The sequence below is a fragment of the Streptomyces sp. NPDC088732 genome, from assembly GCF_044751205.1.
Lineage (GTDB): Bacteria > Actinomycetota > Actinomycetes > Streptomycetales > Streptomycetaceae > Actinacidiphila.
In genome coordinates this window covers 521823-579493 of record NZ_JBIVLI010000002.1, presented here as the reverse complement: position 1 = coordinate 579493, position 57671 = coordinate 521823, and the positions used below count along the sequence as shown (strand labels likewise).

38 protein-coding genes, 1 other RNA gene and 1 pseudogene (1 of these 40 only partly in view) are annotated in these 57671 nt (G+C 73.2%); 24 read left to right on the top strand and 16 right to left on the bottom strand.

Going from position 1 to position 57671, the window contains the following annotated elements; all coding sequences use genetic code 11:
• Positions 1–67, bottom strand: the beginning of a protein-coding gene (locus ACIP9H_RS05455) for a glycerophosphoryl diester phosphodiesterase membrane domain-containing protein (RefSeq protein ID WP_401957618.1). 1178 nt of this gene lie to the left of the window's left edge; only the first 67 of its 1245 coding nucleotides appear in the window; the start codon lies at positions 65–67; its stop codon lies beyond the left edge, outside the window.
• Between the two features lie 143 nt (positions 68–210).
• On the opposite strand from ACIP9H_RS05455, the gene mtnA reads away from it, so the two are divergent.
• The 8 genes from mtnA (at position 211) to ACIP9H_RS05415 (ending at position 10166) form a co-directional block, all read left to right on the top strand.
• Entirely contained in the window at positions 211–1359 is a 1149-nt protein-coding gene (gene mtnA, locus ACIP9H_RS05450) for an S-methyl-5-thioribose-1-phosphate isomerase (protein ID WP_401596961.1), read from the top strand.
• 214 nt (positions 1360–1573) lie between these two features.
• Positions 1574–2338 (top strand): SDR family NAD(P)-dependent oxidoreductase, encoded by a 765-nt coding sequence (locus tag ACIP9H_RS05445; protein ID WP_401596963.1) that lies wholly within the window; start codon positions 1574–1576, stop codon positions 2336–2338.
• A 278-nt stretch (positions 2339–2616) separates the two neighbouring features.
• The gene (gene mtrA / locus ACIP9H_RS05440; protein ID WP_078620260.1) at positions 2617–3306 is read left to right on the top strand and encodes a two-component system response regulator MtrA; all 690 of its coding nucleotides are present in this window, start codon (positions 2617–2619) and stop codon (positions 3304–3306) included.
• Position 3307: 1 nt separating this feature from the next.
• Positions 3308–5305 (top strand): MtrAB system histidine kinase MtrB, encoded by a 1998-nt coding sequence (gene mtrB / locus ACIP9H_RS05435; RefSeq protein WP_401957613.1) that lies wholly within the window; start codon positions 3308–3310, stop codon positions 5303–5305.
• The gene (locus ACIP9H_RS05430; RefSeq protein WP_401596969.1) at positions 5305–7125 is read left to right on the top strand and encodes an LpqB family beta-propeller domain-containing protein; all 1821 of its coding nucleotides are present in this window, start codon (positions 5305–5307) and stop codon (positions 7123–7125) included. The genes mtrB and ACIP9H_RS05430 overlap by 1 nt, the downstream gene beginning before the upstream one ends.
• A 174-nt stretch (positions 7126–7299) precedes the next feature.
• Positions 7300–8025, top strand: a complete 726-nt coding sequence (locus ACIP9H_RS05425) for a ComF family protein (RefSeq protein WP_401957610.1) — start codon at positions 7300–7302, stop codon at positions 8023–8025.
• Positions 8026–8528: 503 nt separating this feature from the next.
• Positions 8529–9212 (top strand): ribosome hibernation-promoting factor, HPF/YfiA family, encoded by a 684-nt coding sequence (gene hpf / locus ACIP9H_RS05420; RefSeq protein ID WP_401596975.1) that lies wholly within the window; start codon positions 8529–8531, stop codon positions 9210–9212.
• A 183-nt stretch (positions 9213–9395) separates the two neighbouring features.
• A complete protein-coding gene (locus ACIP9H_RS05415) occupies positions 9396–10166 on the top strand; it encodes a response regulator (RefSeq protein WP_401596978.1) in 771 nt (256 codons plus the stop codon).
• Positions 10167–10200: 34 nt separating this feature from the next.
• Here ACIP9H_RS05415 and ACIP9H_RS05410 read toward each other — a convergent pair whose 3' ends face one another.
• Both ACIP9H_RS05410 and ACIP9H_RS05405 read right to left on the bottom strand, forming a co-directional pair.
• Positions 10201–11361, bottom strand: a complete 1161-nt coding sequence (locus ACIP9H_RS05410) for a winged helix-turn-helix domain-containing protein (RefSeq protein WP_401596981.1) — start codon at positions 11359–11361, stop codon at positions 10201–10203.
• A 106-nt stretch (positions 11362–11467) separates the two neighbouring features.
• Positions 11468–12058, bottom strand: a complete 591-nt coding sequence (locus tag ACIP9H_RS05405; protein WP_401596984.1) for a GNAT family N-acetyltransferase — start codon at positions 12056–12058, stop codon at positions 11468–11470.
• Between the two features lie 219 nt (positions 12059–12277).
• Here ACIP9H_RS05405 and secA point away from each other — a divergent pair, with 219 nt between their 5' ends.
• On the top strand, positions 12278–15079 hold the full coding sequence (gene secA / locus ACIP9H_RS05400; protein WP_401596987.1) for a preprotein translocase subunit SecA: 2802 nt from the start codon (positions 12278–12280) through the stop codon (positions 15077–15079).
• Between the two features lie 79 nt (positions 15080–15158).
• On the opposite strand, the gene ACIP9H_RS05395 is transcribed toward secA, so the two are convergent.
• Positions 15159–15560, bottom strand: coding sequence for an Rv3235 family protein (locus ACIP9H_RS05395; protein ID WP_401596990.1), 402 nt, complete (start codon positions 15558–15560; stop codon positions 15159–15161).
• A 137-nt stretch (positions 15561–15697) separates the two neighbouring features.
• Between ACIP9H_RS05395 and ACIP9H_RS05390 the strand changes: the two genes are divergently transcribed.
• Both ACIP9H_RS05390 and ACIP9H_RS05385 read left to right on the top strand, forming a co-directional pair.
• Positions 15698–16204, top strand: a complete 507-nt coding sequence (locus ACIP9H_RS05390) for a DUF6912 family protein (RefSeq protein WP_360915370.1) — start codon at positions 15698–15700, stop codon at positions 16202–16204.
• 115 nt (positions 16205–16319) lie between these two features.
• The gene (locus ACIP9H_RS05385) at positions 16320–16973 is read left to right on the top strand and encodes an HAD family hydrolase (RefSeq protein ID WP_360915367.1); all 654 of its coding nucleotides are present in this window, start codon (positions 16320–16322) and stop codon (positions 16971–16973) included.
• A 40-nt stretch (positions 16974–17013) separates the two neighbouring features.
• On the opposite strand, the gene ACIP9H_RS05380 is transcribed toward ACIP9H_RS05385, so the two are convergent.
• Positions 17014–17580: a DJ-1/PfpI family protein gene (locus ACIP9H_RS05380; protein WP_360915364.1), complete on the bottom strand. Its 567-nt coding sequence runs from the start codon at positions 17578–17580 to the stop codon at positions 17014–17016.
• Positions 17581–17830: 250 nt separating this feature from the next.
• Between ACIP9H_RS05380 and ACIP9H_RS05375 the strand changes: the two genes are divergently transcribed.
• The gene (locus tag ACIP9H_RS05375; protein ID WP_401596994.1) at positions 17831–22816 is read left to right on the top strand and encodes an NAD-glutamate dehydrogenase; all 4986 of its coding nucleotides are present in this window, start codon (positions 17831–17833) and stop codon (positions 22814–22816) included.
• A gap of 82 nt (positions 22817–22898) precedes the next feature.
• On the opposite strand, the gene ACIP9H_RS05370 is transcribed toward ACIP9H_RS05375, so the two are convergent.
• From ACIP9H_RS05370 to ACIP9H_RS05330, 9 genes and pseudogenes are all read right to left on the bottom strand, one after another.
• The gene (locus ACIP9H_RS05370; protein ID WP_401957603.1) at positions 22899–24425 is read right to left on the bottom strand and encodes a hypothetical protein; all 1527 of its coding nucleotides are present in this window, start codon (positions 24423–24425) and stop codon (positions 22899–22901) included.
• 212 nt (positions 24426–24637) lie between these two features.
• Positions 24638–28240, bottom strand: a complete 3603-nt coding sequence (locus tag ACIP9H_RS05365; RefSeq protein ID WP_401957600.1) for a CDP-glycerol glycerophosphotransferase family protein — start codon at positions 28238–28240, stop codon at positions 24638–24640.
• 452 nt (positions 28241–28692) lie between these two features.
• Positions 28693–30960, bottom strand: a complete 2268-nt coding sequence (locus ACIP9H_RS05360; protein ID WP_401957597.1) for a CDP-glycerol glycerophosphotransferase family protein — start codon at positions 30958–30960, stop codon at positions 28693–28695.
• A gap of 116 nt (positions 30961–31076) precedes the next feature.
• Positions 31077–32015: a carbohydrate ABC transporter permease gene (locus ACIP9H_RS05355; protein WP_401957594.1), complete on the bottom strand. Its 939-nt coding sequence runs from the start codon at positions 32013–32015 to the stop codon at positions 31077–31079.
• Positions 32012–33361 carry a carbohydrate ABC transporter permease gene (locus tag ACIP9H_RS05350; RefSeq protein ID WP_401957592.1) on the bottom strand — a complete coding sequence of 450 codons (1350 nt, stop codon included), beginning with the start codon at positions 33359–33361 and terminating at the stop codon, positions 32012–32014. The genes ACIP9H_RS05355 and ACIP9H_RS05350 overlap by 4 nt, the downstream gene beginning before the upstream one ends.
• A gap of 10 nt (positions 33362–33371) precedes the next feature.
• The gene (locus ACIP9H_RS05345; protein WP_401597011.1) at positions 33372–34772 is read right to left on the bottom strand and encodes an ABC transporter substrate-binding protein; all 1401 of its coding nucleotides are present in this window, start codon (positions 34770–34772) and stop codon (positions 33372–33374) included.
• Between the two features lie 1095 nt (positions 34773–35867).
• Positions 35868–37130 (bottom strand): annotated as a pseudogene (locus tag ACIP9H_RS05340) (serine/threonine-protein kinase); the annotation flags it as partial.
• A gap of 147 nt (positions 37131–37277) precedes the next feature.
• The gene (locus tag ACIP9H_RS05335) at positions 37278–38642 is read right to left on the bottom strand and encodes a glycoside hydrolase family 16 protein (protein WP_401957589.1); all 1365 of its coding nucleotides are present in this window, start codon (positions 38640–38642) and stop codon (positions 37278–37280) included.
• 175 nt (positions 38643–38817) lie between these two features.
• Complete coding sequence (locus ACIP9H_RS05330) at positions 38818–40596, bottom strand: protein kinase (protein ID WP_401597016.1); 1779 nt, start codon at positions 40594–40596, stop codon at positions 38818–38820.
• Between the two features lie 348 nt (positions 40597–40944).
• Here ACIP9H_RS05330 and ACIP9H_RS05325 point away from each other — a divergent pair, with 348 nt between their 5' ends.
• Positions 40945–44046 (top strand): FtsK/SpoIIIE domain-containing protein, encoded by a 3102-nt coding sequence (locus ACIP9H_RS05325; protein WP_401957587.1) that lies wholly within the window; start codon positions 40945–40947, stop codon positions 44044–44046.
• Between the two features lie 110 nt (positions 44047–44156).
• Positions 44157–45275 carry a peptide chain release factor 2 gene (gene prfB, locus ACIP9H_RS05320; protein ID WP_401597020.1) on the top strand — a complete coding sequence of 373 codons (1119 nt, stop codon included), beginning with the start codon at positions 44157–44159 and terminating at the stop codon, positions 45273–45275.
• Positions 45276–45478: 203 nt separating this feature from the next.
• On the opposite strand, the gene ACIP9H_RS05315 is transcribed toward prfB, so the two are convergent.
• Positions 45479–45670 carry a hypothetical protein gene (locus ACIP9H_RS05315; protein ID WP_360915328.1) on the bottom strand — a complete coding sequence of 64 codons (192 nt, stop codon included), beginning with the start codon at positions 45668–45670 and terminating at the stop codon, positions 45479–45481.
• A gap of 274 nt (positions 45671–45944) precedes the next feature.
• Between ACIP9H_RS05315 and ftsE the strand changes: the two genes are divergently transcribed.
• From ftsE to ssrA, 5 genes are all read left to right on the top strand, one after another.
• Complete coding sequence (gene ftsE / locus ACIP9H_RS05310) at positions 45945–46634, top strand: cell division ATP-binding protein FtsE (RefSeq protein WP_319664533.1); 690 nt, start codon at positions 45945–45947, stop codon at positions 46632–46634.
• A gap of 39 nt (positions 46635–46673) precedes the next feature.
• Complete coding sequence (gene ftsX, locus ACIP9H_RS05305) at positions 46674–47591, top strand: permease-like cell division protein FtsX (protein WP_360915323.1); 918 nt, start codon at positions 46674–46676, stop codon at positions 47589–47591.
• A 67-nt stretch (positions 47592–47658) separates the two neighbouring features.
• Positions 47659–48825 carry a S41 family peptidase gene (locus ACIP9H_RS05300; RefSeq protein ID WP_401597024.1) on the top strand — a complete coding sequence of 389 codons (1167 nt, stop codon included), beginning with the start codon at positions 47659–47661 and terminating at the stop codon, positions 48823–48825.
• 73 nt (positions 48826–48898) lie between these two features.
• Positions 48899–49381, top strand: coding sequence for an SsrA-binding protein SmpB (gene smpB / locus ACIP9H_RS05295; protein WP_360915317.1), 483 nt, complete (start codon positions 48899–48901; stop codon positions 49379–49381).
• Positions 49382–49541: 160 nt separating this feature from the next.
• Positions 49542–49928: a transfer-messenger RNA gene (ssrA, locus tag ACIP9H_RS05290) on the top strand.
• Positions 49929–50001: 73 nt separating this feature from the next.
• Here the strand turns inward: ssrA and ACIP9H_RS05285 are convergent.
• Positions 50002–51180, bottom strand: a complete 1179-nt coding sequence (locus tag ACIP9H_RS05285; RefSeq protein ID WP_401957582.1) for an MFS transporter — start codon at positions 51178–51180, stop codon at positions 50002–50004.
• 114 nt (positions 51181–51294) lie between these two features.
• Between ACIP9H_RS05285 and ACIP9H_RS05280 the strand changes: the two genes are divergently transcribed.
• The 5 genes from ACIP9H_RS05280 (at position 51295) to ACIP9H_RS05260 (ending at position 57598) form a co-directional block, all read left to right on the top strand.
• Positions 51295–52284 (top strand): LysR family transcriptional regulator, encoded by a 990-nt coding sequence (locus tag ACIP9H_RS05280; protein ID WP_401597029.1) that lies wholly within the window; start codon positions 51295–51297, stop codon positions 52282–52284.
• Between the two features lie 69 nt (positions 52285–52353).
• The gene (locus ACIP9H_RS05275; protein ID WP_401597031.1) at positions 52354–52956 is read left to right on the top strand and encodes a CGNR zinc finger domain-containing protein; all 603 of its coding nucleotides are present in this window, start codon (positions 52354–52356) and stop codon (positions 52954–52956) included.
• A 94-nt stretch (positions 52957–53050) separates the two neighbouring features.
• Complete coding sequence (locus ACIP9H_RS05270; protein ID WP_401597034.1) at positions 53051–55312, top strand: UvrD-helicase domain-containing protein; 2262 nt, start codon at positions 53051–53053, stop codon at positions 55310–55312.
• A 387-nt stretch (positions 55313–55699) separates the two neighbouring features.
• Positions 55700–57121 (top strand): NAD-dependent malic enzyme, encoded by a 1422-nt coding sequence (locus tag ACIP9H_RS05265; protein ID WP_401597036.1) that lies wholly within the window; start codon positions 55700–55702, stop codon positions 57119–57121.
• 195 nt (positions 57122–57316) lie between these two features.
• Complete coding sequence (locus ACIP9H_RS05260; protein ID WP_018564081.1) at positions 57317–57598, top strand: HU family DNA-binding protein; 282 nt, start codon at positions 57317–57319, stop codon at positions 57596–57598.
• Positions 57599–57671: the final 73 nt, after the last annotated feature.

Below are 57671 nucleotides of genomic sequence, written 5' to 3'. Positions count from 1 at the left end.
CGTTCGGGTGGCCCGGCTCGTCGGAGGGGGAGGATCCGGGCGAGGCCCAGCCCGGAGAGTCGTTCATCATCGCTCCTTCGTTACTGCGCTACCCGATCGTTCAACGCCGGGACGGTGGCAATCGTGCCATGGGGTAAGTGGGCTTGTACCCGGGGATGCGGTACGCCGCAACCGTTCAAAACGTGCTGCCGTTCACGGCAGACTGGGCAGATGGGTGATCAGTACGTGGTATCTCTGGCCAACGAAACCAAGGGGAACCCCGACGAACCGCTCCCGACGCTCCGCTGGGAGGAGCCGCCGGAAGGGCCCGTCCTCGTCCTGCTCGACCAGACCCGTCTTCCCGCGGAGGAAGTGGAACTGGTCTGCACCGATGTGCCCGCACTCGTCGAGGCGATCCGCACCCTCGTCGTGCGCGGGGCGCCGGTGCTCGGTGTCGCGGGCGCCTACGGTGTGGCGCTCGCCGCCGTGCGCGGCTACGACGTCGACGAGGCCGCCGAATCCCTCGCGCATGCCCGGCCCACCGCCGTCAACCTGGCCTACGGCGTCAAGCGCGCCGTGGCCGCCTACCGCGCCGCGCTGAGCGGGGACGCCCAGGGCGACCCCGACCGCGCGGCGGCCGCCGCCCTCGCCGAGGCCCGCAGTCTCCACGCCGAGGACGCCGCGGCCAGCACCGCCATGGGCAGCAACGGCCTCCATCTGCTCTCCGAGCTCCTGCCCGGCGGCGGCTACCAGATCCTGACGCACTGCAACACCGGTGCGCTCGTCTCCGGCGGCGAGGGCACCGCCTTCGCCGTCGCCCTCGCCGCCCACCGGCGCGGCCAGCTGCGCCGGCTGTGGGTCGACGAGACCCGGCCGCTGCTCCAGGGCGCCCGGCTCACCGCCTACGAGGCCGCCCGCACCGGCATGGCGTACACGCTGCTCACCGACAGCGCCGCCGGTTCGCTCTTCGCCGCCGGGGAGGTGCACGCCGTCCTCGTGGGCGCCGACCGCATCGCCGCCGACGGCTCCGTCGCCAACAAGGTCGGCAGCTACCCGCTCGCCGTCCTCGCCCGCTACCACAACGTGCCCTTCGTCGTGGTGGCCCCGACCACCACCGTCGACCTGGACACACCGGACGGGGCGGCCGTGGAGATCGAGCAGCGTTCCGGTCACGAGGTCACGGACGTGTCAGGGCGCGCCGTGGCTCCGCTCGGCACCCAGGCGTACAACCCCGCGTTCGACATCACGCCGCCGAGCCTGATCACGGCGATAGTGACGGAGACCGGCGTGGTCTCGCCGGTCACGGCGGATGCGCTGGCGGCACTGTGCGCTCCCCGTGTCCCGGGTTCGCGATCCGGCACCGGGGTGATCCCTGGCTGAGGCACGGCGACGGCCCTCTGGCCCGCGCTGTGATGCGGGCCAGGGGCCGTGGCATGCCCTCCTCGCGGCCGGGCTCCCGGCGCTTCCTGGTACCGGCAGTCCGTGGAAGACGGATGCACTGGCTGCGCCGGGCTCCGCCGCCTCCACTGGAGTGGGTGAGGTCGCCGACCAACCGGAGCGATCCCCACCGTCGAGCACCCGCGAAGGAGTCGCTGTGAGCACCGACCGGAAGATCGCCCTCATCACCGGGGCCAACCGAGGCCTGGGCCGCGCCGGCGCCCTGCGGCTGGCCGCGGACGGGGTGGACGTCGTGATCACGTACCGGAACAACCGGGCCGAGGCGGAGGACGTCGTGGCGGCCGTCGAGGCTCTGGGCCGGACCGCGGTCGCCCTGCGGCTGGACACCGGCGCCGTGAGCTCCTTCGCCGGCTTCGCCGCGCAACTGGCCGGCGAGCTGAAGTCCCGCTGGGACAGGACCACCTTCGACTACCTGGTCAACAATGCCGGTCACGACCTGACGGCGTCCTTCGCGGAGACCACCGAGAAGGACTTCGACGACATGGTCTCCGTCCACCTCAAGGGCGCCTTCTTCCTCACCCAGTCCCTGCTGCCGCAGCTCGCCGACGGCGGCGCCGTCGTCAACGTCTCCACCGGCCTGACGCGCATCACCGCCCCCGGCCACGCCGCTTACGGCGCCGTCAAGGGCGCGGTCGAGGTCCTCACCCGCTACCAGGCCAAGGAGCTCGGCGCCCGCGGTATCCGCGTCAACGCCATCGCCCCCGGCGCGACGGCGACCGACTTCGGCGGCGGTGGCATGATCCACAACGAGCACGTGCGGACCCGGATCAGCTCTCAGGTCGCCCTCGGCCGCACGGGCGAGCCCGACGACATCGGCGCGGCGCTCGCCGCGCTGCTCTCGGACGCGAACCGGTGGGTCACCGCCCAGCGCATCGAGATCTCCGGCGGCCAGAGCCTGTGACCCGACCCGACCCGACCCGACCCGGCCGGGCCGCCCCTCCGGCCTGCCGGAACCGTCGCGAAGTGACCTTCGTCGGAGAACAAGGCCCTACGACCCGTCGCGCAGCTCGCCATGGACCTGGCAGGGTGTTCACTGTCCGGAACCAGGTGTCCGGAGACCGTATGCGTGAGTGACGCCACGGCTCCGAACATCCCAGGTCAACGGCAGATGCCAGTCGACGGAGAGCACGGCGGGGTGACGACGAACACCATGGTCAAAGCTATCGATGCGAAAATGGGATGATGGTCGCTATGAAGGGACGCGTCCTGGTCGTCGACGACGACACCGCACTGGCGGAGATGCTTGGCATCGTGCTGCGCGGCGAGGGTTTTGAGCCGTCGTTCGTGGCCGACGGTGACAAGGCCCTCGCCGCTTTCCGTGAGACCAAACCGGATCTGGTCCTCCTCGACCTCATGCTCCCCGGACGGGACGGCATCGACGTGTGCCGCCAGATCCGGGCCGAGTCCGGGGTACCCATCGTCATGCTCACCGCGAAGAGCGACACGGTCGACGTGGTGGTGGGCCTGGAGTCCGGCGCCGACGACTACGTGATCAAGCCCTTCAAGCCCAAGGAGCTGGTGGCCCGCGTGCGGGCCCGGCTGCGCAGGGCGGAGGAGCCGACACCCGAGCAGCTCACCATCGGCGACCTCGTCATCGACGTCGCCGGCCACTCGGTCAAGCGGGACGGGCAGCCCATCGCGCTGACCCCGCTCGAGTTCGACCTGCTGGTCGCGCTCGCCCGCAAACCGTGGCAGGTCTTCACCCGCGAGGTGCTCCTCGAGCAGGTCTGGGGCTACCGGCACGCGGCCGACACCCGCCTGGTCAACGTCCACGTCCAACGGCTGCGCTCCAAGGTCGAACGCGACCCCGAGCGCCCCGAGATCGTGGTGACCGTCCGCGGCGTCGGCTACAAGGCCGGACCGGGCTGACATGGGGACCCCGTACGAGCGTGAGCGGCAGGAGAGCCGGCACGCGGACCCCCTCACGGGCCTGCTGCCGGTGCTCCGCTCGTGCGTCCGCTGGGCCAGGCGGCCCCTCCAGCCCGCCACCCGGCTGTGGCGGCGCAACATCCAGCTGCGCGTCGTCGCCACCACACTGCTGATGTCGCTGGGCGTCGTGCTGCTCCTCGGCGTGGTCGTGATCGGCCAGGTCAAGAACGGACTGCTCGACGCCAAGCGGCAGACCGCGCAGAGCCAGGCCGTCGGCGGCTTCGCCGTGGCCAAGGAGAAGGCCCGCAACGTCACCGACAGCGGCGACTCCGGCACCGACGCGCGCAGCCAGACCGACACCGCGACCTGGCTCAACAACCTCGTCGAACAGCTCGCCAGCGGCGGCCAGGGCGTCTACTCCGTCGTCGCCCTCAGCTCCAACGCCGAGCAGCAGATGACGTACAGCACCCAGGCCGACAGCCCCGGCACCCACGGTCCCCGCGGCTCCGGCGGGGTGTGGCCCGAGGAGAGCGTGCCGGCCGACCTGCGGCAGTCCCTCGACGGCACGCTGGAGGTCTACGAGCGCTACACCTCGATGAAGAGCGACAGCGTCCCCCAGGGGGAACCCGCCCTCATCGTCGGACAGCGCCTCAACGACCCCAACGGCAAGCCCTACCAGCTGTACTACCTCTTCCCCTTCGACCAGGAGGAGAAGACCCTCGGCCTGGTCAAGGGCACCCTCGCCACCGCCGGCATCTTCGTCGTCGTGCTGCTCGGCGCCATCGCCTGGCTCGTCGTGCGGCAGGTCGTCACCCCCGTCCGCATGGCCGCCCAGATCTCCGAACGGCTGGCCGCCGGACACCTGCAGGAACGCATGAAGGTCACCGGCGAGGACGACATCGCCCGGCTCGGCGAGTCCTTCAACAAGATGGCCCAGACCCTCCAGGTCAAGATCCAGCAGCTGGAGGACCTGTCCCGGATGCAGCGCCGGTTCGTCTCCGACGTCTCCCACGAACTGCGCACCCCGCTGACCACGGTCCGCATGGCCGCCGACGTTATCCACGAGGCCCGCGAGGACTTCGACCCGGCGACGTCCCGCTCCGCCGAACTGCTCCAGAACCAACTGGACCGGTTCGAGTCGATGCTCTCCGACCTGCTGGAGATCAGCCGGTTCGACGCCGGTGCCGCGGCCCTGGAGGCCGAGCCGATAGACCTGCGCGACGTCGTGCGCCGGGTCGTCGACGGCGCCGAGCCGCTGGCGGAGCGCAAGGGCAGCCGCATCGTCGTCCACGGCGACGAGCAGCCCGTGACCGTCGAGGCCGACGCCCGGCGCGTCGAGCGGGTCCTGCGCAACCTCGTCGTCAACGCCGTCGAGCACGGCGAGGGCCGCGACGTCCACGTCCGCATGGCCTCGGCCGGCGGGGCCGTCGCCGTGGCCGTCCGCGACTACGGCGTCGGCCTCAAGCCCGGCGAGGCCACCCGCGTCTTCAACCGCTTCTGGCGCGCCGACCCCGCGCGCGCCCGCACCACCGGCGGCACCGGCCTCGGCCTGTCCATCGCGCTCGAGGACGCCCGGCTGCACGGCGGCTGGCTGCAGGCCTGGGGCGAACCGGGCGGCGGCTCGCAGTTCCGGCTGACCCTGCCCCGCACCGGCGCCGACAGCCTGCGCGGCTCCCCGATCGCCCTGGAACCCGAGGACTCGCGCCGCAACCGCGAGCTGAACGCCGGCCCCCGCGCCATGCCCGCCGGCGCCATCGCGCTCGGCGCGGCCCTCGAAGGCGCGGCCGTCCCGGCGCACACCCCGGCCCTGCACGGGGTGCCGGTGTCGCGGTTCGCCGCGCCCGCCATCCCCAACATGCCGCTCAGCGCTCCCCGGCCCCCAGCCGCGGACCCCGCCGCACTGCCCGGCAACGGCGCCCGCGTCGTCGGCCACCGGGCCGGCAGCGGCACGGCCACCCACACCACCACCACGGACCAGGCGCGGGAGGACGAGAGCTGATGCGCGCGATGGGGGGCGGCCGACCGCGGCCGGTCAAGGCGGGCATGCTCCTGGGCTGTCTCCTCGTCCTGCTCACGGGCTGCGCCTCCATGCCCGACAGCGGCGAGGTGCACCGCGTCGGCGGCGAGCAGCACGCGGACACCGACCCCCAGGTACGCGTCTACGGCGTGAAACCGCAGAAGGGCGAGACGCCGCGGGAGATCGTCAGCGGTTTCCTGGAGGCGACCACCAGCGACGAGGCGAAGTACGACACCGCCAAGCTCTACATGACCAAGGAGCAGGCCCAGCTGTGGAAGCCGGACTCCGGGATCACCATCCTCGCCGACGGCCCCACCCAGGTGCAGGAGCCGGACGCCACGGGTGACGGCAAGGGCGACGACGGCACCCAAATCAGCCTCACCGGTGAGAAGGTCGCCGCGGTCGACGCCAGGCACGCGTACCGCGCGGACGAGGGCACCTTCAGCACCGGGATCCGGCTGACCAAGGAGAACGGCGAATGGCGCATCGCCGGCGTCGCCGACGGGCTCGTGCTGAGCGAGGCCGACTTCACCCGCTTCTACCGCTCGGTGGACACGTACTACTTCGCCTCCCTGGGCGCGGACGCCCTCACCGGGCATCGCGATTCCCTGGTCGCCGACCCCCTGTACCTGCGCAAGCGCATCAACCCGCTGGCCGCGACCGTCGACGCGCTGCTGACCGGACCGACCGACTGGCTCCAGCCCGTCGTCGAATCGGCTTTCTCCAGCGGCATCCGCGCCACCAAGGTCTCCCTGGACGACACCCAGCGCCTCACCGTCCGGCTCAACCGCGCGCCCGGCGACGGCCCTCGCTGCGAGCGGATGGCCGCCCAGCTCATCCAGACCGTGCAGGGCATGTCCTCCAGCCCCCTGCCGTCCGTGGAGGTGCAGGGCCCGGCCGGCCGCGTCGCCTGCTCCCTGTCGCGGGAGCAGGCCGCCAGTGCCTACGCACCGGAGGGGCTGGCCGGTCAGGGCAACGAGCAGTACTTCATCGACGCCGAGCACCACCTCGTCAGCCTCAGCGGCGAGGGCACCCAGCCCATCACGGTGCCCGGGCCCTTCGGGTCGGGGCCGCTCAAGCTGGGCACCGTCGCGGTGCGCCGCGACGAGCAGTCCGCGGCCGGGGTCACCGACGACGGCGCCGACCTCTACGTCTCCTCGCTGAACGCGGGCGGGGAGCTCGGGCCGGTCGTCGCGCAGAGTGAGGCCGCCGACCGGAAGAACCGGCTCAGCGCGCCCAGCTGGGACGGCTACGGCGGCCTGTGGGTCGCCGACCGCGACCCCAACCGGCCCCGGCTGCTCATGTTCCGCGACGGTGCCGGCACACCCGTCGACGTCGCGGTGCCGGAGCTCGGCGACGGCCGGATCGAGTCGCTGCGGGTGGCCGCCGACGGTGTCCGCATCGCCCTGCTGGTGAGCGAGGGCAAGCACACCACGCTGCGGCTCGGCCGCATCGAACGCACCGGGCCCTCCGACGACCCGCAGATCGCCGTCGCCGACCTGCGCCGCGTGACCCCGCAGCTGGAGGACGTCATAGCGGCCTCCTGGGCGGGGGTGAGCCGCCTCGTGGTGGTGGGCCGGGAGACCGGGGGCGTCCCCCAGATCCAGTACATCAACGCGGACGGCTCGGCGTCCTTCACCCCGAGCCTGCCCGGCATCAGCGGCGTCAAGTCGGTGGCCGCCTCCGAGAACCAGGACAAGCCGCTGCTCGCGGAACTGGACGGCGGCATCTTCCGGCTGCCCCCGGACGCGAACTGGAAGGAAGTCACCCCCAAGGGCACCGCGCCGGTCTATCCGGGCTGAGCGGCGGCCGGGCGTCGGTTGCGTGGACAACACACAGGCGAGGCACCGTAGAAACGTGACAAAGCGGGTCTTTTCTGTCGTGCTCGGCCTCCCGCGAAGCTTTACCCACAGGAGTTATCCACAGCCCTGTGGACGACCCTGGCGGATGTCTCCCCCACCCGGCATCGTTGAGTCATGCGAGGCCTACGGGAATGGTGGCGCGAAATCGCGGGTCTGGTGCTGCCGGGGGAGTGCGCGGGGTGCGGCGCGCCGCGCACCGGACTGTGCGAGGAGTGCGGGGCGACGCTGTACGAGCCGGGGGCGCGGCGCGTATGGCCCGACCCGCCGCCCGCCGGGCTCCCGGAGGTGTGGGCGGCGGCCGTCTACGCCGACCAGCCGCGCGCCGTGCTGCTCGCGCACAAGGAGCGCGGCGCCCTCGGGCTGGCGCGGCCGCTGGGCGCGGCGCTGGCGGGCGCCGTCTACGCGGCGGTGAGGGGAGGGGGTGGGGGAGGGGCCCCCGAGACCGGGCCGCTGCTCCTCGTCCCCGTCCCCTCCTCCCGCCGCGCCGTCGCCTCCCGCGGCCACGACGCCACCCGCCGCATGGCCCGGGCCGCCGCCGCGGACCTCCGCCGGGACGGGCTCCCCGTGCGGGCCGCCAGGGTCCTGCGGCAGCGCCGCCCCGTCGCCGACCAGGCGGGCCTCGCCGCACCGGACCGGCTCGCCAACCTCTCCGGGGCCCTGGAAGCCGTACCGGGCGCCGCCGGACTGCTCAGTCGCACCGGGGCGGTCCTCGTGGACGACCTGATGACCACGGGTGCCTCCCTGGTGGCCGCCGCCCGGGCCGTCGAGGCGGCCGGCGGCCGAGTCCTTGCCGCCGCGGTGATCGGCGGCCCGGCTCCGCTGCGCCGCCGAACGGAGTAGCGGGGCCGCCCGTCCGTGAGCAAGGCGCGTCACGGAGTGCGGCACGGCCAGGGGTGCCGGAAACGGCGCGCGCCGGTGCCCGGAAGCGGGTCCGCAGCCCCTCGTGCGCGGGTGGTCGCCTCCGCGCGCCGGTAAGCGGAACCCCTCGGGCACCGGTGATGTTGCAGGTCGTGCAACCGCCGTTTCACCCGAACGGAGGTATCGCCCCGCTGGGGGTGCCGACCGTGGTACTCCGGGTCTATGTTCGGTTGTGAGGGACGCGGCCGCCGGAGGTGGCCCGCCGTTCCGCGGACCGCGGGTTGTGGTTCACCCACCGTTCAGTGGATGTTGATCTTTCTCCCGGGGGAGGAGGAGGTGAGAGTTGCGGCTTCGCCGCCCCGGAGGCCTCCGGAGGTGTGCGGAGTGGCTACGAACGTCGACGCCGGGCGGGACCTGGTACCCGCCGGCCTCAGCGCAAGGGATTCGTCCTGTGCGAACGGGGCGATCCGGGAACGGAGTTCTGCGTGGACATCGTCGTCAAGGGCCGCAAGACCGAGGTGCCCGAGCGGTTCCGGAAGCACGTGACCGAGAAGCTGGACAAGATCCAGAAGCTCGACGGCAAGGTGATCAGCCTCGAGGTCGAGGTGTCGAAGGAGCCCAACCCCCGGCAGGCGGACCGCTCCGACCGGGTGGAGATCACCTTGCTCTCGCGTGGACCGGTGATCCGGGCCGAGGCCGCCGCTACGGATCCGTACGCGGCGCTCGACCTCGCGGTGAGCAAGCTCGAGGCGCGACTGCGCAAGGCCGCCGACAAACGCAGGGTGCACCACCGCGGCGGGAGCCGTGCGCCCCTCAGCGTGGCGGAGGCGACGGCCGTGCTGGCCGCCGAGGAGTCCAACGGCACCCGGCCCGCGGACGACTCCGCCGCCGGCGTGCCCACCACCAAGATGGGTTCCCTGGAGGTCCAGGGCGAAGGCCCGCTGGTGGTGCGCGAGAAGACGCATGCGGCAGCACCGATGACGCTCGATCAGGCGCTCTACGAGATGGAACTGATCGGGCACGATTTCTATCTGTTCATCGACTCCGACACGGAACAACCGAGTGTCGTCTACCGGCGGCACGGCTACGACTACGGCGTCATCCACCTGAAGGCGGACCCCTCCGTCATGGTGGCGCCGTCCGGTGCGGGAGGAGCGCTGCGCCGGTGATGTGACGGTAACGGGCGGCGCCCCCGGGCGGGAAACGACCTCCGTCCGGGGGCGTTGCCGTGTCCCGGCATGGAATCATGGCCGGGCAGCCGACTGTCGGGCCGCACTGCCCGATCGGCCTGGCACGAAGGTGCACAGAAGCGTGCAACGACCACGGGCGGCCGGCCCGAGGGGGAGGAACCGATGGCCGACAGCTTCGAGCCCGCGCCGTCCGGTGCGGCGGAACCCGGTGACGGGGCCGCGCAGGACGCGGGCGCGAACGGCGCGCACGGCACGGCCGGTGTGCCGCGCAAGGAGCCGATCAGGGTTCTCGTGGTGGACGATCACGCGTTGTTCCGGCGGGGACTGGAGATCGTGCTCGCGCAGGAGGAGGACATCCAGGTCATCGGTGAGGCCGGGGACGGTGCGGAGGCGACGGAGAAGGCCGCCGACCTGCTCCCGGACATCGTGCTGATGGATGTGCGGATGCCGAGGCGGGGCGGGATCGAGGCCTGTACCTCCATCAAGGAGGTGGCGCCGAGCGCGAAGATCATCATGCTGACGATGAGCGACGAGGAGGCCGACCTCTACGAGGCGATCAAGGCCGGCGCCACCGGCTATCTCCTCAAGGAGATCTCCACGGACGAGGTCGCCACCGCGATCCGCGCGGTCGCCGACGGGCAGTCGCAGATCAGCCCGTCGATGGCGTCCAAGCTGCTCACCGAGTTCAAGTCGATGATCCAGCGCACGGACGAGCGACGGCTCGTCCCGGCACCGCGGTTGACCGACCGTGAGCTGGAGGTGCTGAAGCTCGTCGCGACCGGGATGAACAACCGGGACATCGCGAAGGAGCTCTTCATCAGTGAGAACACCGTGAAGAACCATGTGCGCAACATCCTGGAGAAGCTCCAACTGCACTCGCGCATGGAGGCCGTGGTGTACGCGATGCGGGAGAAGATCCTGGAGATCCGCTAGCGGTGCCCGGTCGGCCGACCGGCCGGGTCCGGTGTCACGCCACCGCGGCCCGGAGCGCCGTCGCCAGCGCGGGGTCGTCCAGCCGCTCGACGCGCACGCTGTCGCAGCCGACCCATTCCGCGGCCTCGCGCAGCGCCTCGGCCATGGGTTGCACGGCGCGTGCGGAGTCGAGGGTGACCTGACGGGCGATCAGGGTGCTGCCCTCGCGGGCCGGGTCGGCACGTCCGACGAGCCGGCCGCCGGCCAGCAGCGGCATCGCGAAGTAGCCGTGGATGCGCCGGGGTTTGGGGACGTACGCCTCCAGGCGGTGCGTGAAGCCGAAGATGCGCTCGGTGCGCGGCCGGTCCCAGATCAGGGAGTCGAAGGGGGAGAGCAGGGTGGTCCGGTGCCGCCCGCCGCGCGAGAGCTCGGCGAGGGCGGCGGGATCGGCCCACGCGGGTCTGCCCCAGCCCTCGACCTCGACCGGGACCAGGCCGGTGCCGTCGATGACGGCGTCCACCTGCTCGCCCTTGACGCGGTGGTAGTCGGCGAGGTCGGCACGGGTGGCGACGCCCAGGGCCGCGCCGGCCTGGGCGACCAGGCGGCGCAGGCATTCGTCGTCGTCGATGTCGTCGTGGAACAGGGCGTCGGGGACGGCGCGTTCGGCGAGGTCGTAGACGCGCTTCCAGCCGCGGCGCTGCGTGCAGACCACGTCACCGGTGTCGAGCAGCCATTCCACCGCGATCTTCGTCTCGGACCAGTCCCACCAGGGGCCGCCGTTCTTGGCGCCGCCGAGTTCGGTGGAGGTGAGCGGCCCGTCGGTCCTGAGCCGGTCCAGCACCGCGGCGATGGAGCGTTCGGCGTCCTGGAGCACGTGCCAGCGGTGGCCGCGGGCGCGGCGGGCCCTGCGGCGGAAGGCGAAGTGCGGCCATTCCTCGACGGGCAGGATGCACGCGGCGTGCGACCAGTACTCGAAGGCGTGGTTCTCGGTCCAGTACGCCGTCTCGACCGCGGTCCTGCCGACCGCGCCGAGCCGTGCGTAAGGGATGAGTTCGTGGGAGCGGGCGAGGACGGAGATCGTGTCGAGCTGCACCGCGCCGAGCCGCCGCAGTATGCCGCGCACGCCGCCGCGGCGGTCGGGGGCGCCGAGGAACCCCTGGGCGCGCAGTGCCGTGCGGCGGGCTTCGTCGGCGGAGAGCGGAGCGGGCTTGGTCATGCGCCCCAGCGTAGAAGCAGGGTCCGACAGCCGGTCCGGCCGGTCCCGGCCGGTCCCCGGTGCGGCGGGCCGGGTCCGGTCGGCAACCGGTTCCCGGCCCGCCGGGTCACTCGCCCGGGTAAGGCAGGTACGCCGCTCCGCCGTCCATGCCGATGTCGGAGGGCAGCAGTGAGCCGCTCCAGGCGTCCCGCCGGGTCCCCTGGTGCACGATCCGGGCGCGCAGGGTGCCCTCCATGCGGAAGCCCGCCTTGAGGGCGACCGCTCGGGAGCCGTGGTTGCCGGCCTCGGCGTACCACTCGAGCCGTTCGACGCCCAGGTCGTGGAGGGCCCAGCGGACGACGGCCCCGGCGGCCTCGGCGGTCAGGCCGCGGCCGCGGTGCTCCTTGGCGGTCCAGTAGCCGAGCTCGGCCTGGCGTTCCGCGGTGTGCAGGCGCTCCAGTCTCACCAGTCCCATGGCTCCCACGAGGTGTCCCTCGTCGCGGGTGACCACCGCGAAGTTGTAGACCAGGTCGTCGCGCCAGCCATCGGGGCAGATGCGGCCGACGAAGTCCTCGGCGTGCTGGCGGGTGTAGGGGGACGGTACCGAGGTCCAGCGCGGGATCTCGGGGTCCTGGCAGGCGGTGTGGACGGCGTCGGCGTCGGACGGGCCGAAGGGGCGGAGCAGCAGGTGCGCGGTGGTGAGGGTTATCGGTTCCATGCGGCCTCCATGTGCGGGAGTATCCAGGAACGGGTGCCCCGCCACGACCGGATGTCGCCACCTGGGGGTGGCGGTTCGCGGGTGAGAACCGCCCGGCTTGGCGACGGACCTCCCGGCCTGCTGGGGTCCTCGCTTACGATGGCCGTTGCAGCGGGGTGTGACCCGCTGTGCCCAGCGCGAGAACCCGTGCCAGGCCCGACCGGCAAGGAGCCAGCCTACGTGTCCGTCCTCAACAAGATCCTGCGTGCAGGCGAAGGCAAGATCCTGCGCAAGCTGCACCGCATCGCGGACCAGGTCAATTCCATTGAAGAGGACTTCGTCAACCTGACGGACGCCGAGCTGCGGGCCCTCACGGACGAGTACAAGCAGCGTTACGCCGATGGCGAGAGCCTGGACGACCTGCTTCCCGAGGCGTTCGCCACCGTCCGCGAGGCCGCCAAGCGCGTCCTGGGGCAGCGCCACTACGACGTCCAGCTGATGGGCGGCGCCGCCCTGCACCTCGGTTACGTCGCCGAGATGCGCACCGGCGAAGGAAAGACCCTGGTCGGCACGCTGCCGACGTATCTGAACGCGCTGTCCGGCAAGGGCGTGCACCTGATCACCACCAACGACTACCTCGCCGAGCGCGACTCGGAGTGGATGGGCCGGGTGCACCGCTTCCTGGGCCTGAAGGTCGGCTGCATCCTGGCGAACATGAACCCGGGGGAGCGCCGGGAGCAGTACGCCTGCGACATCACGTACGGCACCAACAACGAGTTCGGCTTCGACTACCTGCGCGACAACATGGCGTGGTCGAAGGAAGAACTGGTGCAACGCGGTCACAACTTCGCGGTGGTGGACGAGGTGGACTCGATCCTCATCGACGAGGCCCGTACCCCGCTGATCATCTCGGGTCCGGCGGACCAGGCCACCAAGTGGTACTCGGACTTCGCGCGCCTGGTGACCCGCCTGAAGCCGGGCGAGGCCGGCGGCATGGGCAAGGCGGAGACCGGCGACTACGACTTCGACGAGAAGAAGCGCACCGTCGCGATCCACGAGGTCGGCGTCTCGAAGGTCGAGGACTGGCTGGGCATCGACAACCTCTACGAGTCGGTGAACACCCCGCTGGTGGGCTACCTGAACAACGCCATCAAGGCCAAGGAGCTCTACAAGAAGGACAAGGACTACGTCGTCATGGACGGCGAAGTCATGATCGTCGACGAGCACACCGGCCGTATCCTCGCCGGCCGCCGCTACAACGAGGGCATGCACCAGGCGATCGAGGCGAAGGAGGGGGTGGAGATCAAGGACGAGAACCAGACGCTCGCCACGATCACCCTCCAGAACTTCTTCCGCCTCTACGACAAGCTCTCCGGCATGACCGGTACGGCGATGACCGAGGCCGCCGAGTTCCACCAGATCTACAAGCTCGGCGTGGTCCCGATCCCGACGAACCGCCCCGTGAGCCGTCAGGACCGCGCGGACCTGATCTACCGCACGGAGGAGGCGAAGTTCGCGGCGGTCGTCGAGGACATCGTCGAGAAGCACGAGAAGGGCCAGCCGGTCCTGGTCGGCACGACCTCGGTGGAGAAGTCCGAGTACCTGTCGCAGCAGCTGAACAAGCGCGGTGTGCCGCACGAGGTGCTCAACGCCAAGCAGCACGAGCGTGAGGCGTCGATCGTCGCGCAGGCGGGCCGCAAGGGCGCCGTCACGGTGGCCACCAACATGGCCGGCCGCGGTACGGACATCAAGCTCGGCGGCAACCCGGACGACCTCGCCGAGGCGGAGCTGCGCCAGCGCGGCCTGGACCCGGTGGAGCACGTCGAGGAGTGGGCGCAGGCCCTGCCGGAGGCGCTGGAGCGCGCCGAGGCGGCGGTCAAGGCCGAGTTCGAGGAGGTCAAGGAGCTCGGCGGGCTGTACGTGCTGGGCACCGAGCGCCACGAGTCGCGGCGTATCGACAACCAGCTGCGCGGCCGCTCCGGCCGTCAGGGCGACCCGGGCGAGTCCCGCTTCTACCTCTCCCTCGGTGACGACCTGATGCGCCTGTTCAAGGCGCAGATGGTGGAGCGCGTCATGGCGATGGCGAACGTGCCGGACGACGTGCCGATCGAGAACAAGATGGTCACCCGTGCCATCGCCTCCGCCCAGTCGCAGGTCGAGCAGCAGAACTTCGAGATCCGCAAGAACGTCCTGAAGTACGACGAGGTGCTCAACCGGCAGCGCGAGGTCATCTACGGCGAGCGCCGCCGCGTCCTGGAGGGCGAGGACCTGCACGAGCAGGTGCGTCACTTCATGGACGACACGATCGACGACTACATCGCGATCGAGACGGCCGAGGGCTTCGCCGAGGACTGGGACCTGGACCGGCTGTGGAGCGCCTTCAAGCAGCTCTACCCGATCACGGTGACGGTGGACGACCTGGAGGAGGCCGCCGGCGACCGGGCGGGCATCACCGCCGAGTTCATCGGCGAGATGGCCAAGGACGACATCCACGAGCAGTACGACGCGCGGGAGAAGCAGCTCGGCGAGGAGATCATGCGCGAGCTGGAGCGGCGCGTGGTGCTGTCGGTGCTGGACCGCAAGTGGCGTGAGCACCTGTACGAGATGGACTACCTGCAGGAGGGCATCGGCCTGCGGGCGATGGCGCAGCGCGACCCGCTGGTGGAGTACCAGCGCGAGGGCTACGACATGTTCAAGGCCATGATGGACGGCATCAAGGAGGAGTCCGTCGGCTACCTGTTCAACCTGGAGGTCCAGGTCGAGCAGCAGGTCGAGGAGGTGCCGGTGGACGCCGGTGCCGAGGACATGGTGCCGACCCTGATCAAGCAGGACGCCCGTCCGGAGATCCGCGCCAAGGGCCTGGAGGCCCCGAAGCGGGCGGACCGGCTGCACTTCTCCGCCCCGACGGTGGACGGCGAGGGCGGTGTCGTGCAGGGCGAGTTCGACAACGGCGACGCCGACAGCGACATCCCCGAGTCGGACGGCCTGACCCGGGCGGAGCGCCGTCGCGCCGCCAAGGGCGGCCGGCGCCGCAAGAAGTAGCGGCGGCGTCGAAGGGCACTTCCGCGGTGACGCGGGCGGCCGGGGCCGGACTCCTGCGGGGGCCGGCCCCGGCGGCGTCTCAGCGGGCCTCCACGGCGGTGCAGCGCCAGTGGCCGGGGCCGCCGCCCGGCGGGGCGGCGTCGCGCTCCAGGCGGAAGGCGAGCGCGCGCACGATGCCGGGGGCGAGGGCGACGGTGGCGGCGACCTCGAGGGCCGTGCCGTCGGGGGAGGGCGACACCCGCGGCCTGCCGAGCAGCCGGGGCGTGTGCCCGCGGGCGACGTAGCCCCAGTCGGCGCGGGCGTTCACCAGGTCCCACAGGCGGTCGTAGGCCTCGGGGCGCACGCGTCCCGCGAGGCCGGCGACCGGCCGGCGTCCGGTGAGGACGTCCAGCAGCCGCCCGGCGAACCAGACATGGGGCGGCAGTGCGGTGACGGTGTGCGCGCGGACGGTCGCGCTGGGTGACGAAGTGGTGACAGGCATGTGAGGACCCCCGTGGTCTACCGATTGGTAACCGGGTTGTACGCGGGGTGCCGCACGGTGCGGAAGCCGAGCGGGGGCGGCACGGGAGGTGGGCCGGGATTCACCTATCCGGAGTGCCGCGCACGTATGCTGACGCCATGCGCGTCTACATCCCCACGACCCTTCCCGGCCTGGCCGAGGCGCACAAGGCCGGCGAGCTGGGCCCCGCCCCGCTGGACGCCTTCGCGGTCACCCCGAGCCTGCGCGAGTGGTACGTCTCCGACGACATCGAGGAACTGGAGTACGCGGCCCTGACCCGGGCCGCCCAGAGCTCGCTGCGGCAGCTGGCGCTCACCCCGGACGCGCCGCGCCGCCGTGTCGTGCTCGCCGTGGACGTCGCCGACGCCGCCGTCTCCTTCGACCCCGACCGCGCCCTGGACCCGTCCGCCCTCGGCGCGGTCCGGCTGTCCGCGCCTGTGCCGATGGCGCGGGCCGCGGCGGTGCACGCGGACGCCGACGAGGCCGAGGCGGACATCGCCGCGGCCGCGGGGGCCCTGGGCGCGGCCGACGCCGGGGACGACGACGCGCGCTTCACGGTCGACGGCGCGGAGGACCACGAACTGCTCTGGTACGCCACGCAGGAGATCCCCACGCTGATCGCGTGACCGCCCCGCGGACCGCCCGGAGGCGGCCCCGGCGGGCGCCGGTGTCTACGATGCGGCTTCGTATGTGACCTCGGCACTTGCCTTGGGCCGGGAGGGTCTGGGTACGGTTCCGGATGTGAACGCGCATCTGGTGTGGGACTGGAACGGCACGCTGCTCCACGACATCGACGCGGTGATCGAGGCGACCAACGCCTCCTTCGCCGAGATCGGCCTCCCGCGGATCACGCTGGAGCGCTACCGCGAGCTGTACTGCGTGCCCGTGCCGAAGTTCTACGAGCGGCTCATGGGACGCCTGCCCACCGAGGACGAGTGGGAGGTGATGGACGAGATCTTCCATCGCCACTACTGGGCCCTCGCCGGCACCTGCTGCCTCGCGGAGGGCGCCGCGGAGATCCTGGCCCGCCGGCGGTACGAGGGGCTCACCCAGTCGCTGTGCTCGCTGGCCCCGCACGAGCAGCTGATACCGATCCTGCGCACACACGGCATCGAGAACCACTTCGTGCGCGTGGACGGCCGCACCGAGGGCAGTCACACGGGCAAGTCCGAGCAGATGGCGCGGCACCTGGCGGCGATGGACGGCATAGCGGCGGGCCGGGTCGTGGTCATCGGCGACGCGGTCGACGACGCGGTGGCGGCCCGGCACGTGGGCGCCCTAGCGGTGCTGTACACGGGCGGTTCGCACAGCCGGGCCAGCCTGGAGAAGGCGGGCGTCCCGGTCGTGGACACCCTGCTGGAGGCCGTGGAGACGGCCGAGGCCCTGGTCGCCTGAGGCAGGCGCGGGGCCCCGGCCGCCCGGACCGGCGCCCGCCTCAGGTCACCGGCGCCTTGGCCCGCAGCACGGTCAGGAACTCCCGCATCCACGAGGGGTGGTCCGGCCAGGCGCGGGAGGAGACCACCATGCCGTCCACGACGACGGCGGTGTCCTGGAAGCCGGCGCCCGCCGCCTCCATGTCCATCTCCAGTGCCGGGTAGGCGGTGACGCGGCGCCCGCTGAGGGCGCCCACCGCGGCCGTCAGCAGCGGCCCGTGGCAGATCTGGGCGACGGGCTTGTCGGCGTCGAAGAAGGCCTTGAGCACCTTGCGCAGTTCGGGGTCGTTGCGCAGGTACTCGGGGGCGCGCCCGCCGGGGACGACGACGGCCGCGTACGCGCCGGGGTCGACGTCCGCGAAGGACAGGTCCGCCTGCCAGGTGTAGCCCGGCTTCTCGGTGTAGGTGTCGAAGCCCTCCTCGAAGTCGTGCACGACGAACCGGAGCTTCTTGCGGCTGGGCGCCGCGATGTGCACCTCGTATCCCTCTTCGAGGAGCCGCTGGTACGGGTACATGACTTCGAGCGACTCGGCCGCGTCGCCGGTGACGATCAGGATCTTGGTGGCCATGACCGGGTTTCCCGTCCCTTCCCGTGGCGTGGGTGAACGTCTCGTTACGACCTCCGTACGGTCACCTCCTCAACCTGCACCCGCGCGGCCGGACTGTCCAGTTCGTCAAAGATTGGTTCGTGCTTTTGTACACAAAGAGGCCCTGACAGCCCCCCCGGCCGTAGCGATAGCCTTACAGCGTGATCAGCGCTGATCCATCGATCACCACGACCTACGTCACGCAACGGCGCGCGACAGGGAGCATGAGGACATGCAGACCAAGCTGGACGAAGCCAAGGCCGAGCTGCTGGAACGGGCGGCCCGCGTGGGCCCCGGACCTTCGGCGGGGGGAACGCCGGCTCCCGGCCAAGCAGGGGCGGACGGCAGTGCGGGCCCGGTGAAGGAGGCGCTGGACTCCTTCCTCCAGCGCTACTACCTGCACAGCGCGCCCGAGGACCTCGTCCACCGCGACCCGGTGGACGTCTACGGCGCGGCGCTGTCCCACTACCGCCTCGCCGAGGTGCGCCCGCAGGGCACCGCGAACGTGCGCGTGCACACGCCCTCGGTCGAGGAGAACGGGTGGACCTGCAGCCACACGGTCGTCGAGGTGGTCACCGACGACATGCCGTTCCTCGTCGACTCCGTCACCAATGAGCTGTCCCGGCAGGACCGCGCGATCCACGTGGTCGTCCATCCGCAGATGCTCGTGCGCCGCGACCTGACCGGCAACCTGCTGGAGGTGCTGGAGGCCGTCCCCGGCGACGGCGCCCACCTGCCGCACGACGTGCTGACCGAGTCCTGGATCCACGTCGAGATCGACCGCGAGACCGACCGCGAGGACCTCAAGCAGATCGGCGCCGACCTGCGGCGCGTGCTGTCCGACGTCCGCGAGGCCGTCGAGGACTGGCAGAAGATGCGTGACGGCGCGCTGCGCATCGCCGACGAGCTCGCCGCGACCCCGCCGCCGCTGCCCGAGCAGGAGGTCGGTGAGGCCTGGGAGCTGCTGCGCTGGCTGTCGGACGACCACTTCACCTTCATCGGCTACCGGGAGTACGCGCTCACCACGGAGAGCACCCCCGAGGGCGAGGAGGACGTGCTCACCGCGGTGCCCGGCACCGGGCTCGGCATCCTGCGCTCCGACCCGCACCACCACGACGACGAGGGCCGCCACAACGCGCACCCGGTGTCGCCGTCGTTCAACCGGCTGCCCGTCGACGCCCGCAAGAAGGCCCGCGAGCAGCGGCTGCTGATCATCACCAAGGCGAACAGCCGGGCCACCGTGCACCGGCCGTCGTACCTGGACTACATCGGCGTCAAGAAGTTCGACGCCGACGGCAACGTCATCGGCGAGCGCCGCTTCCTCGGCCTGTTCTCCTCGGCCGCGTACACCGAGTCGGTGCGCCGGGTGCCGGTCATCCGGCGCAAGGTCGCCGAGGTGCTGGAGGGCGCCGGGGTCTCGCCGGACAGCCACGACGGCCGCGACCTGCTGCAGATCCTGGAGACCTACCCGCGCGACGAGCTGTTCCAGACCTCGCCGGACGAGCTGCGGCAGACCGTCACCAGCGTGCTGTACCTCCAGGAGCGCCGCCGGCTGCGGCTGTTCCTGCGGCAGGACGAGTACGGGCGCTACCTGTCCGCGCTGGTCTACATGCCGCGCGACCGTTTCACCACGGCGTCCCGGTTGCGGCTGACGGACATCCTCAAGGAGGAACTCAACGGCGTCACCGTCGACTTCACCGCCTGGAGCACCGAGTCGGTGCTCTCCCGGCTGCACTTCGTGGTCCGGGTCGCCCCCGGCACCCGGCTGCCGCAGCTCAGCGAGGGCGATGTCGACCGTATCGAGGGCCGGCTGACGGAGGCCGTGCGCTCCTGGTCCGACGGCTTCGCCGAGGCGCTGAACGCCGAGTGCGGCGAGGAGCGCGCCGCCGAGATGAACCGCCGCTACGCGCAGGCCTTCCCCGACGGCTACCGCGCCGACTTCAGCCCGCGTGCCGCCGTCGCCGACCTGCAGCACCTGGAGCGGCTCAACGGCGAGGACTTCTGCCTCAGCCTGTACGAGCCGGTCGGCGCCGCCCCCGGCGAGCGCCGTTTCAAGATCTACCGCACCGGTGCGCCGGTGTCGCTGTCCGCGGTGCTGCCGGCGCTCCAGCGCCTGGGCGTCGAGGTCACCGACGAGCGCCCCTACGAGCTGCGCCGCACGCCCTCCTCGTCGCAGGACGGCGAGGAGCACGCGGGCCGCGCCTGGATCTACGACTTCGGGCTGCGCATCGACCCCTCGCTCGGCGACCTCGGGGACGACGCACGCGAGCGCTTCCAGGACGCCTTCACCGCGACCTGGACCGGTCAGGCCGAGAACGACGGCTTCAACTCGCTGGTGCTGAGCGCCGGTCTGACCTGGCGCCAGGCGATGGTGCTGCGCGCCTACGCCAAGTACCTGCGGCAGGCCGGCACGGCCTTCTCGCAGGACTACATGGAGGACACCCTCCGCAACAACGTCCACACCACCCGGCTGCTGGTCAACCTCTTCCAGGCGCGCCTGTCCCCGGACCACCAGCGGGCCGGCAGCGAGCTGACCGACGCCCTGCTGGAGGAGGTGGACGCCGCCCTGGACCAGGTCGCGAGCCTGGACGAGGACCGCATCCTGCGCTCCTTCCTCACGCTGATCAAGGCGACGCTGCGCACCAACTACTTCCAGCGCGCGGACGGCGGCAAGCCGCACGCCTACCTGTCGATGAAGTTCGACCCGCAGGCGATCCCGGACCTGCCCGCGCCGCGCCCGGAGTACGAGATCTGGGTGTACTCCCCGCGGGTGGAGGGCGTGCACCTGCGCTTCGGCAAGGTCGCCCGCGGCGGTCTGCGCTGGTCCGACCGGCGCGAGGACTTCCGTACCGAGGTGCTGGGCCTGGTCAAGGCGCAGATGGTGAAGAACACCGTCATCGTGCCGGTCGGCGCGAAGGGCGGCTTCGTCGGCAAGCGGCTGCCCGACCCGGCGGCCGACCGCGACGCGTGGCTGGCCGAGGGCATCGCCTCGTACAAGACCTTCATTTCCGGTCTCCTCGACATCACCGACAACCTGGTGGGCGGCCAGGTCGTGCCGCCGGCCGACGTGGTCCGCCACGACGGCGACGACACCTACCTGGTGGTCGCGGCCGACAAGGGCACCGCGTCGTTCTCCGACATCGCCAACGAGGTCGCGAACTCCTACGGTTTCTGGCTCGGCGACGCGTTCGCCTCCGGCGGCTCGGTCGGCTACGACCACAAGAAGATGGGCATCACGGCCCGCGGCGCGTGGGAGTCCGTCGAGCGGCACTTCCGCGAGATGGGCCACGACACCCAGAACGAGGACTTCACCGTCGTCGGCGTCGGCGACATGTCCGGTGACGTCTTCGGCAACGGCATGCTGCTCAGCGAGCACATCCGGCTGGTCGCGGCCTTCGACCACCGGCACATCTTCCTCGACCCGACGCCGGACGCGGCGGTGTCCTTCGCCGAGCGCCGCCGGATGTTCGAGCTGCCGCGGTCCTCGTGGGCGGACTACGACGCCAAGCTGATCTCGGCGGGCGGGGGGGTCTTCCCGCGCAGCGCGAAGGCGATCACGCTCACCCCGCAGATCCGCAAGGCGCTCGGCATCGAGCAGCCGGCGGCGAAGATGACCCCGGCCGACCTGATGAAGGCGATCCTCAAGGCCCCGGTGGACCTGCTGTGGAACGGCGGCATCGGCACCTACGTCAAGTCGTCCACCGAGTCGCACCTGGACGTCGGCGACAAGGCCAACGACGCCATCCGCGTGGACGGCGCGGAGGTCCGCGCCAAGGTCATCGGCGAGGGCGGCAACCTGGGCCTGACCCAGCTCGGCCGCATCGAGTTCGCCCTGGCCGGGGGCCGGGTCAACACCGACGCCATCGACAACAGCGCCGGTGTGGACGCCTCCGACCACGAGGTCAACATCAAGATCCTGCTCAACGCGGTCGTCGCCGAGGGCGACATGACGGTCAAGCAGCGCAACACCCTGCTGGCCGAGATGACCGACGAGGTCGGCTCCCTGGTGCTGCGCAACAACTACGCGCAGAACGTGGCGCTGGCCAACAGCATGGCCCAGTCGGCCAGTCTGCTCCACGCCCAGCAGCGCTTCATCCGCAGGCTGGTGCGCGACGGCAAGCTGGACCGGGCGCTGGAGTTCCTGCCGACCGACCGGCAGATCCGCGAGCGGCTGGCCGCCGGCCAGGGCCTGACCCAGCCGGAGCTGGCCGTCCTGCTGGCCTACACCAAGATCACCGCGGCGGAGGAGCTGCTCGCCACCGGCCTGCCGGACGACCCGTACCTGCGGCGGCTGCTGGACGCGTACTTCCCGACGGCGCTCGGCGAGCGCTTCGCCGCGCAGATCGACGGTCACGCGCTGCGCCGCGAGATCATCACGACGGTGCTGGTCAACGACACCGTCAACACCGGCGGCAGCACCTTCCTCCACCGCTTCAAGGAGGAGACCGGGGCCACCAGCGAGGAGATCGTGCGGGCGCACACCGCGGCCCGCGCGATCTTCGGGCTGAACCGGATCTGGGACGACGTCGAGGCCCTCGACAACGTCGTGCCGGCCGATGTCCAGACCCGCGTCCGGCTGCACTCGCGGCGGCTGGTGGAGCGGGCCTCGCGCTGGCTGCTCAACAACCGCCCGCAGCCGCTGCGGATCGCGGAGACCATCGAGTTCTTCCATGACGGGGTCACCCGGGTCTGGGCCGAGCTGCCCAAGCTGCTGCGCGGCGCGGACCTGGAGTGGTACCAGTCGATCCACGACGAGCTCACCGGCGCGGGCGTGCCGGAGGAACTGGCCACCAAGGTGGCCGGGTTCTCCTCCGCCTTCCCGGCGCTGGACATCGTGGACGTCGCCGACCGCAGCGGCAAGGACGCGCTGGCGGTGGCCGAGGTCTACTACGACCTGGCCGACCGCCTGCAGATCACGCAGCTGCTGGACCGGATCATCGAGCTGCCGCGCGCCGACCGGTGGCAGTCCATGGCCCGTGCCTCCATCCGCGAGGACCTGTTCGCCGCGCACGCCGCGCTGACGGCGGACGTGCTCTCGGTGGGCAACGGCTCCTCCACGCCGGAGCAGCGCTTCAAGACGTGGGAGGAGGCCAGGGGTGCCCTGGTCGCCCGGGCCCGCACCACCCTGGACGAGATCCGGGGGTCGGAGGCGTTCGACCTGGCGAACCTGTCGGTGGCGATGCGGACCTTCCGCACGCTGCTGCGCACGCACCGCTGACGGTCCCCGCCGCGGGCCGCCGCACGGCGAAGGGGCCGGGGGTCTTCCCCCGGCCCCTTCGCCGTCGGCCCGCGTTCTCTTGTCACCCGATCCGGTAGAGGCGTTCGCGCGTGTGCGGGCCGGTGGCGACCAGCGAGGCGCCGGGCGGGACGGGGGCCCTGGGCGCCGTCATGATCCAGCGGACGTGGTAGCGGCGGGCGATGGCCTGCCGCTGGTCCGGTGCGGTCGTCGGGGCCAGGAAGGTGCGGACGTCGGCGGCGCGGCGCCCCCGTTCCGCCGCCGTGGTCGACGGGTCGGGCCAGGTGGGGGCGACCAGGAACGCGCCGTAGGCCGGCATCACATGGGCGGGCCCGTAGGCGTCGGTCAGGAGGACGTCGCCGGGCGCCACGTGCCGCTGCGCCCACTGGTAGCTCGGCCACTGGCTCAGCCGCTGCAGGTGCACCGCCGGGGGCACGAAGCGCTTCGGGACGATCGCGCCGGCCTGCGCCACCAGGCCCACGCACGCGGCCACGGCGGCCAGCGGCGCCAGCACCGTGCGCAGCAGCGTCCACGGCGGGGCCTCGGCGAGTTCGACGGCCAGCGCGAACTGCAGCGGCACCAGCAGCAGCCCGAAGATCCGCCCGTAGGAGTACTCGCCGCTGAACCAGCCGTACGCGGCGACCGCGCAGTCCCCGGCGAACATCAGCACCAGCGGGTCCAGCGGGTTCAGCCGCAGCCGGTACAGCAGCGCCGGCAGACCGGCCAGGGCGAGCCCGTACCACTGCCACAGGTCGCCGTAGAGCTGCCGGTGGATCCCGTCGACCGTGGGGTCGCCCAGCAGCGCGGAGAGGCTGAAGTACGGCCACCAGCCGGCGACCGCGAAGGCGACGGCGGCCGTCAGCGCCCAGCGGCCCAGGATCCCGGCGACGATCGGGGTCTGCTGGAGGCCGAGCACCAGGGCGGCCACGCCGATGACCGCGCCCATCGCCGTGAACGGGTGGACGAGCAGGATGACGCCCAGCAGCAGGCCGAGCCCGGTGTGCAGCCACGGACCGCCGACGCCGCGCCGCGCGGTGCGGGCGGTGATCGCCCACGTCCAGAACGTCAGGCCGATCGCGAACGCGCTCGGGTAGGTCAGCCCGAGGGTCATCGACTGGAGCCCGAGGAAGCCGCTCCACTCCTTGTGCTCCGGCCCCCACAGCAGCACGAACGCCGCCAGCGCCAGCACCGGCGCCCAGCGCCGCGTGCTGAGGGTGCGGGTGAAGGCGCCGATGCCGCTGACGACCAGGGCGAGGTTGAGCGGGCCGCAGCCCTTCAGCAGCTGCCAGCCCGGCACCCCGGTGAGCTTGCTCAGCAGCCCCAGCAGCACCGTGTACGGAGTGAAGTAGGGGCTGCCGGCGCCGGGCATGTCGAGCAGCGGGTTGGACGGGTGCCGCCAGTCCGCCGCGATCCGCTCGATCGCGGCGGCGTGCTGCCCGAAGTCGGCGGCGGGCACGGCGTCCCACGTCCGCAGGGCCACCACCAGCCAGAACAGGGTGCCCAGAATCAGGTACGGCGAGGGGCGCCGCACCCGGCGCAGCTCGTAGGTCTGGATACGCCAGTCCCGCTGGGTCGTCAGAACGCCGGTCACGCAGCCCTCCCGGCCGTCGTCAGCTCGTCATCACGATGTTCGGCCGTGGCATGCGGTGCTGCATCCCCGACGGGTCCGTACGGGGACGTGTCCCCGCGTCCCGCCACTCGTTCGTGGGAGGGGGCTGCGGCCGACTGGCCGCCCCTGGGCCGCGCCCTTCTGAGGGGCCGTCGGCCGGGACGGCGGGCGTGGAGCGGGGCACGGGGTCCGGCTCAGTCGCGTGCGGTGTCCGGCAGGCCGAGGAGGCGGTCGGTGGCGCGGGCGGCGGCCCGGCCGTCGTCGAGGTGGCAGAACGTCGCGCGGAAGTGGGCGTACGCGTCGGCGCTGTGCCGTGCCACGGTGTCCAGGTCGCGCAGCGCGCCGGCGACCTCGGCGGTGGAGTGCAGCAGCGGACCGGGCGCCTGGGCCTCGAAGTCTGGGTAGAAGCCGCGCAGGGTGTCGCGGACGTGCTCCAGGTCGGGGACGAGGAAGAGCATCGGGCGGCCGGTGTTGGCGAAGTCCGCGGCGAGCGAGGCGTAGTCGGTGACCAGCACGTCGGCGAGCAGCAGCAGTTCGGCCGCGTCGGGGTGCGCGGACACGTCGCGGGCGAAGCCGGAGCGTCCGGGCCGCAGCCGGTCGGCGACCAGCGGGTGCGAGCGGTACAGCAGCACGTGGTCCCGGCCGAGGGCGGCCTCGGCCTCCGCCAGGTCCAGGTGCGGGGAGCGGCGGTAGTGGCCGGCGTCGTACGCGAGGTCGTCGCGCCGGGTCGGGGCGTACAGCACGACGGTGCGGCCCCGCGGGATGCCCAGCCGGTCCCGCAGCGCGGCGGCGATCTTGTCGCGGTCGTCGGCGAACAGCACGTCGGTGCGCGGCAGTCCGGTCTCGGCGACCTCGCCGTCGAAGGCGAGCGCCGTGCGCAGCGCGCCCGTGCCGGCCGTGTTCGGCGACAGCAGCACGCTCCACTGGCGGCCCGTGTCGTGGGGCGGGCGCGGCAGGTGGGGCAGGTCCGCGCACAGGGTGCCGGCCAGGTCGCGGCCGGTGCGCTTGACCGGTGTGCCGTGCCAGGTCTGGAGCACCCGCTGGTCGGGGCGGCGGACGAACCACTGCGGCAGATGCGTGTTGGTCACCACGTAGCGGCTGCGCGCCAGCGCCTCGTACCAGGCCGCGCTGTGCAGGACCACCGGCCGCGCTGTCCCCGGCGGCACGGCCTGGCCGTCCCGCACCACCCACAGGTGCTCCAGGCCGTCGGCCTCGGGGCGGCGCAGCAGTTCCTCGTGGACGGCGCGCGGGGAGTCGCCGCAGGAGCGGCCGCCGAAGGAGCTGTACAGCACGGTCTCGCGGCGCGGTAGGCCCCGGGCGCGCGGGTAGTGCGTCTCGCGCAGCACGCGCTGCCGGTACGGGCCGCGCTGCGGCTCCGGCACGGTCGGGCCGGCCGCCACGAACAGCCGGTCGTGCAGGCGCCGGTCCACGGTGAACGCCTTGCCGCCGGAGCCCGCCGCCATCGGCAGCGCGTCGAACACGCCGGGGGCCACCCGCACGGGCGCGTCGTGCGCGCCGGCGCGCAGCCACAGGTCCCAGCGGCCCTCGGCCAGCGGCACGGTCCCGGCGAGCGTCTCGATCCGGCCGGGGCGCGCGGTCGCGGTGAAGCGGCGGCCCTCGCGGTGCGGGGGCCGGCCCGCCGGGTCCAGGGGCGCGGCGGTGCCGTCCAGCCGTACCGGGAAGGTGTGCTCGACGCTGAACGTGCCGTGGCGCAGCACCAGTTCGGCCCGTCCGGCGGCGGTGTCCGGAGAGAGCCGCCCCGTGAGGACGAGGGCGCCCTCGGCGGTCCAGCCGACGGCGTCCACGACCGGCTGGGGTGTGCGGTCGCGCAGCACCAGCCGGCCCGCGGTGTCGGCCTCGACCAGCAGTTCGCGGCGGACACCGCCGAACCGGGCGTCCGTGCCGAGCGGGTAGTGGCCGGCGGGCAGGTCCCCGTCGAGATGGACCGGGTCGGTGCCGCCCGGCCGCATCAGGACGGCCTCCCAGGTCTCGGTGGTCTCCGGGGCGATCTGCCGGGGGCCCGGCTCCAGCGCGGGCCGGACGTCCGCGAGGTCGGCGAGGGGCACGCGGACCCGGCGGACGCCGTGGTCCGGGTCCTGAAGCGGATACGTGCGGAGCACCCGCGTCGAGGCGAGCGTCAGGCGCAGCGCGGTCGCGTCCGGCGCGCCGGTGACGTCCAGCTCCACCGTGCCGTCGGGGCCCGCCCGGTGGTCCGTCACCGCCCCGGTCACCGGCTCCACCGACAGGTGCAGCCGCCCGGCCCGGTGGTACGGCACCACGCGGGTCCCGTCGCCCGCCGGGTACGACTGCGGGGAGGCACCGGAGCCGGATTCCGCGGCGCGCAGTCCCGCCGTGCGGATGACGCCTCTCGCCGCGACGACCACCGCGATCCGCCACCGGCCCGGCCGCAGCCGCGCCGGGTCGACGGTGATCTCGAAGCCCGACCAGTCGTAGCAGTGTTCCTCCTGGCGCGAGCCGGTCGTCGCGGCCGGTTCCTGGTGGATGCGCACCGGCAGCAGCAGCGCCTTGACCCGGCGGCGCCGGCCGTTCAGGGCGACGGCGGTGATGTGGGCGTCGCCGGGCTGCCCGGCGTCGATGTTGTGCAGGTAGGCGTGGCCGCGCAGCACCAGCCGGCCGTTCTCCCGCGCCACTTCGGCGACCTCGGCGTGCACGGGCAGGTCCGTGCGGCGCAGCCGTGCCACGGACGGGGGCAGCGCCATCGGGGTGCCGTCCGCGGCGGGGACCACCGCGCGCTTGCGCAACGGCGGCCCGGCGACGGAGAAACCGGCGGGGTTGGCGCGCTGGTGGTCCAGGAACGCGACGAGGTCGTCGATCCGGTCCTTGGCGACCAGGTGCCACACGATCCGCTGCGCGACGGGGAGTTCGGGGAAGACGCCGCGGTCGACACTGCCGAGGAAGTCCCGGGTGCGCTCCATGAACACCCGCCGGTACTCCGGGCCCGCCGTCGGCAGCGCCTCGACGAGGTCCTGGAGGTCGTCGGTGAGCACCGAGCGGTCGTAGGCGCGCTTGCGTGCGGCGCGGCCGGGGTGCGCCGGGTCGGCGAGGAAGCGGCTGACCGCGTCGACGGCGGCGACGCGGTCAGCCGCGCCGCGCACGGACCGCACATCGGTGAGGCGCCGGGTGAGCGCACCGGCGTCCGACCGCCGGTAGCAGACGTGGTCGTGCAGGACGTCCACGGCCTCGGCGAGGAAGTGCGCGGGCAGGGTGAGGGGGGCGTCCGGGTACAGCACGCCCTCGGGGAAGGCGAGTTGGTGCCGGTCCCAGAAGTCGCGGCGGAAGACCTTGTTCCAGGCGGCCCGGTCGGAGAGCAGGCCGGGGTCCCGGGTGACGTGGGTGCGCGGCACGTTCCGCGTCAGCTCGCGCCGCGGCCAGGCCTCGGTGCGGCCGTCCTCGGTGAGCCGCCACGCGTTGCCGGTGGCGAAGTCCGAGCAGGAGGCGTCCAGCATCCGCACCAGCGTCTCGTACGCGCGCGGCGGCAGGACGTCGTCCCCGTCGAGGAACGCGAGGTAGGTGCTGCCCGGATCGGCGTGCCGGACACCGGTGTTGCGGGCGTGCCCGAGTCCCGCGGCGTCCTGGCGGACCAGCCGGAAGCGGGGGTCGCGGTCGGCGAAGGAGCGCGCGACGGCGGCGCCGGCGTCGGTGGAGCCGTCGTCCACGACCACGACGTCGAGCGCGTCGAGGGTCTGCGCGGCCACCGAGCGCAGGCACTCCGCCACGTGCGCCTCGACGTTGTGGACCGGGACGACGACGGTGAGGCGGGGCGTGCGCGAGGCCATCGGCTGACGTGACCCTTTCCGGGTACGGGCGGCGTGCGGGAACGAGGGGTTCAACTCGCCCCGGCCGCGTCGGTCACCTCCGCTGGGCCGAACGGGTGAACCGCGGAGTGCCCGGGTGGGCGCTTCAGGCGCCGGGTGCGGGGTCGCGGGTCTGGTCGTACTCGCCGTCGAACTCGTGGGCGCGGCTGTGTTCGTGGGCCTGGGTCCGGGCCAGGTCCGGGGTGGGGGGCCTCCGGCGGCACGACGCGTCCGGCCGGGTCGGTTGCCTCCGCTGGGGCGGTTGCCCGGTTGGGGGCCTCAGGCGCCGGGTGCGGGGTCGCGGGTCTGGTCGTACACGTTGCCGAAGTCCTGGGCGTGGCCGTGCTTGTGGGCCTGGGTCCGGGAGGACCCGGCGTACGACGTGCCCGGCCGGGCCGCTTGCCTCCGCTGGGGCGGTTGCCCTGAGGGGCGCCTCAGCCGCCGGGTGCCGGGTCGCGGGTTTGGTCGTACACGCCGCCGAAGTCCTGGGCGCGGCTGTGTTCGTGGGCCTGCGCCCGGGCCAGGTCCGGGGCGGGGGCCGGGCGGCGGGCCTCCGGGGGTACGACCGGTGGCAGCCCGCCGGGCTCGCCCAGGAAGACCCGGCGGACGACGCGCTCGGCCGCGTGCCCGTCGTCCCACGGGCAGTAGCGCGCCCGGAAGGCCGCCCGCAGCCGGGTGGACTCCGGGCCGCGCCAGGCGCCGGTGCGGAGGACGGCGAGGAGTTCGTCCGCGGACCCGGCGACCGGTCCCGGCGGCTCGGCGGTGATGTCGAGGTAGGCGCCGCGCGCGATCCGGCAGGCCGTCCAGTCCTCGGCGTGCACGACGACCGGCCGGTCCAGGACGGCGTAGTCGAACATCAGGGACGCGTAGTCGGTGATCAGCCCGTCGGAGGCCAGGCACAGTTCCTGCACGCTGCGGTGCGCGGAGACGTCGAGCACGTTGCCCGGCAGGTCCTCGGGGAGGCCGGCCGCCCACCCGCGGTACAGGACGGCGAATCCGGGGCCCAGTTCCCGGCCGAGGCGCGCCGGGTCGGCGGCCGGGCGGAAGCCGTGCCGGTGGTCGCGGTGGGCCGGGGCGTACAGCAGGGCGGTGACGCCCTCGGGCAGGCCGAGGGCGGCGCGCAGGCGCAGTACGTCCTCCGCGGACGCCTGGAGCAGCACGTCGTTGCGGGGCTGGCCGTACTCCAGGGTGGCGTATCCGGCCGGGTAGGCGCGTTCCCAGACCACCGAGGAGTGCGGGTTGGCCGACAGGCAGTAGTCCCAGCGGTCGGTGTGGGCGAGCATGCGGGCGAAGTCCCGGCCGGCCGAGGCGGCCGGGTCGTCCTGCACGTCCAGGCCCATGTGGCCGAGCGGGGTGCCCTGGTGGGTGTGCAGGTTCACCTGGCCCGGGCGCTTGACGTACGCGTGCGGGAAGTTGACGTTGTTGACCAGGTACGTGGCACGGGCCAGCGCCGTCCAGTACGCGGGGGAGTCCGGCTGGACGCGGCGCACCCCGGGCGGCAGCGTGCCGGCGTGCTCCGGCGTGGTGATCCAGGCGGTGCGCAGGTGCGGGGCGAGGCCGCGGACGGCGGTCTCCACGGCGGCGGGGTTGCAGGCGTAGCCGCCGTACCGGTCGGCGGCGAAGACCGCGAGCCGCGGGTCCAGGGGGCGGTGCCGCTGGAGGCGGTAGTGCGTTCGCAGGGCGGCCGCGCGCCCCGCGAGGCGGGCGGTCCGCGCCAGTGCGCGCAGCCGCCGGCGCAGGGTCCCGGCGGCCCGTACGGCGTCGAAGACATGGCGGGCGCCGAGCCGCACCAGCAGCCGCCGGGGCCCGCCGGCGCGGCCGGGTTCCTGGGGGCGCAGTCGGCGCAGGGTCCGCCCGCAGCGCTCGAAGTACGCGGCGCGCGACGAACGGGGCAGCCGGCCGGGGCTGTTGTAGATCAGCAGCAGGTGGTCGGCCATCCGCCGGTGGAGCGCGGGCCGCCACCGGTCGTGCACGGGATGGCGGTCGAGGTGGTCGAAGAGCCGCTCGTACTGGTCGAAGACGTCGAAGTGGCGGCTGCTCGTGGTGTGCCGGATGCTGCCGCGGCGCCGCTGCCGGTGGTGCACGCAGACCCGGTCGAGCACCGCGACGCTGCCGGCGCCGAGCAGCGCCGGGTAGGTCCACGGCACGTCCTCGTACCAGCCGGGCGGGAAGGACAGGCCGTGCCGTTCGACGAACTCCCTCCGGTAGGCCTTGTTCCAGGCCACCGGCGGCAGCCGCAGCAGTTCGGGGCGGTCGGTGAGGGGGCCGGGCGGCGGTCCGCCGTGGGAGAGCAGGTGGGAGCGGCGGTCGCGGGCGACGCGGCCGTCCCAGTAGGTGCGGGCGTGGTCGAAGACCAGCACGTCGGGTCCCGCCGTCTCGGCCAGCCGGTCGGCGACGGCCCGCAGCGCACCGGGGGCGAGGGTGTCGTCGCCGTCGAGGAAGAGCAGGTAGTCGCCGGTGGCGTGGGCGGTGCCGGCGTTGCGGGCGCGTCCGGCGCCGGTGTTCTCGGCCAGGTGCACGGCGACGACCCGGTGGTCGCGGGCCGCGTACGAGTCGATGATCGCGCCGCAGCCGTCGGGGGAGCGGTCGTCGACGGCGATCAGTTCGACGTCGGTGAAGCTCTGGCCGAGCACGGACTCCAGGCACTCGTGCAGATAGGCCTGCACCTGGTGGACGGGCACGATGACGCTGAACCGGGGCAAGGCAGCACATCCGTAGGATCGACGTACGCGGCTTGTGCCCGTTATATCCCTTCGGGTGTGCCGCGTCCGGCGACCGTTCCGGCCACGGAGTGTTGCCGGGCCCCGGTCCCGCGCGCCTATTTCACGGCGCCCGCCATGACGCCGGAGACGAACTGCCGCTGGAAGGCGAAGAAGACGGCCAGCGGGACCACCATCGACACGAAGGCGCCCGGCGCCAGGATGTCGATGTTGTTGCCGAACTGCCTGACCTGCTGCTGCAGTGCGACGGTGATGGGCTGCGAGTCGGCGTTGGAGAAGATCAGCGCCACCAGCATGTCGTTCCACACCCACAGGAACTGGAAGATGCCGAGCGAGGCGATCGCGGGACCGCCCAGCGGCATGATCACCCGTGCGAACAGCCGCAGCTCGCCCGCCCCGTCCAGCCGCGCGGCCTCCAGCAGCTCCCGCGGGATCTCCGCGAAGAAGTTGCGCAGCAGGAAGATCGCGAACGGCAGGCCGAAGCCGGTGTGGAACAGGACGACGCCGATGATGTCGCCGAAGATCCCGATGTCCCCGAACAGCTGCGCCACCGGGACCAGCGCGATCTGCACCGGCACCACCAGCAGCCCCACGACGAGCAGGAACAGCCAGTCCCTGCCCGGGAACCCCATCCAGGCGAAGGCGTAGCCCGCCAGGGACCCGATGACCACCACCAGCAGCGTCGCCGGGACCGTGATCAGCGCGGTGTTCAGCAGCGAGGAGGTGACGGCGTCGTTGCCCAGCAGCTCGCGGTAGTTGGCGGCGGTCAGCTGCGAGGGCGCGGTGAACACCTTCCACCAGCCCGAGGCGGCGATGTCGACGGGGCCGCGGAACGAGGAGATCAGCAGCCCCACGGTCGGCATCAGCCAGAACAGCGCGACCAGCACGAGGAACACGCGCAGCACGCCGCCGCCGGCCCGTTCCGCCAGGCGCGCGGCGAGCGGGCTCCTGGCGGCCCGGGCGGCGGTCTCCGGGCGGGAGGGCCGAGCGGGTCCTGCCGGCTCCGGTGGCTCCGCTGTGCCTGCGACGGTGGTCATCGGCGGGCCTCCCTGCGCAGACGGCGGATGTTGAACACCATGACCGGGACGACCAGGAGCAGCAGGATGACGCCGATCGCGCTGCCGACGCCCTGGTCGTTGCCGCCCCCGAAGGACGACAGGAACAGTTGCAGCGCCAGGACGTCGGCGTCGTCCTGCGAGGTGCTGGGCGCGATGATGTACACCAGGTCGAAGATCTTCATCACGTTGATCATCAGCGTGACGACGACCACCACCAGCACCGGCGCCAGCAGCGGCACGGTGATCCGGCGGAACACCTGCCACTCGTTGGCGCCGTCGATCCGCGCCGCCTCCATCAGCTCCCGCGGTACCCCGGCGAGCCCCGCGGCGATCAGCACCATCGCGAAGCCCGCCCACATCCACAGGTAGGCGCCGATGATGGCGGGCGTCACCAACGCAGGCCCCAGCCAGTCGATCCCGTTGTACGGCTGCGCGAAGTTCGAGGCAGGCAGCCGCAGTCGGGCGCCGTCCGCCGAGGCGGGGAGCGCGAAGGTGCCGTCGGCGCCGGAGGTCGCGGAGGCCACCACCCTGCCGTCCTTGACGGCCTCCACGGTCACGCCCCTCAGCGCCTTCTCCCCGGTGTCGACGGTCCCCGCGGCGCCGCCGCCGCCCGGCGTGAAGTCCAGCCACACCGTTCCGGTCACCCCCGGGCCGGGGGCCGCCTGCCGGGCGTCGCCCGTGCCCGCCGGGAGTTTCGCCGCCGGGATGCCGATCAGCGGCAGCACGACCGCCGTGCCGCCCCGCGCCGCCTGCCGCGTGGTGTACGAACCGCCGCCCGAGGCCGCGAGGTCCCCGCCGGGCCGGGGCCTGGCACCGGGGTAGGCGGAGGAGCCGGCGAAGGTGTCGTGGACGCCGACGACGACCGCGTTCGCCGCGCCGCGCGCCGGGTCCTGCTCGTACACCAGCCGGAAGATGATCCCCGCCGCCAGCATCGAGATCGCCATCGGCATGAAGACGACCAGCTTGAACGCGGTGCCCCAGCTGACCCGTTCGGTCAGCACCGCGAAGACCAGGCCGAGCGCCGTGGCCAGGACCGGCGCCACGACCACCCAGACCGCGGTGTTGCGCAGCGCGGTCAGGGTGCTGTCGTCACTGAAGACCGAGCCGTAGTTCGCCAGCCCGACGAAGCCCGAACCCGCTTTGTCGAAGAGGCTGCGCCGGACGGTGTACCCGATCGGGTAGACCACCAGCGCGCCCAGCAGCACCAGCGCGGGCAGCAGGAAGACCGCCGCCACCCAGCGCCGCGTGCCCGCCACGCCCTTGCGCCGCACCGGGGGAGCGCCGCCCGGCGCGGCCGGGCCCCGAGCGGTCGCCGCCGTCGCCATCGCGGCCGCCTCAGCCCGCGTACGCCTTGGCGGCGTCCGCTTCCAGCTTCGCCTGCGCCCCCGCCACGTCGGAGGGGTTCTTCAGGAAGTCCTGGAGGTCCTTCCACTCGCCCTTGCCCGCGGTGCCGCCGAAGGCCGCCGGGGCCTGGTCGGACATGTCGAAGCGGAAGTCGTCGCCCGCCGCGACCAGGCCCTGGGCGATGGAACGCGAGACCTCGTCCGGGTAGACCGACAGGTCCAGGGACTTGTTCGGCGACACGAAGCCGCCGGAGGACGCCCACACCCCGGCCGCGTCCGTGGAGGCGAGGAAGGTCACCAGCGCCTGCGCCCCCTTGGAGTCCTTCAGCACGACGCCGACGTCACCGCCGCTGACCACGGGCGCTTTGCCGGAGCCGACCGCCGGGAAGGGGAAGACCTTGGCGTCCTCGCCGACCTTCGCCTTGGTGTTGTCGCCGATGAACGCGCCGACGAAGTCGCCCTCGTAGACCATCGCGGCCTTCGGCGGGTTGCCGGTGAAGGTCTGCGTCACCGACGTGGGGAAGTCGGTGTGCAGGGCGCCGCTCTGGCCGCCGGCGATCAGGTCCTTCTTGCCGAAGAGGTCGCCGAGGGTGGTGAGGGCCTCCTTGACCGAGGGATCGGTCCACTTGATCTTGTGGGCGGCGAGCTGGTCGTACTTCTCCGGCCCGGCCTGGGAGAGGTAGATGTTCTCGAACCAGTCGGTGAGGGTCCAGCCGTCACCGCCGCCCACCGATACCGGCGGCGTGCCCGACTCGAAGACCGTCTCCGCGGTCTTGAGGAAGTCGTCCCAGGTGGTGGGGGGTTGCGAGATGCCGGCGTTCTCGAAGGCCGTGGTGTTGTACCAGACCAGCGACTTGTTGGCGGCCTTGGCGTAGACGCCGTACTGCGTGCCCTCGTACGCGCCGAGATCCTTCCAGCCCTGCGTGAAGTTCTTGTCCAGCTGTGCCTGCGCCTCCGGGCCGAGCGGCTTCAGCCAGCCCTTCTGCGCGAACTGCCGCAACACGCCGACCTGCGGCAGGAACGCCACGTCCGGCGGCTGCCCGCCCTCGATCTTGGTGCCGAGGAACGTGGAGACGTTGTCACCGGTCGGCACGAACTTCACTTCGGCGCCGGTGCGCTTGCCGAACTCGTCGAGGACCTTCTGGAAGTGCTTCTGCTCGGGGCCGGTCCACACCGCCGCGACCTCGAGGCTCTGCCCCTTGAGGTCCGGTAGTGCCACTCCGCCGCTGCCGCCGCTGCCGCCGCCCGAACCGCTCGGCGAGGCACCGCCGTTGCCGCCCTCGTCGCTCTTGCCGCCGCCGCAACCGGCCGCCGTCAGTGCCAGGGCGGCCGCCGCCACGGCGGCGACGACGGCCCTGCGCGTACCTCGCGTGCGCCTGCTGGATGTCCGCATCTGCCTGCCCATCCCCTCAGCGCGGACCCGCGCCGCGGTGGCAGCCGCCGGATGGCATGGGCAGCTGCGCCGGGCGTACCGTCCCGCGTCATCCGCTGTTCCGCGTTCAGTGTTACGCCCGCTCGGATGACCGCCGCAATACCGCCCATGCACGCGGCGGTTGGATCGTGACCGTCATGTGACCGGCGAGCCGGTCGTACGCGCGAGGGAGCCGTCGGGACGGCGGACGTAGAGGGTGAGGGTTTTCGCGGATCCGGTGAGCGCGGCGCCGGTGCGGCTGGTGGTGCCCACCGGGACGGGCACCCAGTCGGCGCCGGCGCCCACGGCGGCGGCCAGCCGGCTGTCGCCGGACGGTGCCACGACGTACAGCCGCCCCCCGGAGACGGCGGCCTCCGGGCGGCCGGTCGCCTCCAGGCCCGTGACGGCTTCCGACGGGCGCCAGGCGCCGTTGACGTACGGCAGGCGCAGCACCGCCCCGTCCGCCTTGCGCACGACGAAGGCGTCCAGGGTGCCGGGCGCGCGCGAGACCAGGCCCGGCGCGGAGGTGATGCGGCCGGCGGTGGGCACCAGTGCCCAGGCGTTCCAGCGGCCGTCGACCCAGGAGGAGGTGACCAGGTCGCCGCTGGAGCGGGCGACCAGGTCGATCCGGCCGGGGGCGGAGGACGCGGCGGCCGGGGTGGTGTCGAAGGTGGCGGGCTGGTCGACCTGGTACCAGCCGCCCCACGCACCGTCGGTCAGGGTGCGCCGGTACACCTTGTGGTCGGTGCCGAGCGCGAACACGTCGATCTGCCCGGCGCGCGAGGAGACCGCGGAGGGGTCGTCGGCGACGCTTATCCCGGTGAGCCGGTGCCAGCCGCCGTCCACCAGGTACCACAGGTTCCGGTCGGTGCCCCGGGTGAAGACATACGTCGCCCCGGCGCCCGTGACCGCCCGCGGGCGGCCGGTGGTCTCGACGCCGGCCACCGGGAGCGGCGGCAGCGCCGTCAGCCCCGTCCAGCGCAGCGACGCCTCCCCGGTCGCGTCGGCGGCGTCCTCGGCGGCGCCGGCGGAACTGACGGCGCCCTGCGGGGAGGCCGCGGCGCCGGTGGGCGCGGTGGGGGTCGGCGCGTGCGGCGTGGAGTCGCCCGGCTCCCGGTCCTCCCGGCTGGTGGACCCGCCGTCGTCGGAGCCGGAGGCGGCGATGGCCCAGCCGCCGAGCCCGGCGGCCACCAGGGCGGCCGCCGCGGCCGCCCCGAGCTTGGCCCGGCGGCGCTGCGGCGATTCCGTGACGGCGCGGTGCCGGTGGCGGGCCCGGGAGCGCGGGTCGTCGCCCGCGGCACGGCCCGCGGCGAGCTCCTCGGCGGTCGGCAGCTTGATGCTGGTGTGCGTGTCCCGGGTGGAGTCCGGCGCGGCGCCCCGGACCAGCGGGACCGCGCCGCGCCGGCGGCCGGCCGGCGGGTCGTACGGCTCCCCGGCGCCCGCCGGTTCCGCGCCGAAGCCGCCGGCGTCCTCGTGGTGGTGGTCGCCGGGCGCGTCCACCTCCAGCGGCGGCAGTCCGGCCAGATCCGGCAGCAACTCCCGCAGCCGCGCGCCCACTTCGGCTGCCGTCAGCCGCGAGGCGGGCGCCTTGGCCAGGCACTGGGAGAGCAACTGCCACAGCTCGTCCGGGAGATCGGGCAGCGGCGCCACCGACTCCGTGACATGGCGGCGCAGTACCGCGCCGGGGTGGCCGCCGCCGAACGGCGTGAAGCCGGCCAGCAGTTCGTACAGGACGGTGGCGAGCGCGTAGATGTCCACGGAGGCCCGCGGCGGCAGGCCCTCGATGATCTCCGGGGCCAGGTAGTCCGGGGTGCCGATGATGCGGGTGGCCCGCGTGCGGCGCGGCGAGTCCACCAGCCGGGCGATGCCGAAGTCGGTGAGCAGCGCCGGGGGCGCCCCGCCCGGTCCGGGCGGCGCGGCGGAGTCCAGCAGGACGTTCTCCGGCTTCACGTCGCGGTGGACGACGCCCGCCGCGTGCGCGGCGGCCAGGCCGTCGGCGACGTCGGCGGTGACGGAGACGGCGGCCTCCGGGGCGAGCCTGCGCTCCCGCTCCAGGCGGGAGCGCAGGTCGGTGCCGCGCACCAGGTCCATGACCAGTGCCAGGTCGGAGCCGTCGACCACCAGGTCGCGGATGCCGACGATGTGCGGGTGGTGCAGTGCGAGCAGGGCGGTGCGCTCCTGGACGAAGCGGCCGACGAGGTCCTGGTCGGAGGCGAGGTCCTCGCGCAGCAGCTTGATGGCGACCGGGCCCTCGGGGCCCTCGCCCAGCCACACCGTGCCGGCGGATCCGCGCCCCAGCACCTGGTGCGCGGTGTACCGGCTGCCGATCTTGCGTCCCAAGGCTGCTCCGACTCCTCCGACGTGCCGTCGTGTTGGCGACAAAACTACGCGGATGCGAGCCGGTTGGGGGAACCAGTCGGGGGTGAGTGCGGCTTCTGCGGAAGAAATCACCCTCCAGAAGTCGACAAATCACCAGCATGGGCAATCTCAGGTGGTGAACGTGAACCAGTTGAGGTTGACGAAGTCGGCGGGCTGACCGCTGGCGAAGGTCAGATAGACGTCGTGCGTCCCGGTGATCGCCGAGGTGTTGGCCGGGACCGTCGTCCAGTTCTGCCAGCCCCCGGTGCCGCCGACCGCGAAGCTGCCGACGGGAGTCGCGGTGGGGCTGTCCAGCCGCACCTCGACCAGCCCGCTCACCCCGGCCGCGGCCCCGGAGGCGACCCGGGCCTTGAACTGGTGGGCGGCAGTGGAGCCGAAGGCGACCGCGTTGTAGCGCAGCCAGTCGCCGCCCGCGATCCAGCCGACGTCCTGGCCGCCCCCGGTGTCGGTCGTGGTCTCGGTGGCGGTGCCGGACTGGGCGGCGTACGACTCGGCCTGGATGGTGCCGTAGGCGCCCGTGCCTCCGCCTCCGCCGCCGCCCCCGCCGCTGCCGGCGGAGTTCCAGACGGCCACGTAGTCGACCAGCATCGGCACGCCCGAGGCGGTCGCACCGGTCGGAGTGCCGCTGCCCGCCACGCCGTTGGGGAAGGCGCCGCCCATCGCCACGTTCAGCAGCAGGAAGTGGCCGTGGTGGGTGGCGTTGGCCCAGGTCGTCGCGTCCATCTGCGAGGCGTTGACGGAGTGGTACTGCACGCCGTCCACGTACCAGCGCAGCGTCTCGGGGCTGACGCTGCGGTCCCACTCGAAGGTGTAGGTGTGGAACGCGCCCTGGCAGGCGCTGCCCGGGCACACGTGGGTGGCGCCCAGGCCGTTGGTCTCGTTGCAGGGACCGCCGGGGTTGCCGCCGCAGTGCAGCGTGCCCCAGACCTGGTTGATCCCGTTGACATTCTCCATGATGTCGAACTCGCCGATGCCGGGCCAGTTCTGGTAGTTGCCGCGGTAGTCGGCGCCGAGCGTCCAGAACGCGGGCCAGTAGCCGGCCGCCGCGGCGCCGGTCACGTTCGGCATCTGGATGCGCGCCTCGATGCGGGCCCGACCACCCGCGGCGGCCTGGAAGTCGGTGCGGCGGGTCTCGATCCGGGCGGAGGTCCAGCGGCCGGAGCCGTCGCGGACCGGGGTGATGCGCAGGTTGCCGTTGCCGTCCTGCTGGAGGTTGGTGCCGCTGGCGGTGTACGTCTGCACCTCGCCGGTGCCCCAGTTGGCGGGGCCGCCGGGGTAGGAGGTGCCGGTGTCGGTGATCCAGTCCGTGCTGGAGGGGGCCGACCCGGCGCCGCCGGTGAAGTCGTCGCTCCAGGTCAGGGACCATCCGGTGCCGGGCGGGGGGACGCTGGCCGAGGCCGGGCCGGGGAGGGCCGCGGCGAGCGCGAGCAGTGCGGCCGCGCCGGCCCGGACGAACAATTTGGACGCGCGCATGACAAGTCCTCCTGTGGGGAGAGGCGGGGGAGCGCGTGAAGGGGGGTTGCCCGGGCAGTTCACTGTCCGCCCGGGCTGACGAAGCGTCAAGACGTGGCGCTTGAAAACGCTCTCAGAAATGCTCCGCCGTCATCCTCTGAACGCGCGGGCGCGACAGGGTGCCGCGCCCGGGCCCCTACGGGGCGGAGGGCGTGCCGCCGGTGGAGTCGCCCAGCGACGTGATCCCGTTCCAGATGTCGCTCGCCCACGTGGAGACGGTGTCCCACAGCCCCTTGCCGGTGTCGAACCAGCCCTGCAACGGCCCGAAGTACCAGGCCAGCAGGAAGACGGCGACCAGGACGACGATCACCGTGAAGCAGCCCTTGAGGCAGCCCAGGCCCGGGATGCGCATCGGGTTGGCGCTGCCCCGGCGTGGTTCGCGGGCCGGGGGCGGCTCGGGCGCGGACGCCCGCTGCGGCTCGTACCGCCGGGGCTGCGGCTGCTCGTAGCGCGGCGGTACCGGCTGCTGGTGCTGCGGCCGGGGCGCGTACTGCTGCGGCTGGGGCTGCGGCGGGGCGTACTGCTGCGGCTGCGGCTGGCGGTGCTGCGGCGGACGCGGGGGCTGCTGCTGGTGATGGGGCGGCGGCTGCTGTGGCGCGTACCCCTGGCCGCCGGGCTGCTGCTGGTAGGACTGCGGGGGCTGCTGCGGGCCCTGCTGGCGGCGCGGGCGGCGGCGCAGCGGGTCCTGCTCCGGGTCCAGGTACTGGATCTCGGTCTGCTCGGCGCGTGCCCGGGCCCGGTTGAGCTGCGACTCCCACGGGTGCGGGCCCTGCGGCGGCTCGTTCGGCGGGCCGCCCGGCACCGGGGGCATCACCCGCGTGCCGTCGCCGCCGGCCGCGGGGTGCGAACCCCCGGGGATGACCTGGGTCCGGTCGGCGCCGCCCTCGGGTCCCGCGGAGGAGGGCAGCACACTGGTGGCGGCCGTCGGGTCGTACCCGCCCAGCGGCGAGCGGTTCGGCAGCACCTGGGTGGGGTCGGCGGTGCCCGGCGGGACGAGCGGGGTGTCCGGGACCGTCGCGGGCGCCGGGTCGGGCGCGAGCAGCGCGGCCACGCCGATGGCGGCCTCGGCCTGCGCGGGGGAGGCGTGGACGCCGATGCCGGCGGCCACCACGCGCAGGGCACGGGCCAGGTTCTCGGCACTGGGGCGCTCGGCGGGCTCCTTGCGCAGGCAGCGCTCGATGACCGTCCACAGCGGCTCGGGGACGGTCGTGGGGCGGCGCGGCTCCGCGCTCAGGTGCCGTTGCAGCACTTCGAGGGCGCTCTCGCCGTGGAAGGGCGGGCGGCCGGTGACGAGCTCGTACAGCAGGATGCCGGCGCCGTAGATGTCCACCGCGGAGGTCTGCGGCCGGCCCTGGGCGGATTCCGGCGCTATGTAGGCGGGGGTCCCCACGAATTCGTGGGTCCGGGTGAGGCCGGGCGAGTCGGCCAGCCGCGCGATGCCGAAGTCGGTCAGCATCGGGTGCATCTGGGGGCTGCCGTCGGGGCCGGTGACGGTGGCGAGCAGTACGTTGGCGGGCTTCAGGTCGCGGTGCACGACGCCGTCGGCGTGGCTGGCGGCGAGCGCGTCGGCGACGGCGGCCGTCAGCAGGGCGCCGCCCACGGGGGAGAAGGGGCCGTTCTCGCGCAGGTGCCGGTACAGGTCAGGGCCGTCGATGAGGTCCATCACCAGGGCCAGCAGGTCGCCCTCGACGACCAGGTCGCGCACCCGGACGATGTGCGGGTGGCGCAGCCGCAGCAGCACCGAGCGCTCCCGCAGGAAGCGCATGACGACATCGGGGTCGCTCGCGAGCTCTTCCTTGAGCACCTTGATCGCGACGGTCTCGCCGGTGTCCCGCACCTGGGAGCGCCACACGGTGCCCGTGGCACCGCGTCCCAGCGGCTCCACCAGTTCGTATTTGCTGCCTACCGGCCGCACGTCTCGCACTCCCTGGATCTTGGCCTGGTCCGTGGCCTGTGTGCGCCCACTGTAGTGCCGCGACATGGGAGCGGAGCTCGTTCACGCACGCGGCGGGCGTGGGATTAGGACGCGGACTACGGTCGTTTGGTTGCTTTTTTCGCCCAATGCTGATCATTCAAGATCGTGAAGGTGGGCACCGGCGGCAGGCTGTCAGTGGCGAGTGGGAGGATGCCCTCGCGGATCGCGGATCGCTGAGCAACGGGAGCCGGTCGGTTCGCTCTTGTACGTGTCGATGTGCCCGGGCACGGCGGGCGGGGCAAGGCCCCTTCCCGCCGGCGGACCGGGCAGAAGGGACCGTGGACGGAGATGCAGATCCGGCTGACCGTTCTCGGGCCGCGCGGCGGCCGAGGGGCGCGCTCCTCCGACGTGCTCGTCACCGCGCCCGCGGGCACTCTCCTGGGAGCCGTGGCGGGTGCCCTGACCTCGGGCACGGGCAGCTCCGGGCAGCCCGCGCGCTCCACTGCGTCGCTGGGGTCCCTGGGGTCCCTGCGGTCTTTGCCACCGCTGTACGCGGGCGCCGAACGGCTGGACCCGGCCACCGCCGTGCTCGGCGTGCCGCCCCTGCTCGACGGCGCCGTGCTCTCCCTGCACGCGCCCGCCGACGGCCACCACGAGGAACGCCCCTCCGCCGCCGCCCGGCTGCACGTCATAGGCGGTCCCGACGCCGGCGGGGTCCATCTGCTGCAGGGCGGCCGGATCCGGGTCGGGCGGTCCGCCGACGCGGACGTCCCGCTGGACGACCCCGACGTCTCCCGGCTGCACTGCGCCATCACCGTGGACGCCGCGGGCCGGGTCACCGTCCACGACCTCGGCTCCACCAACGGCACCACGCTCGACGGCCGGCCCGTCGGGCCCCGCGGCGTCCCGTTCGACCCCGGGGCGCTGCTGCGCATCGGCGAGTCCCTCCTCCAGCTGGAACCCACCCCGCCCGGGTCCACGGTCCCGCCCCCGCCGGCGTCCATTCCCGCCGTCCCCGACGCCGAGGGCCATCTGCACGTCACCCTCCCGCCCGCCTCCTGGCCCGACGGCGACGCCGTGGCCACCTGGCGCCCCGCCCGGCCGGCGGGCCCCGCGGACCACTCCGACGGGCCCGGCGCCACCGCGGGCGAGGCCCCGGCCGACACCGGGCCGGCGGAAGCTCCCGGCGCCCCGGGGACGGCGGCCCCCGAGGCGCCGCCGGCACCCGCCGGCGGGGCGGGCGGCCGCCGCGACACCCCGCAGCGCGGACTGTCCGAGCAGGCGCGGGCGGTCGTGCCCGCACAGGGCCGCCGGTCCGCCGGGCGTGCTGCCGAGGCCGGCAGCCGGATGGCCGGTGCCATAGGAAGCTGGGCGAGGCGCCTGGCCACGGGGCGCGACCTTCCCGACGGCACGGGACCGGACGGAAGCGCGGGCCCGGGCCACGCCGTCACCGACGCGGCCGGGCTGCGCGAGCGCTGGCCGGACCCCGCGGCGGTGCTGCTGACCGCCCTCGGGCCGGGCCCGCGGCTGTGGGAGCGTGCCCCCGGTCACCCGGACACCCTGACGGTCCGCCTGGGCACCGCCGACCTGCCCGCCGAGGACGGTTACCGCACCCTGCCCGCCGTTCCCTTCACCATCGACCTGCGCGACCCGCACACCCAGGTGCTCGGCCTCGCCGGCCCCCGCCCCCGGCTCACCGGGCTCGCCCGGGCCGTGATCGCCCAGCTGTGCGCCCTGCACCCGCCCGGCGCGCTGGAGGTCGCCCTCCTGGCCGCCGACCGCTCCCGCCCCGCCGAACAGCGCGCCGAGGAATGGGCCTGGCTGCACTGGCTGCCGCATCTGCGGCCCGCCCGCGGCCAGGACTGCCGCCTGCTCACCGCGACCGACCGCGAGCAGGCCGAGGCGCGCGTCGCGGAGCTGGTCCGGCGCATCGAGGAGGGCCCGCTCGGGACCGGCTGGGCGACGGCGACCCCCGAGGCGGTCGCCGAGGCCGCCGCCGACCGCGAGGGACCGCACACCCTGCTCGTGGTGGACGGCGACCCCGGCTCGGCCTATCTGGGCGAGGCCGTCGACCGCATCGCCGCCACCGGCCCGTCCGTCGGCGTCCACGTGCTGTGCCTGGCCGAGAACCAGGAACGGCTGGCCGCCCAGTGCGGCGCCGTCGCCGTCCTGGAGGGCGACGTGGCCACCACCTTGCGCATCGAGCCGCACGGACCGGAGCGGATGACGGTCGAGGCGGTCTCCACCGCCTGGGCCGAGCGCTTCGCCCGGGCCCTGGCACCGCTGCGCGAGGGCGATGCCGCCGCGCCCCGCGTCACCCGCTCCGCGCTGCCGCGCACCGCCCGCCTCCTGGACGAGCTGGACCTCGCCCTCGCCACCCCGGCCAAGATCGCCGCCCGCTGGGCCGCGCCCGCGCCCTCCGGCGGAGCCGCCGCTGCGGTCCTCGGCGCCGGCCCCGGCGGCCGCGTCCTGGTGGACCTGGTGGCCGAGGGCCCCCACCTGCTGGTCGGCGGCGCGCCCGGCTCGGGCAAGACCGAACTGCTGCGCTCCGTCGCCGCCGCCCTGGCCGCCGCGGAGCGCCCGGACCGGCTGGCCCTGGTCCTGGTCGACGGCGCGGGCACCGAGCGCGGCGAGGGCCTGCGCGTCTGCACCGACCTGCCGCACGTGTCCACGTACCTGTGCGCGTCCGACCCGGTGCGGATGCGCGAGTTCGCGCAGGCCCTCGCCGCGGAGCTGAAGCGGCGCGAGGAGCTGCTGGACGGGCTGGACTTCCGGCAGTGGCACGACCGCCACCGCGTGCCCGTGGTGCCGCGCCAGGCGGAACCCGGCCGCACGCCCGGCGCCGCGGGGGAGACGCAGCCCCAGGGCGCGGTCCGGGTCCAGACGCGCACGGCGGAGCCGCTGCCCCGCCTCGTCGTCGTGGTCGACGACTTCGACGCCCTTGTCGCGCCCGCCCTGGGCAGCCCCGGCCGGCCCGCCGCCGGTTCCGTCGTCCGGGCGCTGGAGAGCGTGGCCCGTGACGGCGAGCGCCTCGGAGTGCACCTGGTGGCCGCCACCGGCCGTCCGGAGCGCACGGCCGGGACCGAGGCGGACGACGCCGCCCGGCTGCGCATCGCGCTGCGCACGGAGGAGCCGGAGTCCGCGGCCCTGCTGGTGGCCGTCGAGGAACCGGCGGCCCTGGAGGACACGCTGCCCGGCCGCGGTTATCTGCGCCGCCCCGACGGGGCCGTGACCGCCTTCCAGGCCGGCCGGGTCAGCGGACGCATCCCGCGGACGGCGACCCTGCGGCCCACCGTCGTTCCCCTGGAGTGGGACCGCATGGGCGACCCGCCGACCCGCCGCCCGGTCCGCGAGCTCGGCAACGGCCCCACCGACCTGGCCCTTCTGGCCAGCGCGTTGCAGCGGGCGGCGGAGTCCGCCGCCGCGGATCCCGCGCCGCCGCTGCTCTGATCCGAAGCGCCGGCACCGCGTCCGCGCCCCACCGTGCCCGCCGGGTGCGGGAACGGGGTGCGGACGCGGGTCCGCCGATGCTCCGCCGCCCACCCGGTACGCTGGGGGACGTGGCAGTCCTGGATGTATCCGAAGAGCTCAAGTCCCTCTCCTCCACCATGGGGTCGATCGAGGCCGTTCTGGACCTCGACAAACTGAGGGCCGACATCGCCGTGCTCGAGGAGCAGGCGGCGGCGCCGTCGCTGTGGGACGACCCGGAGGCGGCCCAGAAGATCACCAGCAAGCTGTCGCACCTGCAGGCCGAGGTCCGCAAGGTCGAGGCGCTGCGCGGCCGTATCGACGACCTCGCGGTGCTCTTCGAGCTCGCCGAGGCCGAGGACGACGCGGACACCCGCGCCGAGGCCGAGAGCGAACTGGAGTCGGTCCGCAAGGCGCTCGACGAGATGGAGGTCCGCACCCTCCTGTCCGGCGAGTACGACGCGCGTGAGGCGCTGGTCAACATCCGTGCCGAGGCGGGCGGTGTCGACGCCGCCGACTTCGCGGAGCAGCTCCAGCGCATGTATCTGCGCTGGTCCGAGCGGCACGGCTACGCGACCGAGATCTACGAGACCTCGTTCGCGGAAGAGGCCGGCATCAAGTCCACGACCTTCGTGGTGAAGGCGCCGTACGCCTACGGCACGCTCTCCGTCGAGCAGGGCACGCACCGCCTGGTGCGCATCTCGCCCTTCGACAACCAGGGCCGCCGCCAGACCTCCTTCGCGGGCGTCGAGGTGCTGCCGGTCGTCGAGCAGAGCGACCACGTCGAGATCGACGAGACCGAGCTGCGGATCGACGTCTACCGCGCCTCCGGCCCCGGCGGCCAGGGCGTCAACACGACCGACTCGGCGGTGCGGATCACCCACCTCCCGACCGGCATCGTGGTCTCCTGCCAGAACGAGCGCTCCCAGATCCAGAACAAGGCCAGCGCGATGAACGTGCTCCAGGCCAAGCTGCTGGAGCGGCGCCGTCAGGAGGAGCAGGCCAAGATGGACGCCCTCAAGGGCGACGGCGGCAACTCGTGGGGCAACCAGATGCGTTCCTACGTGCTGCACCCGTACCAGATGGTCAAGGACCTGCGGACGGACTTCGAGGTCGGCAACCCCCAGGGCGTTCTGGACGGCGACATCGACGGCTTCCTGGAGGCGGGCATCCGCTGGCGGAAGCAGCAGGAGCGCCCCGCGGCCGTCTGACGGACGCCGGTCGACACAACTGCCGTCCTTCGGGCGGCAGTTGTTCTGTGTGTCCGGTGGCCCGCGGCCTCGTCACTCAGGGTGACGGTGCCGTCATCGGGAAGCCCCCACCGGCGGCACGCGGCGTCACCGCGCACTCACGTACAGCGAAGGGCCCGGGACGTCATCGACGTCCCGGGCCCTTCCCGCTGCGAACGGTGCCGCTACGCGGTGGCCTCGTGGACCACCCATGCCACGGCGAGCAGCGCCACGAGCAGGGCGATCAGGGTCGCCGGCGTGATGGCGGCGAAGGGGTTCTCCTGCTGCAGGCGTGCACGGTGAGCGCGGCAGACCGCACAGCGGCCTTCACTGACGGGGCCGGCGCAGTTGGCGCACACCAGTCGGTCGACTGTCATGCGGTCGCCTCCTCCCATTGCGGCCCCACGGCCGCTCCATGAACAACGCGCGTCGGGGACGGTCCGTTCCCGGTCCCTCCACCACTGTGCCAGTTTCCGCTGCGTCAGGCGCGTCCCGCGTCATTCCTGCGACTCCGAAGAGTGACCCGCGTGGCCAATGCCCACTTTGTCTGCTTTGGCTGGTGAATAAACGCACCAACCCGGACCGCGAACTGCGCGGCCCCTCGGCGTTCGCGTAAGGTCGCCTCCGATCCCCTGTATCCGGAGTGCGACCGTGATCCGATTCGACAACGTCTCCAAGACCTACCCCAAGCAGAACCGTCCTGCACTTCGGGACGTTTCGCTGGAAATCGAGAAGGGCGAGTTCGTCTTCCTGGTGGGCTCCTCGGGCTCCGGGAAGTCCACCTTCCTGCGCCTGCTCCTGCGCGAGGAGCGCACGGACACCGGCACGGTGCACGTCCTCGGCAAGGACCTGGCCCGGCTGTCGAACTGGAAGGTGCCCCACATGCGCCGCCAGCTCGGCACGGTCTTCCAGGACTTCCGCCTGCTGCCGAACAAGACGGTCGCGGAGAACGTGGCGTTCGCTCTCGAGGTGATCGGCAAGCCGCGCGGCACCATCCGCAAGACGGTCCCCGAGGTGCTCGACCTGGTCGGCCTCGGCGGCAAGGAGGACCGCATGCCGGGCGAGCTGTCCGGTGGTGAGCAGCAGCGTGTCGCGATCGCCCGCGCGTTCGTCAACCGCCCGATGCTCCTCATCGCGGACGAGCCGACCGGAAACCTCGACCCGCAGACCTCGGTCGGCATCATGCGTCTTCTGGACCGCATCAACCGCACCGGGACCACGGTGGTCATGGCCACCCACGACCAGAACATCGTCGACCAGATGCGCAAGCGCGTCATCGAGCTCGAGAAGGGGCGGCTGGTGCGCGACCAGTCGCGCGGCGTCTACGGCTATCAGCACTAACCCCGGCCCTGGACATCGCAAGCCCGCTGAAAGGACATCATGCGCGCCCAGTTCGTGCTCTCGGAGATCGGCGTCGGCCTCCGCCGGAACCTGACCATGACCTTCGCGGTCATCGTCTCCGTCGCCCTCTCCCTCGCGCTCGCCGGCGGCTCGTGGCTCGCCCGCGAGCAGGTCGACTCGATGAAGGGCTACTGGTACGACAAGGTCCAGGTGTCGATCTTCCTCTGCAACAAGAACGACGCCAAGACCGACCCCAACTGCACCAAGGGCGCCGTCACCGAGGAGCAGAAGCAGGACATCGAGAAGCAGCTCAAGGCGCTGCCGCTCGTGGAGAAGTACTTCCACGAGAGCGCGGAGGACGCGTACAAGCACTACAAGGAGCAGTTCTCCGACTCGCCGCTGGCCGATTCCCTGACGCCTGATCAGATGCAGGAGTCGTTCCGCGTCAAGCTCAAGGACCCGACCAAGTTCCAGGTGGTCGCCAGCGCGTTCCAGGGCCGCCCCGGCGTCCAGGAGGTGCAGGACCAGAAGGCACTGCTGGACAACCTCTTCGGGCTCCTCAACGGCATGACGCTCGCCGCCCTGGTGGTGCTGGCGTTCATGCTCGCGGTGGCGATGATGCTGATCGTCAACACGGTGCGCGTGTCGGCGTTCAGCCGGCGCCGCGAGACCGGGATCATGCGCCTGGTCGGCGCGTCCAGCTTCTACATCCAGATGCCGTTCATCATGGAGGCCGCCTTCGCCGGCCTCGTCGGCGGCGGTCTGGCGTGCCTGATGCTGCTCGTGGGCCGCTACTTCCTGATCGACCACGGCCTGTCGCTGCAGACCAAGGTCCCGCTGATCAACTTCCTCGGCTGGGGCGAGGTCGCGCAGGTGCTGCCGCTGGTGCTGGTCGTGGGCATGCTGATGCCCGCGGTGGCCGCCCTGATCGCGCTGCGCAAGTACCTCAAGGTCTGATTCGCGCAAAGGGCGCCGTACGGCCAACTTTCCGTACAGCGCCCGCTTCTCGCCTAGACTGCCCGACGTGCTGAGCCACTGTCTGTCCGGGAAGCCGCGCCGCATCGGCAGCGCGGCTGCCCTGACCTTGGTGTTCGGCGCGGTCCTGGCCACCGGTGCGGCCACCGGTTCCTTCGGCGACGTCCGCGCCGGCGACCGGCAGGCACGGGGCTCCGTCCCCGTCCCGGCCGGCGCGGTGGCCGACACCGACGAGATCGCCGAGGCCATCGCCGACGGCAAGGTCGGCCCGCAGGCCGCGCAGGCGCTGGTCAGCCGCAGCGGCGACCGCTGGTCCTCGTTCTACACCGCGCAGGAGTACGAGGGCTTCCAGCAGTCCCTCGACGGCCGGTACGTGGGGGTCGGGCTCTGGGTGCGGCGCATCGAGAACGGCCGCATCGAGATCGACCGCGTCCAGTCCGGCAGCCCCGCCGCCCGGGCCGGCATCCGCGCCGGCGACCGGCTGCGCACCATCGACGGCACCGATGTCACCGGCCGCCCCGTCACGGAGGTCGTCTCCCGGTTGCGCGGCGCGGGCGACGCCGGGACCACCGTCGCCCTCGGGCTGCAACGCGCCGCCCGCTCCTGGGAGGCCGTGCCCCGGCGGGCCCTGCTGCCGACCGAGTCCGTACGGGTACGGCACCTGCCCCACCGCATCACCGCCGTCAAGGTCGACGCCTTCACCCGGGGCGCGGCAGCCCAGGTCCGCCGGGCGCTGGCCGCCCGCACCGCGAACGAGGGCATACTCCTGGACCTGCGCGGCAACTCCGGCGGCCTGGTCACCGAGGCCGTCGGCGTCGCCTCCGCCTTCCTCGACGGCGGCCTGGTCGCCACGTACGACGTCCACGGGCGGCAGCAGGCGCTGTACGCCGACGACGGCGGCGACACCGACACGCCGCTGGTCGTCCTCGTCGACGGCGGCACCATGAGCGCCGCCGAACTGCTGGCCGGTGCGCTGCAGGACCGGGGCCGCGCCGTCGTGATCGGCTCGCGCACCTTCGGCAAGGGCTCCATCCAGATGCCCAGCCGCCTGTCGGACGGCTCCGTCGCCGAGCTCACCGTCGGCCACTACCGGCTGCCCGCGGGCCGCAGTGTCGACGGGCAGGGCGTCGAGCCGGACCTGAGGATCTCCGGAGGCACCGATGCCGGTGCCAAGGCCCTGGAGATCCTGGACGGCCTCGGCACCTCGGCGCGCTGACCTCGCACACCGTGGCGGCCCGGCGCGGAATCCGGTACCCCGGACGGCCCCGGAGTGCGAGAATGGCGGCGCTATGGCAAAGGAAACGGGTCGCAAACTGATCGCGCAGAACAAGAAGGCGCGGCATGACTACCACATCCTCGACACGTACGAGGCCGGCCTGGTGCTGACCGGCACCGAGGTGAAGTCGCTGCGCCAGGGGCGTGCCTCCCTGGTCGACGGCTTCGGCCAGCTCGACGACGGCGAGGCGTGGCTGCACAACGTCCACATCCCCGAATACACGCAGGGGACGTGGACCAACCACTCGGCGCGGCGCAAGCGCAAGATGCTGCTGCACCGGGCGGAGATCGACAAGCTCGTCCAGAAGTCGCAGGAGACCGGGCACACCATCGTGCCGCTCGCCTTGTACTTCAAGGACGGCCGGGCCAAGGTCGAGATCGCGCTCGCCCGCGGCAAGAAGGAGTACGACAAGCGGCAGACCCTGCGCGAGAAGCAGGACCGCCGCGAGACCGACCGGGCGATCTCCTCGGCGCGCCGCCGCCAGCGCGAGGGCTGACCCCGCCGTCCGGCGGGGCCGGCGCACCGGCCTGACGCCCCGTCCGGCCGCGCTGTCCGGCCCGCCGGAAATGCGCTGGCCCCGGTGCGTGTTGTTCACGTACGATGGCGGCAGCACCACCGGGCGGTGACGTCCGGTGTGCAGCTTGAAAAATCAACATGGGGATGATCGGTTTCGACTGGGGATGTCGAAGCAGGGGAAGCGAGCCGAGAAAGCGGCAATGATCTCGTAAACCATATGCCGAAAACAATAATCGCCAATTCTAAGCGCGATTCCTCCGCCTTCGCTCTCGCTGCCTAATTAGCAGCTAGCGAAGACTCCGCGGAGTGTCAGCCCGGGGCTGTTCCCGACCCGGATCCTGGCATCAGCTAGGGAACTAAACCACTGGGCCCGGCCACGGGACTCAGTGGGAAATCAAACAGTGGCTGGGCCCGTCGGCGGCTTGTCCGCGTGACTGCCGGGGCCGAGAAAAGCACAGCGGACTGCGCTCGGAGAAGCCCTGGTTCCGCACCACAGGACGCGGGTTCGATTCCCGCCATCTCCACATCCCTCGGGAGGCGTCGCCCGCCCGCGCACTGCGCGGGCGGGCGACGCCTTTCGTCGTTCCCCGGCATGCCCTGTCACCGCGCCGGTGCCGCCCGCAGAGTCACCGCCGCGATCAGCGCGGCGGCCGCCGAGGCCACCACCGGCACGGCGTACGCGGCGGCCGGGCCCCGGCTGTCCGTCACCGCGCCCGCGGCGAAGGACCCGGCCGCGATGCCGCCCAGCAGGGCGGTGACGGCGAGCGCCATCCCCTCGTTCAGCCGCCCCGGCGGCACCGTCCGCTGGATGTGCGCCATTCCGTTGATCATGGTGGGCGCGGTCGCCATACCCGCGACCAGCAGCGCCGGGGCGAGCAGCCACAGGCCGCCGAGCCGCGCCGCGACCAGCGGGAGGAGCATCAGCGCGGCCATCGCGGCGACACTCGCCCGGAAACGGTCGCGGGGCGGCCGCAGCCCGTACAGCAGCCCCGCCGCGCAGGAGCCGGCCGCCTGGAGCCCCAGGACCGCCCCGGCGGCCCCGCGGTGGCCCTGAGCGGCGGCGAAGGCGACGGTGGTGACCTCCATCGCGCCGAAGACGGCCCCTGTCGCCAGGAACGTGAACAGCACCGGGGGCACCGCCGCCCGCCCCGCGGCCCCCGCCCCCTGACGGGGCACCGGGGGCGGCTCCGTCCCGCGCTGCGCCGCGAACAGCACGATCCCGCAGAACAGCAGCACCGCCCCGGCCACCGTGCCCGCCTCCGGGAAGAGCGCGGTGCACAGGAACGCCGCCAGTACCGGGCCGAGCATGAAGCAGACCTCGTCCGCCGCCTGCTCGAAGGACCGGGCGACGTGGAGGGCCCGTTCGTCGTCCCGGAACAGGTACGCCCAGCGGGCCCGGGACATGCCGCCGGTGTTCGGGGTCGTCGCGGTCGCCGCGTAGGCGGCGAAGAGCGTCCAGGGCGCCGCGTGCAGGCGGACGCACAGCACCAGGGCCAGCGACCCCAGCGCGGCGACCGCCGCCGCCGGTACGGCGACGCGGCCCTGCCCGTGCCGGTCGGTCATGCGGGCGGTCCAGGGGCCCACGAGCGCCGTCGCGGCCAGGCCGGTGGCGGTGACCGCCCCGGCCAGCGCGTAGGAGCCGTAGGCCGCCGAGATCATGACGACCGCGCTGACCCCGAACATGCCCGCGGGAAGGCGGGCCATGAGGTTGCCCGCGGTGAAGGCGAGGGCTCCGGGCGGCGCGAGGATCCGGCGGTAGGGCGCAAGGCGGCTGATCACCCCACCACCCTCGCCGGGCGCCCCCGCGGTGGTCCAACACCTGATCAGCGCCCTTTCACGCACTTTTGTTGTCAGTGCCGCCGGCGCGGCCCGCGCCGCGTGTTGAATGAGCGGATGCCGCACGACCTCGACCCCCGTCTGCTGCGGGCCTTCACCGCCGTCGCGGAGGAACTGCACTTCACCCGGGCCGCCGCCCGCCTCCATCTCGCCCAGCAGGCGCTCAGCCGGGACATCGGGCGCCTGGAGGCGGCGCTCGGCACGCAGCTGTTCGCGCGCACGACCCGCAGCGTGCGGCTGACCGCCGACGGCGAACGGCTGCTGGCGCACGCCCGGCGCGTGCTCGCCGCCCACGACGAACTCGCCGCCGCCTTCGCACCCGCCGGCCGCCCGCTGCTGGTCGACATCGGCGCCCCGGTCGGCACCGCGCTGCGCGTCCTCGACCAGGCCCGCGCCGCCGCCCCCGAGCTGGAGCTCACCGCCCGCTTCCACAGCGGCCTCACCGGCGCCGCCGCGGAGATCCTCGCCGGGCGCCTGGACGTCTCGTTCGGCCGGGTCGCGGGCCTGGCCCCGGCCGCGCTCTCCGGCCTGGACCACCTCCCGGTCCGCTACGAGCGCATGGCCGTGCTCCTCCCCGGCGACCACCGCCTCGCCGCCCTGCCGGAGGTGCCGCTCGCCGCTCTCGCGGGCGAGGCGCTGTACGCGGCCGCGGGCAACCCGCACACCGCGGAGTGGACCGATCTCGCCGAACGGCTCTTCGCGGGGCGCGGCATCGGCCTCGTGGCGCCGTTCCCGGAGATCGACGGCAAGGACGAGTTCGCGCGGCTGGTCACCAAGCACCGCTGGCCGGTGCTGGCCAGCACCGAGTTCATCGACCTGCCCGGCTTCGTCCTGCGGCCGCTCACCGCCCCCGTCCCGCTCGCCCCCGTCTCCATGGCCTGGCGGCGCGGGCTCCGCCACCCCGGCCTGGACGCGCTGCACGCCGCCGCGCGCCGGCTGGGCGACGACGGCGGCTGGCTCACCCGTCCGCCCCGCTCCTGGCTGCCCGCGTCCGACGCCCGGCTGATGGCCCTGCCCGGCACACCGCCGCGCGCCGGTGCTCCGTGACCCCGCGCGGACGGGTTCCGTTTCGCGGCGGGGGCTCGGGGGAGGACCACCGAAGGAGGTGGCACGCGGATGGGAGCGACCGCGGCGCGGACGCAGCCGCGCTTCGACACGGGACGGACGAGCCTGGACCTCGTCGCGGCCGCGGCGCCGGGCCCCGGTCCTGCCGGCCCCGGGGCGGTGTCCCCGGAGCGGCTGGTGGAGTGGCTGCGGGGCGCCGGGCTGGTGCCGCGGGGCACCGAGGTGCCGGCGGACGGGGGGTGGCCGCGGCGGTTCCTGGAACTGGGCGCCGTGGTGGCGCGCCTGGTGGAGGCGCGGCTGGCCGGCCGGACGGCGGAGGACGGGGACGTGGCGGCGCTGAACGATGCCGCGCTGGCACCGCCGCCCGCACCGCGCGCGGTCCGCGCCGCGGACGGGACGCTGACCCGGGCGCTCGCGGCGAAGCCGGACTGCGCGGGGCTGCTGGGCGCGGTCGCCCGCGACGCGCTGGACCTGCTGACCGACCCCGTCGCGGCCGCCCGCCTGCGGCGTTGCGAGGGCGACGGGTGCACTCTTGTCTATCTGGACACCTCGCGCGGCCGCCGTCGCCGCTGGTGCAGCAGCGACACCTGCGGCAACCGCGAACGCGTGGCCCGCCACCGCAGGCGCGCCGGCGCCGCCGCGGCCCGCATCTGACTGGGCGGAAAACCCCTGGTTGGCGTACGGTGGCAGGCTGCTCCGTTCGCGGGGCGGCGCATGACGTACGGAAAGAGAAGAATGGGGGTCCTGCGTGGCAGCGGTCCGGGACACGGAGATCGCGGTCGAGCAGACGCATCTGGACCGGGTGTACGACCGCCTCGAGGAGAAGATCCACGAGGCGGAGTTCCTGATGGACGACGCGGTGAAGCGCGGCCAGGTCGGTACGCCGGGGGCGCTCGCGGAGCGCGACGCGCAGGTCTTCCGCGCGGGTCTGCACCTCAATCGGCTGAACGCGGAGTTCGAGGACTTCCTCTTCGGCAGGATCGACCTGCTGCTCGGCAAGGACGGCAAGAAGGGGCCGGACGGCGCCTACACCTCCGTCGAGCCGGCCGATGAAGCCGTGCGGCCGGACAACACGGCCGCGATCGCCGAGACCCTGCACATCGGCCGGCTCGGCGTGCTCGACGCCGACTACGCCCCGCTGGTCATCGACTGGCGGGCGCCCGCCGCGGCGCCGTTCTACCGGGCGACCCCGGTCGCCCCCGGCCGGGTGGTGCGCCGCCGCGTCATCCGTTCGAAGGGCCGCAAGGTGCTCGGCGTCGAGGACGACCTGCTGCGCCCGGAGCTCGGCACCGGACTGCCGGTCGTCGGCGACGGCGCGCTGATGGCGGCGCTGGGCCAGGCCCGCAGCCACACGATGCGCGACATCGTCGCCAGCATCCAGGCCGAGCAGGACGTCGTCATCCGGGCCCCCGCCGCCTCCGTCACCGAGGTCACCGGCGGTCCCGGCACGGGCAAGACGGCGGTCGCCCTGCACCGCGCGGCGTACCTGCTCTACCAGGACCGGCGGCGCTACGCGGGCGGCATCCTCGTGGTCAGCCCGACGCCGCTGCTGGTGGCGTACACCGAGGGCGTGCTGCCCTCGCTGGGCGAGGAGGGGCAGGTCGCCATCCGGGCCGTCGGCTCGCTCGTGGACGGCGCGGAGGCGACGACGTACGACGATCCGGCGGTCGCCCGGATCAAGGGCTCGCTGCGGATGCTGAGGGTGCTGCGCAGGGCGGCCCGGGGCGCGCTGGAGGACGGGCAGTGCCCGGACCGGCTGCGGGTCGTGGCCTTCGGGCGCCGTCTGGAGCTGGACGCCGAGCAGCTGTCGGGCATCCGGCACGCGGTGCTGGGCGGCGCGACGCCGGTCAACCTGCTGCGGCCGCGGGCCCGCCGCCTGCTGCTGGACGCGCTGTGGCGGCAGGCCGACCGCCGCTACGACGACCCGGAGATGGCCGCGGACGCCCGTGAGGCCTTCGACGAGGACGTGGCGACCGAACCGGAGTTCCTGGACTTCCTGGCGGCCTGGTGGCCCGTGCTGACCCCGCGCGGGGTGCTGGCCGCGCTCGCCGACGAGAAGCGGCTCGGGCGCTGGGCGCGGCGGGTGCTGACCCCGCCGGAGGTGCGCCGGGTGGCCCGTTCGCTGCGCCGGCTGGACGGCGAGGGCAACGGCGCCCTGTCGGTGCACGACGTGGCGCTGCTGGACGAACTGGAGTCGCTGCTCGGCCCGCCGCCGAAGGTGCGCACCCGCGAGGCGGACCCGCTGGACCAGCTCACCGGCCTGGAGGAGGTCACCACCTTCGCCGACCGGATGGCCGGCGGCCGCCGCTCCCGCCAGGAGCGGCTGGACGCGGAGCGCACGGAGTACGCGCACGTCATCGTCGACGAGGCGCAGGACCTGACGCCGATGCAGTGGCGCATGGTGGGCCGCCGGGGCCGCGCCGCGACCTGGACGGTGGTGGGCGACCCCGCGCAGAGTTCGTGGACCGACCCCGACGAGGCGGCGCTCGCCCGTGACGAGGCGCTGGGCACCCGCCCGCGGCGCCGCTTCACGCTGACGGTGAACTACCGCAACCCCGCCGAGATCGCCGATCTGGCGGCCAAGGTGCTCGCGCTCGCGATGCCGGGCAGTGAGTCGCCGCGCGCGGTGCGCTCCACGGGCGTGGTGCCGCAGTTCGCCGTCGCGGCGGGCGGCGGTGTGGGCGAGGCGGTCCGCGCGGAGGCCGAGCGGCTGCTGGGCGAGGTCGAGGGCACGGTCGGTGTGGTCGTGGCCATGGGCCGCCGCGAGGAGGCCCGGCGCTGGCTGGCGGGGCTCGGCGAGCGCGTCGTGGCGCTCGGCAGCCTGGAGGCCAAGGGGCTGGAGTACGACGCGACGCTGGTCGTGTCGCCGGCGGAGATCGCGGACGAGTCGCCCGCGGGGCTGCGCGTGCTGTACGTGGCGCTGACCCGTGCCACGCAGCGCCTGACGGTGCTGTCGGGCGGGCGGGACCTGCCCGACGCGGACGGCGTGCCGGACCTGCTGCGGGACTGACGGGCCGGCTGCCGGCGCCGACCGACGCGGACGCAAAGCGGCGGGGCGCCCTTCCCGTGGGAAGGGCGCCCCGCCGTACTTCTGTGACACCGACCCGCCATGCTCGCCTCGCGGCAAGTGGGCGCTCGAAGCGCCTAAGGTTGGGCCCGGGGGCTTGGATCGAGCCGGTGCCTTGTCCAATCTAACAAACGATCCGCGATTGTCATTCCGTACGCGGCATCCGATGTGACGGCGTCGCGGCAGGACGGCGAACACTAAGCACGCAAGCTTCCCAAGGAAGCCGCCGTTGCCGCAGCGTTCTGCTGCAAGGGCCCCGGTTTACCCATACCCGCGGGTAGGTGGCAGCATCGAGGGCGCACAGCAAGCGACAGCGGAGGAACAGCGGCCATGGCAACGGCGCCGAGCGTCTCGTACTCAATCACGGTGCGGCTGGAGGTGCCCGCGAGCGGATCCGCGGTCAGCCAGCTCACCACGGCCGTCGAAGCCTCCGGCGGCGCTGTCCACGGCCTGGACGTCACCGCCTCGGGCCACGAGAAACTGCGCATCGACGTGACGATCGCCGCCACGTCGACCGCGCACGCGGACGAGATCGTGGCGAAGCTGCGCGAGATCGAGGGCGTGGCGATCGGCAAGGTGTCCGACCGTACGTTCCTGATGCACCTCGGCGGCAAGATCGAGATGGCGTCCAAGCACCCGATCCGCAACCGCGACGACCTGTCCATGATCTACACGCCCGGCGTGGCCCGGGTGTGCATGGCGATCGCGGCCAACCCCGAGGACGCCCGGCGTCTGACCATCAAGCGCAACAGCGTCGCCGTGGTCACCGACGGCTCCGCGGTGCTGGGCCTGGGCAACATCGGCCCCAAGGCCGCGCTGCCGGTCATGGAGGGCAAGGCGGCCCTCTTCAAGCGCTTCGCCGGCATCGACGCGTGGCCGCTGTGCCTGGACACCCAGGACACGGACGCCATCGTGGAGATCGTCAAGGCGATCGCCCCCGGCTTCGCCGGCATCAACCTGGAGGACATCTCCGCGCCGCGCTGCTTCGAGATCGAGGCCCGGCTGCGCGAGGCCCTGGACATCCCGGTCTTCCACGACGACCAGCACGGCACCGCCATCGTGGTGCTCGCCGCGCTGACGAACGCGCTGCGCGTGGTCGGCAAGCAGATCGGCGACGTGCGGGTCGTGATGTCCGGCGCGGGCGCCGCGGGCACCGCCATCCTGAAGCTGCTGCTGGCCGCCGGGGTGAAGCACGCGGTCGTCGCCGACATCCACGGCGTCGTGCACAGCGGCCGCGAGGACCTGGTCGGCGCGGGCCAGGAGTCCGCGCTGCGCTGGATCGCCGACAACACCAACCCCGAGGAGATCACGGGGACGCTGAAGGAGGCCGTGCGCGGCGCGGACGTCTTCATCGGCGTGTCGGCCCCCAACGTCCTCGGCGGCGAGGACGTCGCGGCGATGGCCGAGGACGCGATCGTCTTCGCGCTGGCCAACCCCGACCCCGAGGTCGACCCGGGCCTGGCCCGGGAGACCGCCGCGGTGGTCGCCACGGGCCGCAGCGACTTCCCCAATCAGATCAACAACGTCCTGGTCTTCCCCGGCGTCTTCCGCGGCCTCCTGGACGCGCAGAGCCGGACGGTGAACACCGACATGATGCTCGCGGCGGCGACGGCCCTCGCGGACGTGGTCACCGAGGACGAACTCAACCCGAACTACATCATTCCCAGCGTCTTCAACGACAAGGTCGCGGGTGCCGTCGCCGGTGCCGTCCGCGAGGCGGCCAAGGCACAGGGCCTTACCGCGACGTCATGACGACGGAGCGTCATCGGGCCGTATGAGAGACGCTTTTTGTGTGACTCTCCCGGGTGCCGGATTGGCGTTTCCCCCAGAAATGGGGGCAGGATGCGTACCTGGGCGGTGAGGGCCGCACCGCAGAAGCGCTAACAGCGACTTCAATGCGCCTTCCCCGGCGGTCGACGTTGGGGGATTCCATGCAAGGAGAACTAGATGAACCGCAGTGAGCTGGTGGCCGCGCTGTCCGAGCGCGCCGAGGTGACCCGCAAGGACGCCGACGCCGTTCTGGCCGCGTTCGCCGAGGTCGTCGGCGAGATCGTCGCCAAGGGCGACGAGAAGGTCACCATTCCCGGCTTCCTGACCTTCGAGCGCAGCCACCGTGCCGCTCGTACCGCGCGCAACCCGCAGACCGGGGACCCGATCCAGATCCCGGCCGGCTACAGCGTCAAGGTCTCCGCGGGCTCGAAGCTCAAGGAAGCCGCCAAGGGCAAGTAAGTCCCCAGGCGTGGGGGGGGGGGGGGGGCCCCCCCCGGCGCGGGGCCCCGCGGGCCCCCGGGGGGGCGCGCGG

Bases quoted from the DNA above. Each gene is read 5' to 3' on its own strand.
- mtnA (WP_401596961.1), top strand. From the start codon at position 211: ATGGGTGATCAGTACGTGGTATCTCTGGCCAACGAAACCAAGGGGAAC.
- mtrA (WP_078620260.1), top strand. From the start codon at position 2,617: ATGATGGTCGCTATGAAGGGACGCGTCCTGGTCGTCGACGACGACACC.
- mtrB (WP_401957613.1), top strand. From the start codon at position 3,308: ATGGGGACCCCGTACGAGCGTGAGCGGCAGGAGAGCCGGCACGCGGAC.
- ACIP9H_RS05430 (WP_401596969.1), top strand. From the start codon at position 5,305: ATGCGCGCGATGGGGGGCGGCCGACCGCGGCCGGTCAAGGCGGGCATG.
- ACIP9H_RS05425 (WP_401957610.1), top strand. From the start codon at position 7,300: ATGCGAGGCCTACGGGAATGGTGGCGCGAAATCGCGGGTCTGGTGCTG.
- ACIP9H_RS05415 (WP_401596978.1), top strand. From the start codon at position 9,396: ATGGCCGACAGCTTCGAGCCCGCGCCGTCCGGTGCGGCGGAACCCGGT.
- ACIP9H_RS05410 (WP_401596981.1), bottom strand. From the start codon at position 11,361: ATGACCAAGCCCGCTCCGCTCTCCGCCGACGAAGCCCGCCGCACGGCA.
- ACIP9H_RS05405 (WP_401596984.1), bottom strand. From the start codon at position 12,058: ATGGAACCGATAACCCTCACCACCGCGCACCTGCTGCTCCGCCCCTTC.
- ACIP9H_RS05395 (WP_401596990.1), bottom strand. From the start codon at position 15,560: ATGCCTGTCACCACTTCGTCACCCAGCGCGACCGTCCGCGCGCACACC.
- ACIP9H_RS05390 (WP_360915370.1), top strand. From the start codon at position 15,698: ATGCGCGTCTACATCCCCACGACCCTTCCCGGCCTGGCCGAGGCGCAC.
- ACIP9H_RS05380 (WP_360915364.1), bottom strand. From the start codon at position 17,580: ATGGCCACCAAGATCCTGATCGTCACCGGCGACGCGGCCGAGTCGCTC.
- ACIP9H_RS05375 (WP_401596994.1), top strand. From the start codon at position 17,831: ATGCAGACCAAGCTGGACGAAGCCAAGGCCGAGCTGCTGGAACGGGCG.
- ACIP9H_RS05365 (WP_401957600.1), bottom strand. From the start codon at position 28,240: ATGGCCTCGCGCACGCCCCGCCTCACCGTCGTCGTCCCGGTCCACAAC.
- ACIP9H_RS05355 (WP_401957594.1), bottom strand. From the start codon at position 32,015: ATGACCACCGTCGCAGGCACAGCGGAGCCACCGGAGCCGGCAGGACCC.
- ACIP9H_RS05350 (WP_401957592.1), bottom strand. From the start codon at position 33,361: ATGGCGACGGCGGCGACCGCTCGGGGCCCGGCCGCGCCGGGCGGCGCT.
- ACIP9H_RS05345 (WP_401597011.1), bottom strand. From the start codon at position 34,772: ATGCGGACATCCAGCAGGCGCACGCGAGGTACGCGCAGGGCCGTCGTC.
- ACIP9H_RS05335 (WP_401957589.1), bottom strand. From the start codon at position 38,642: ATGCGCGCGTCCAAATTGTTCGTCCGGGCCGGCGCGGCCGCACTGCTC.
- ACIP9H_RS05325 (WP_401957587.1), top strand. From the start codon at position 40,945: ATGCAGATCCGGCTGACCGTTCTCGGGCCGCGCGGCGGCCGAGGGGCG.
- ACIP9H_RS05315 (WP_360915328.1), bottom strand. From the start codon at position 45,670: ATGACAGTCGACCGACTGGTGTGCGCCAACTGCGCCGGCCCCGTCAGT.
- ftsX (WP_360915323.1), top strand. From the start codon at position 46,674: ATGCGCGCCCAGTTCGTGCTCTCGGAGATCGGCGTCGGCCTCCGCCGG.
- smpB (WP_360915317.1), top strand. From the start codon at position 48,899: ATGGCAAAGGAAACGGGTCGCAAACTGATCGCGCAGAACAAGAAGGCG.
- ACIP9H_RS05280 (WP_401597029.1), top strand. From the start codon at position 51,295: ATGCCGCACGACCTCGACCCCCGTCTGCTGCGGGCCTTCACCGCCGTC.
- ACIP9H_RS05275 (WP_401597031.1), top strand. From the start codon at position 52,354: ATGGGAGCGACCGCGGCGCGGACGCAGCCGCGCTTCGACACGGGACGG.
- ACIP9H_RS05265 (WP_401597036.1), top strand. From the start codon at position 55,700: ATGGCAACGGCGCCGAGCGTCTCGTACTCAATCACGGTGCGGCTGGAG.
- ACIP9H_RS05260 (WP_018564081.1), top strand. From the start codon at position 57,317: ATGAACCGCAGTGAGCTGGTGGCCGCGCTGTCCGAGCGCGCCGAGGTG.